Source organism: Halomonas colorata, from assembly GCF_014897985.1.
Taxonomy (GTDB): Bacteria; Pseudomonadota; Gammaproteobacteria; order Pseudomonadales; family Halomonadaceae; genus Vreelandella; species Vreelandella colorata.
Map to the genome: position 1 here is coordinate 1 of NZ_JABUZA010000015.1, position 57671 is coordinate 57671.

A 57671-nucleotide genomic window follows, 5' to 3' on the forward strand; every position below is an offset into this window, starting at 1 on the left:
TGACCGGAGCCGCTTGCCTCAGCGAGGAAGGCGTATTCTACGCATTTCCTGGTGTTTGTCAACCGCTGTTTTTAGCGGGTGAAGTGAGCGACCTAAATCTCGCTAACCTCCTGACAAACAGAAGGTTTTCACCTTCATTCACCGCTGGTAACGCTTGGCGTCCCCGGCAGCGGATGCGTACTTTACGGATTCGCTGCCGGATTGGCAAGGGCTTTTTTAAAGATAGTTTCAAAAACTTCAAATAAGCGTCACACGGGCGTAACGTTTCTTACCTGCCTGTATTACGTAGGCCTTACCCGTCGCCAGCATAGTGTCCTGAGCAACGGCTTCTCCATCGACCTTAACACTGCCGTTTTTGAGCATATCCTTTGCCTGGGCACTGTTCTTGGTCAGGCCAGAGCGATTAAGTACGGCTGCAATGGGTGCCTGCTCGGCCCCTTCAAAATCCACTTCCACTTCCGGCAGGTCTTCCGGCAGTTCGCCATCGGCTAGTTGATTACCCGCTGACTTATGAGCGTTGGCGGCCGCTTCGTCACCGTGGTAGCGAGCAATCAGCTCACGCGCCAGCTCCATTTTCACGTCACGCGGGTTCGCACCCTGTTCAACGCTTTGCTTAAGCGCCTCGATCTCTTCGTTAGACTTCAGCGACAGCAGCTCGAAGTAACGCCACATCAAGCTATCGGGCATTGAAACCAGCTTGTTGAACATAGAACCCGGCGCTTCATCTACCCCAACGTAGTTGCCCAGCGACTTCGACATCTTCTGCACGCCGTCCAAGCCTTCCAACAACGGCATGGTAATAACGACCTGCGGCTCCTGACCGAAGTGCTTTTGAATTTCACGGCCCATCAGCAGGTTGAACTTCTGATCGGTGCCACCCAATTCGATATCAGCCTCAAGCGCCACCGAGTCGTAGCCCTGAACCAGCGGATACAGAAACTCGTGGATCGCGATCGGCTGGTTGGACTTGTAGCGCTTTTCAAAGTCGTCACGTTCAAGCATGCGGGCAACGGTACTTTGAGCGGCCAGCTCAATCATCTTGGCGGCGGTCAGTTCGCCAAACCACTCGGCATTAAAGCGCACCTCGGTCTTTTCAGGATCGAGGATCTTGAACACCTGCTCTTTATAGGTTTCCGCGTTGGCTTTTACATCCGCTTCGGTTAGTGGCTTGCGGGTCACGTTTTTGCCGGTTGGGTCGCCAATGCGGCCGGTGAAATCACCAATCAAAAAGATGACCGTGTGACCCAGGTCCTGGAATTGACGCATTTTGGTCAGCAATACGCTGTGGCCCAGATGCAGATCAGGGGCTGTGGGGTCAAAACCAGCTTTGATACGCAGCTTACGCCCAGAGGCCAGCTTTTTCTTAAGCTCGTCCTCTACCAGGATTTCATGCGTACCCCGCGCCAGCAGCGCTAAAGCCTGATCCACCTCACTCATTGCCTCTCTCCATATAAACTTTGCCCAAATGGGCACACAGATGATAAATAGCCGACGATGTTACCATGCCTGCAGTTCTTGGTTGAGCCTTCGCACCGCTTTGGATGATGCTTTATGAAAACGCCCCCCGCGGCTCCCACGCTTTACTATATTGGCTTGATGTCAGGCACCAGCCTGGATGGCGTTGATGCCGCCCTGATTGCTATCGAGCCAGGCACTCCCCCACGGCTGGTAGCCACACACGCTGAACCGATGCCGGATACGCTGCACAGCGCACTATTAGCGCTGTGCCATGCCGAGCAGGCAAGCTTTGCGCAGCTGGCCTTTGCAGAAAACACGTTTTGCGCACTGCAGGCACAGGCCGTTAAGGCACTACTCGCCAAGCAGCAGCTATCACCCCATCAGATTACCGCGATCGGCAGCCACGGCCAGACTATTGAGCACGCCCCGAGTGGCCATCAAGGCGGCCCCGCCTATACGCTGCAGCTAGACAACCCCAGCCTCTTAGCGGAACTCACCGGCTGTACGGTTGTGGCGGATTTTCGCCGCCGCGATCTAGCCGCGGGCGGCCAGGCGGCACCGCTCGCCCCGGCGTTTCATCAGGCACTGTTTGGCAGAAAAAGTGCCGATCAGTTGATTCTCAACCTGGGCGGTATTGCCAATATCACCTGGCTGCCCCGTGATGAAGACCACCCCGTGCTGGGCTTTGATACCGGCCCGGCCAACGTATTGCTGGATGCGTGGTTTGCTGAACATCAAGGCGGCCGCTTTGATCAGGACGGTGCCTGGGCCAAGAGCGGCCAAGTGGATGAGAAGCTGTTAGCAGACTTTTTAGCTGACCCGTTCTTCCGCCAGCCGCCGCCGCGCAGCACAGGACGGGAACACTTTCACCTGGCGTGGCTCAAGCAGCGGCTTACCGGCAGGGAATTGCCGGCAGATGTACAGGCCACCCTGGCGGAGCTAACCGCTATCAGCGTGGCGGAAGGTATCGGCCAACTGCTGCCTGGCGGCCAACCCACCACATTGATTACCGGCGGTGGCGGTGCGCATAACGCCTACTTAATGACACGCCTGGCCCATCATCTGCCCAACGCCACGTTTACCTCGCCCACCGCTTACGGCTGGCCGGAAGACTGGATTGAAGCAGGTGCGTTTGCCTGGCTTGCCCATCAGCGTTTGCACCATCTGCCCGGCAACTTGCCCTCCGTGACGGGCGCTCAGGGGCCTCGTGTGCTGGGCGGCGTTTATGCGCCTTGACGGTTTATATTAAACGCCGCTGAATACCCTCTTTCGCCGCATCAGGGGAGGAATTCCGCACAAAGGCACCCCCCGAACGCATTCTGCTTTGCCGAGAATGCCAGCAGTTCGGTAATATCCATCTCTCCCTCAGCTGCTAAGGTGCTTGAGTATGACAGACATCGCGCTACCCGAGTCGCTTGCCCAAGCGCGCGAACGCCTGCACCAGGCGCTTCAAAAAGCAGGCCGCCCGTTAAATGATGCGACACTGCTGGCGGTGAGCAAAACCAAACCGGCGGCCCTGATTCGTCAGGCCTGGGCGCTCGGCCAACGCGAATTTGGCGAAAACTACCTGCAGGAAGCGCTGGAAAAGCAGGTAGCCCTGGCTGACCTTGATGATATCGTGTGGCATTTCATTGGCCCGCTGCAGTCGAACAAAACCCGCGCGGTAGCAGAGCACTTTGACTGGATGCACAGCGTGGACCGCTTGAAAATTGCTAAACGGCTAAGTGAACAGCGTCCGCCGCATTTAGCGCCGTTAAATATTTGCCTACAGGTTAATATCAGCCGTGAGGCGTCCAAGTCCGGCGTTATGCCTGAAGACGTCATGGACTTGGCCCGCGAAATCGCCCAGCTACCCCATTTATGCTTGCGCGGGTTAATGGCCATTCCCGCACCAGCCAAGACTCTAGAAGCGCAACGCGAACCGCTAGCGGCACTCAAGCAATTACTTACATCGCTGCAGGCCGCGCTACCTCAGGCCCCATTAGATACACTCTCAATGGGCATGAGCGATGACCTGGAGGCCGCCGTGCTTGAAGGCGCCACACTGGTACGCCTAGGCACAGCCATCTTCGGTGCGCGCGGGGCGGCCTAGCACAACACGTTAAGGCTGCTGACACAGCAAACTCACCCTTCAATAGGATAAGTACATGGCGAGCAAGATCACTTTTATCGGCGCAGGCAATATGGCAAGCGCGATTATCGGCGGCCTTATCGACAGCGGCGTTGCGCCCACTGACCTTACCGCCACGGCTCCCAAAAACAGCGAGCTTGCGCCGGTTAAAGAGCGCCTGGGCATTAACACCCATACCGACAACAATGCTGCCATCAGTAGCGCTGATGTAGTGGTTCTGGCCGTAAAACCACAGATCATGCGCGCGGTCTGTGAAGACCTGCGAGACACTGTTCAGCAACAGCGTCCGCTGGTAATTTCGATCGCCGCAGGCCTAGATGCCGCGACCATCGACCAGTGGCTAGGGGGCAATAATGCCCTGGTACGCTGCATGCCCAATACGCCATCGTTGGTGGGTTATGGCGCCAGCGGCTTGTATGCCAATGCCGCCGTCAGCGATGGCCAGCGCGATATCGCCACCCAGCTAATGGAAGCGGTCGGCATTGTGGAATGGGTAGAAGAAGAATCTCTTTTAGACGCGGTTACCGCCGTTTCGGGTAGCGCACCGGCCTACTTCTTTTTGATGTTTGAAGCGATGGAAGAAGCCGCCGTAAAACTTGGCCTGCCGGCTGACACCGCGCGTCGCCTGGCGATTCAAACCGCACTAGGTGCCGCCACCATGGCGCAGCGAAGTGACAAAGACCCCGCTACGCTCAAGCAGAACGTTATGTCTCCAGGCGGCACTACCGAACGCGCCATTCAGCATATGGAAGAAGCGCAACTGCGCACTATTATTGCCGATGCCATGGAAGCCTGCGCCAAGCGTGCCCAAGAAATGGCCCATGAATTAAGCAGCAACTAAACATCACCTAACGTAACGGAGACATCATCAATGGGCAGCCAATTGGGTAGTGCCGGGTTAACGCTGGTTAACTCACTGATCAACATCTATTTATTTTTACTGATGCTGCGCTTTTTATTGCAGGCTTCGCGTGCGGATTACTACAACCCGCTAAGCCAGACGGTGGTTAAAATCACTCAGCCGGTCGTCGGGCCGTTTCAAAGCTTCCTAGGCCCCGTCGCTGGACGCTTCGACCTCGCGACCCTGGCCGCTGGCTTTGTACTAAAGGTAGTCAGCATCATCGCCATTTTTATGGTCATCGGCATCGGCATGCCGCCCATTGCCGGGCTGCTGATTGCCGGCATTGCGGCGCTTGCCAATGCCATCTTAAAGATCTATTTCTTTGCCATGATCGTGATGATCATTCTGAGCTGGGTTGCGCCGAACGCCAGCCATCCGGCAGCGCTGCTGGTCATGCAGCTGGTAGAACCCATCATGGCGCCAGTGCGTCGGGTGATTCCGCCATTGGGCATGATTGATCTATCGCCGATTGTGGTGTTTATCGCCATTAATCTCATCGATGGGCTGGTCGTTGGCTCGCTGATCCGTGCGGCTGGCATTTCCGGTGCGCTGGTAGGTCTTTAAAGGCCTCTTTCAGCTACCCATTCAGCAGGACTCATTTAGCAGGACTAACGCTCTCGATGCCCGATTCAGACACGCTTGCTTTTACTGACCGACCAACGGACTCCGTTGGTCTTGTCACGCCGCATATTGCCCAGTTCGATACCCCGCTTGCGCTCGCCTGCGGCAAAGTATTGCCCGAATATGAGCTGATTTATGAGACCTATGGCACGCTAAACGCCGAGCGCAGCAACGCCGTACTGATTTGTCACGCCCTTTCCGGCCATCATCACGCAGCGGGCTATCACAGCCAGGATGATCGCAAACCCGGCTGGTGGGATTCTCATATCGGCCCCGGCAAATCCATCGACACCAACCGCTTTTTCGTCGTGTCCTTAAATAATCTGGGTGGCTGCCACGGCAGTACCGGGCCGGTTAGCCACAACCCGGAAAGCGGGCGCCAGTGGGGCCCGGATTTCCCCATGATGACGGTCAGCGACTGGGTTGCCAGCCAAGCGCGCCTGGCGGATCACCTGGGGATTGAACGCTGGGCCGCCGCCGTAGGCGGAAGCCTCGGCGGCATGCAGGTATTGCAGTGGACAATTACCTATCCGGAGCGCGTGGCCAATGCGGTGGTGATTGCGGCAACGCCGCGTCTTTCAGCGCAAAATATCGCGTTTAACGAAGTCGCGCGCCAGGCTATTCGCTCGGACCCAGAGTTCTTTGGCGGCTGGTACGCCGACCATGACACCGTGCCCAAACGCGGGCTGAAACTGGCACGCATGGTGGGCCATATCACCTATCTGTCAGAAGATGCCATGGGCAGCAAGTTCGGTCGAGACCTGCGTAGCGATGACCTCAATTTTGGTTTCGACGTTGAGTTTCAGGTCGAGTCCTACCTGCGCTATCAGGGTGATGCGTTCTCAACCGCGTTTGATGCCAACACTTACCTGCTGATGACCAAGGCGCTGGACTATTTCGACCCGGCCGCTCTGGCTGACGGCGATCTCGCCAAGGCGCTGGCGCCCGCGCAGTGCCCGTTTCTGATTGTCAGCTTTACGACCGACTGGCGGTTCCCGCCGGCACGCTCACGCGAGCTGGTAGATGCACTGATCCGTGCAGGCAAGTCGGTTAGCTACGCCAATATTGAATCGCCTCACGGACACGACGCGTTCTTGCTGCCGGAGCCACGCTATCAGGCGTTGTTCAGCGCCTTTATGAACCGTACCGCCCGTGAGCTAGGCCTGGAGGAGATCCGTTGATGCGCGCCGACCTTGAACTGATTTACGACTGGGTACCCCAAGGCGCCCACGTGCTGGATCTTGCCTGTGGCGACGGAGCGCTTCTGGAAAGCCTGGCACGCGACAAAGGCGTGACCGGCTATGGGCTGGAAATTGATCCTGAGGGCATCACCAGCTGTGTCGCACGGGGCGTCAGCGTTATCGAGCACAATCTGGACGACGGATTGGCCAGCTTCTGCGATCACAGCTATGACCAAGTGATCATGACTCAGGCCCTACAGGCACTCCGCCGCCCCGATAAAATGCTCGACGAGATGTTACGCGTCGCTGAAGAAGGCATTATCACGTTCCCCAACTTCGCCTATTGGCGTCATCGGGTTTATCTGGGGCTGCGCGGCTATATGCCGGTATCCAAATCGCTGCCCCATGCGTGGTACGACACGCCCAACATCCACCTGTCGACCTTTAACGATTTCGAGCACCTGTGCCGCGAGAAAGGCCTGGTAATTGTCGATCGTGCCGTGGGCGTCGGCGAGCGCCGCGGGCACTGGACTTCAAAGTGGTGGCCCAACCTGTTCGGCGAGATAGCGATTTTCCGCGTACGTCGACGCTAGTCGCACCGGCAGCGTACGCTCAAGCGCTACGCTGACCGGAATGCCCGCCTCCCAGGTGACCTGCGTACCATAAGCAAGCACCTCTACCCCATCGGTAACCGCCGCCTCAAGACCCGCCGCATAAGCAGCATCGATATGGGCGGCGGGTGCGACATCATCGATTCCCTCGTGGGCAATGCAGAAAAGCAGCACCGCCCGCTCGCCTTGTCGGGCCAGCGCACTGAGCGCCTGTAGGTGTTTGAGCCCACGCGCACTCACCGAGTCAGGGAAATACCCGTAGCCGTCCAGTTCCTTAAGGGTCACCTGCTTGACCTCAACGTAAGCGCGCCCTTTAAGCGGGTCTTCCAAAAGAAAATCAAGCCGCGACTCACCGACTTTTACCTCACGGTGATGCTGGGCATAGCCGAATAAAGCGTCCAATCGGTTATTACTGAGTGCCGCCTCAACAATCCGATTCGTCCGCCCGGTATGCACTGAGGCTAACGACGCACTGCCATCAGGCTGGGGCAGCTCAATCAGCTCCCAAGTCCACAACAGCTTGCGCTTGGGGTTATCGCTGGGCGACAGCCAGACGCGGCAGCCAGGAAGATTCACGGCTTTCATCGACCCGGTATTAGGACAATGCGCCACCACTTCCCGGCCATCGTCGAGGCGCACATCGGCAAAAAAGCGTTTATAACGGCGTAGCAGCGTGCCGGGCACCAATGCCGGATAGCGAACCGTCATAGCCGCCCCACAAAGCGGGCAATCCGCGCCACGGCTTCTTCAAGTCGAGCAACGTCGTTGGTAAACGCAATCCGCACATGGTGCTCACCGCCACGTACCGCAAAATCGATACCGGGGGTAATCGCCACGTTTTCCTCTTCCAAAAGCCGCTCGCAGAACGCTTGGCCATCCTGGCTATAGCGCGAGATATCCAGCCATACATAAAACGCACCCTGAGGCGGTAAATCAGGCGCCAAGCCCAACTGCGCCAGCCCATCCAGCAGTACTTGACGACGCTCGGCGAGTATTTCGCGGCGCTGCTCCAGAAGAGCCCGGCACTCGGGAGTGAAAGCGGCAAGCGCTGCATGCTGTGAAGGTGTTGAAGCTGCCAGAAAGACATTCTGGGCAAGCCGGGTTAACGGCTCGACAGCCCGCTCCGGCGCGACCAGCCACCCCAGGCGCCAGCCGGTCATACCGAAATACTTCGAGAAGCTGTTAACCACAAACGCCTCGCGGGAAAGCGATGTGGCCGACAGAGGTGCGTCGTCGTAATTGAGCCCCTGATAAATCTCGTCAACGATCACTTCGCCCGAACGCTTGGCCACGGCGTCCAGCACTTGGCTAAGCTGTTCGGCGCTCAACGTGTGCCCGGTAGGGTTGGAAGGCGAGGCCAGCATGGCCAGACGGGTATCGTCGCGCCAGTGGCGGTCTATCAATCCGGCGTCCAGCTGCCAGCCGCTTTCACGCCCCACCGACACCGCATCAACCTCGGCCCCCGCCAGGGCCATAAAATGGCGGTTACACGGATAGTTGGGGTCAGCCATCAGCACCCGGTCGCCACTTTCGACCAGCAGCTGGCTTGCGAGCAATAGCGCCCCTGACGCGCCGGGCGTTACCAGAATCCGCGCAGGGTCCACCTGGGCATTAAAGTGCTCGGCATAGTGGCCGGCAATTGCCTCACGTAGCGCGGGTAGTCCTGCCGCAGGGGTGTAGCGCGTCTGGCCGCTGGCCAGCGCCTTTTGGCCTGCGGCCATAATCGGCTCGGGCGTGGCGAAATCAGGCTCCCCCACTTCCAGGTGGATCACATCGTGACCTGCCGCCTCACGCGCCTGAGCCATTTCAAGTAAGTGCATCACCCGAAAGGGGGCAACGTGATTGACACGCGAATTCCAGGCCATAACAGCTCCTTAACCGAACAGAATTAAAACAAGACATAAACCATGACACAGGTCGTATAAACGGCAAGACCATAGTAGAAAGCACACTATTATGCTTGCAACGCAGCCATTTTTCAGATAAACAAGCATCCCTTTGGCGTGAGATCGTGGCACACGCTCATGGTCGATCAGCAGTCACATACGTAAGGGGCAATCCCATGCCAGTAGCGGAAAAAAAACCGGAAGCGACCAAGACTTTCACCCCGTATGAACCGGCACCGGGTGAAGAGTACATGAACGATAAGCAGTTAGCGCATTTTCGCCAACTGCTGTTGGACTGGAAGCAAGACCTCATGGAAGAGGTGGATCGTACCGTGCGCCACCTTCAGGAAGACGCTAATAACTATGCTGATCCCGCTGACCGTGCAACGCAGGAAGAAGGCTTTAGCCTTGAGCTGCGCACGCGCGACCGTGAGCGCAAACTGCTTAAAAAGATCAACGAAACTATCGAGAACATCGATGACGACGATTATGGTTTCTGCGAAGCCTGTGGCGTTGAAATTGGCATTCGTCGCTTAGAAGCCCGTCCAACCGCTACCCTATGCGTGGATTGCAAAACGCTGGCGGAGCTTAAAGAAAAACAGCTGGGCGGCTAAGCAGGTTGGTTAAACCACCTGTACGCTAACGTTGTCGGCGGGCACCTTGGGGTGCCCGTTTTTGTTTTGGGTAAAGGCTTATGACTGCTTCTTCTTGCTACCGTGGACGCTTTGCTCCCACCCCGTCAGGACCTCTACATTTTGGCTCCCTGGTGGCGGCACTGGGCAGCTATCTGGATGCCCGCGCCGTCGGCGGTGAATGGCTGGTACGGATTGAAGATATTGATCCGCCGCGTTGCCCCCAAGGGGCCGACACTACCATCCTGTGCCAGTTGGAGGCCTTTGGTCTGCATTGGGATAAAGAGATTGTCTGGCAGCATGGCCGCCACGCGGCTTATCAACAGGCACTTGAGCAGCTAGCGGCCCAGGGATTAGCCTATCCGTGCAGCTGCTCACGCAAGCAGTGGCAGGATTATGCTATTTACCCAGGCTGGTGTCGTGATGGGCTAAGCGCCTCGGGCAAGCCGGTCGCCTGGCGGCTACGCAGCGATTTGGCCAAGCGCCCCATCACCTGGCAGGATCGTCTGTTCGGCCATCAACAGTTTGATCCTGCCGAGATGGGCGACGTGGTGCTCAAGCGCAAGGATAACCTTTGGGCTTACCAGCTGGCGGTTGTCGTCGACGATGCCGAACAGGGCATTACCGATGTGGTAAGAGGCTTGGATCTGCTCGACAACACGCCCTGGCAGCGCCAGCTGCAAATTGCCCTGCAACTTCCCGAGCCACGCTACCTGCATTTACCGCTAGTGGTAACATCACAAGGCCAGAAGCTCTCGAAACAGAACCTTGCGCCATCGCTTGCCGGTGATGACCGGGGTATTCGCCGCCAACTATTTCAGGCGCTTCAAGCGCTCGACCAATCGCCGCCGCCTGAATTAGCCACAGAACTTCCGGAAAGCCAATTACACTGGGCCGTGGCCAACTGGTCGGTTGAATACCTTTCGCCAGCCGAACACCGCCTCTTGCCGTAAGGAATTAACTATGTATGTCTACCGCATCATGCTGTTTTTGGTGTTTGGCGGTTACTTACTCTCTCCGTTATTGATGGACGGCTGGAGCGATCCCGACGCGGTCTGGTACCGTCCGTTTGCGATCTGGGGCGTATTGATTGCGCTCACGCTATGGCTTGAGCAAAAAAGGAAGTTAGATGAGCGTTGAGTTAACCGGCGTTTTACTGCTCGGATTAGGCTACCTGGGCCTGCTGTTTAGCTGTGGCGTTGCCGTAGAGCGCGGCTGGATACCCACACGGATTGCTCGCCACCCGCTGGTCTACACCCTCGCGCTAGGGGTTTATGCCAGCGCCTGGGCCATCTATGGCAGCGTCGAGTTTGCCGCCAATGCAGGGTTTGGTTATCTGGCCTATTACCTGGGCGCGGCGGGTACGTTTCTGCTCGCGCCGGTGCTGCTGGTACCCATTCAGCGTATTACCCGCACCTACCAGCTCGCCTCGCTAGCGGATCTGTTTGCATTTCGATTTCGCTCCCGATGGGCAGGCACGCTGGTCACGTTGATCAGCCTGCTGGCGGTGTTGCCACTGCTGGGTATTCAGGTTCAAACCTTAAGCGATGCCATTCACTGGCTTACCGGCAGCTCCTACAGTTCTGGCGTGGCGCTGCTGTTTTGCGGTTTGATTGCGGTGTTTGCCGTGGTCTTTGGCGCACGGCATAGCCATGCCCGCCAGGACCCTTTGATCAGCATTCTGGCATTTGAATCGTTAATCAAACTGTTCGCGATGCTCGGCCTGGGCGCGGCAGCGCTATGGCTTGTGTTTGACGGGCCGCAGGACCTGCAACACTGGCTGGAAGGGCCGGGCTTTCAAGCCCAGCTGGCAACTCCTCAGCTAGAGGAGGCCCAGTGGCGCACGCTGCTGCTACTGTTTTTTGCAGCCGCCTTCATGATGCCCCACCTGTTTCATATCACGTTTGCCGAAAACCTGTCGCGCCATACGCTGCTTCAAGCCAGCTGGACTCTGCCGCTCTACTTGCTATTAATGGCCATACCGATACCCCTGATTTGGTGGGCTGCCCAATCCGTCACCGACGATATTCCGGTCGCGGCCTACGCCGTTTATGTGATGAGCGAACATTGGTGGATCAAGGCGCTGGCGTTTCTGGCCGGACTTGCCGCCGCCAGTGGCACCATGATCATGATCGCGCTGGCCCTTTCCGGCATGGTGCTCAACCATATCGTGCTGGTGGCCAGGCCTCCAGAAGCCCGGAGTGACCTGTATGGCTGGCTGCTCTGGCTACGCCGTGGCCTGGTAGTCGGCGTTATTATTAGCGGCTGGCTGTTTTATGAATGGGTGGGGCGAAATCACGACCTTGCCAGCCTTGGCCTGGCATCGTTTGTCGGCATGGCTCAATGCTTACCCGGTATGCTGGCGCTGCTCTATTGGCCAGGCGCCAACCGCATGGGCATGGTGGTCGGACTGATCGCAGGCGTTGCGCTATGGCTCTGGGGGCTCTGGCTGCCGCTGATTTTCTCGCTCCCCACACCGCCGCTGCCCTTTGCCCACCTTATCCCTGCCAATGCGCCGCCCTGGTACACGGTCACTCTGCTGTCGCTTGCCACTAACATCGTGCTGTTGATTGTCATCTCGCTGTTTACGCGTATATCAGAAGGTGAAAGATCAGCGGCAGAAGCGTGTTCTGTCGATGCGGTCATCCGCTCGAAGCGCTTACCGCTGGAAGCCGCCACCGCCGCTGATTTTTCTCCTCATCTGGCCCAGGCTATAGGCGATGAGGCGGCCCAGCGCGAGGTTTCCCGAGCGCTAAAAGCCCTCAAGCTGACGCCTCAAGAGCGGCGTCCTTACGCGTTACGCAGGCTACGCGACCGTATTCAGGCCAACCTTTCAGGCTTGATGGGGCCTTCGGTCGCCCGCGATATCGTCGACCGCTACCTGCCCTACCGCCATGATGATGCACCGGTAACCGACGATATCCACTTTGTCGAAAGTCGCTTGGAAGCCTACCGCTCGCGCCTGACCGGGCTTGCCCGTGAGCTTGACGGGCTACGCCGTCACCACCGACAAACGCTGGCTTACCTGCCGGTGGGGCTGTGCGTATTTGGCGATGATAAAGAGCTTATTATGTGGAATCAGGCGCTGACGCGGCTTTCAGGCATTAGCGGAGAGAGCGTTATTGGCTCGCGCTGCGACAGCCTGCCCGCCCCGTGGTCTGAGCTGCTGGGCAATGTGCTTTCCGCCTCGCAAACCCCGCGCTATAAACAGGCGGTGTCGCTGCACGGCAAGGATTACTTTCTGACCCTGCATAAAGCGGAGCTAAGCGGCCATGACAGCCGGGGCGGCAGCGTCGTTCTGGTTGAAGACCATACCGAGATGAAGTGGCTTGAGGATGAACTGGTGCATGCCGCCCGCCTGGCGTCTATCGGCCAGCTGGCGGCGGGCGTGGCCCATGAAATCGGCAATCCGATTACCGGGATCTCGTCACTGGCGCAAAATTTACGCTACGATACCAACGACCCTGCCCTGCTGGAAACCGCCGACCAGATTCAGCAATTGACCCAGCGAGTCACTAAAATAGTTAACTCACTGGTAGGCTTTGCTCACGGCGGTCGCCTTTCAGGCCCACCACCGGCGTCGCCCGTAGCGCTTACGGCGATTAGCGAAGACGCATTACACTTGATCCACCTGGCGCGCTCGGGCGAGGATGTAACGCTTACCAACGCCTGCCCTGAAGATCTTGTGGTACGCGGTGACGCGCAGCGGTTGACCCAGGTCATGGTCAATCTGCTCAGCAATGCCCGGGATGCCTGTATGCCCGGCGGTCATGTGACGATTACGGCTGGCCAGCAAAGTGGCAGCGCCTGGTGGCGAGTAACCGATGATGGCCAGGGGATCGATCCGCGCGTGCGCGATCACCTGTTTGAGCCTTTCACCACCACCAAACCGGCAGGCGAAGGCACAGGCCTTGGGCTATCGCTTGCGTATCAGATTATCAACGAGCATCAAGGCAAAATAGACGTGGCCTCGCCACCTCCCGATGAGCCTCGCGGCACGGCCATTACGCTTTGGCTGCCGCTTTACCAACAGGATGACCCGCAATCCCATGCCCAGGATTCTGATTGTTGAAGATGAAGCGATTATTCGCAGCGCCTTAAAGCGCTTACTCGAACGCCATGACTATACCGTCAGCGAAGCGGGCAGCGTCGAAGACGCCAGCCAGCTGGCGCTTAACGAGTTCGATCTCATCATCAGCGACCTGCGCCTGCCGGGCGAACCGGGCACCACGCTGATCAGTGCCGCCGCCCCTGCGCCGGTGCTGATCATGACCAGCTATGCCAGCATGCGCTCGGCGGTGGACGCCTTAAAGCAGGGGGCGGTCGACTATATCGCCAAACCGTTTGACCATACTGAGCTGCTTGAAACCATTGAGCGCATTTTGCATCAGCAGTCGATGCAGCACGGCGAGCCACCCGCGATTACCGATGATGGCGGCAGCCAGCAGATGATGATCGGTAATTGCACGGCCATGCAGCAGGTCTATACGCGTATTCGCAAAACCGCCCCGGCCGACGTTACCGTACTGATTCTGGGTGAATCGGGTACCGGTAAAGAGCTTGTCGCCCGAGCGATTCATCAGCAGAGCAAGCGCGCCAAAGCGCCGCTGATCAGCGTTAACTGCGCGGCTATTCCCGAAACGCTGATCGAATCAGAGCTGTTTGGGCATGAAAAAGGGGCATTTACCGGCGCCAGTGCATCGCGCACCGGCTTAGTAGAAGCCGCCGACCAAGGCACGCTGTTTTTGGATGAAATCGGCGAGCTACCCCTGGATGCCCAGGCGCGTCTGCTGCGCGTACTGCAGGAGGGCGAAATTCGTAAGATCGGCTCGGTCGAAACCCGCCATGTGAATGTACGCCTGATTGCCGCCACTCACCGGGACCTGCGCGCCCTGTCCAAAAGCGGCGAATTCCGTCTGGATCTTTATTACCGCCTGAACGTCATGCAGATCGAGCTGCCCCCGCTTCGCGAACGCGAAGACGATGTACTGGAAATTGCCGATATTCTGCTGGATAAAGCGTGCGCTCGGCACGAACGCCCCGGCCTACGGCTTTCCAGAGCGGCCCGCCAGGATCTGCGCGACTACCCATGGCCAGGCAATGTCCGCGAGTTGGAAAATGCCTTGGAGCGGGGGGTGATTCTGGCGGAGGGCCATTTGATTCACCCTGACGACCTGGGGCTTGCGCCAACGCCGTCGCGTAACCATTCGCAGGCCAACCCAGCGGCAACACCTTCCGCTGACGAGACTGCCCAAGGAGAAGATGAGGATGATCTATCCCTGGAAGACTACTTTCAGCACTTTGTGCTTGAACACCAGGACCAGATGAGTGAAACCGAGCTGGCTCAAAAACTCGGCATCAGCCGCAAGAACTTATGGGAGCGGCGCCAGCGGCTAGGCATCCCACGCAAGAAGACCGCACGGCGTCCTAACTGACGCCGTGGCAGGCCGCGAGACAAACCTAACACTTACGACTTACGACCAACGTCTAATATACTGATTTAAATAAAAAATATTTAAAAATCGCGTTCCAGACACTGTTACCTACCCACACAAACGACTCAAAAAACCGACACGGATCCGGTAACACTTGTTTGTTACCCTGCCGCTCTGGCACGCCATTAAACCCTCAAGACATTGAAATTTAAAAAAATTAAAACAACTGGCACGACGAGTGCAATATTACTGGGTAAGAAAAACAAATTGGGCCGCGCGGTGGGTCGCTAACAAAAACAAAATGACACCACCCCAACCTGAGCCATAACAAAAACAACAGGGCCAGGTGAGATAACAGCACTAATAACAATAACAGGCTTACATCTCTGACTTGCTGGCGCTAAGAAGAATAAGCGCAGCTAATAAAAACAAAAGGTAGCAAGTGCCCAGAAAGGACGCGACGTACACCGAATGATCTGCGTACGAACAATAATAATAGCAGTGAGTGTGTACACCCCCGGAACCAATAATAATACGTCGGGGAAGAAAAGTTCGCGGTTGGATTATTGTTTTGAATACGAGGCGGTCGGATACGGCCTATCGACTGCGGTGCGTATTCAGGGCGATGTGCCATCATGAAGAAAAACAGCAGCATGGACGCTGATTGAACACTTTATAGGGGAGGCTCTTTTAGCCTCCCCTTTCCGCGTTTATAGGGTAAGGCGTTTGCAAACCTGCCAGAGGTGCTTTGCAAGCGTAAAGGGGTCGGCTACACTCATCGGCTTACCGATTACTTCACGGTCACTTTTTCGATAACCTGCGAGTCGATATCGCCGCATGTTCAAAGGATTTACCCGTTTCTTACATAGCCCGGGAGAGCAATTGAAAACCCTGCTCGATCCCCAAGAGAGTGAAACCACTCTCAGCCCACGCATTATTCCTCGGTCCGAGCATCCTGTTTCTCGCCAACATATCAGCGACGCCGCGTTAAAAGTGCTCTATCGCCTTAGCGGTGCAGGCTTTGAGGCCTATCTGGTAGGCGGATGTATTCGCGATGCTTTGCTTGGCAAGATGCCCAAGGATTTTGACGTTGCCACCAACGCGACGCCTGAACAGGTGCGCGATCTGTTTCGCAACTCGCGCTTGATCGGCCGACGCTTTCGTATTGTTCACGTCCGCTTTGGGCGTGAGGTCATCGAAGTCACTACGTTCCGTGGCAAGCCACAAGACGAACATGGCGATCACATTGCCCAACAGTCTGACGCCGGCCTGCTGCTGCGTGACAACGTATGGGGCAATATCGAGGAAGACGCCTTACGGCGCGACTTCACCGTCAATGCCCTGTACTACAACATTGCCGACTTCAGCCTTCACGATTTTGCCAACGGTGCGCGCGATATTGAATCGCGCACGCTGCGCCTGATCGGCGACCCGGCCACGCGCTACCGGGAAGATCCGGTACGTATGCTGCGCGCCGTGCGCTTTGCGGCCAAGCTCGATTTCACCATTGAACCTGCCACCGAAGCACCGATGTACGATCTTGCGCCGCTGCTGCTGCAAATTCCGCCCGCGCGGCTGTTTGATGAAGTGCTCAAGATGTTTATGTCCGGTCATGGACTGGCGACCTTCCGCCTGCTCAGCCATTATGGCCTGTTTGGCATGCTCTTCCCCGAATCGGAAGAGGCCATGGCCGATGCGGCGTGGGCGGAAAAATTAATCGAATACGCCCTGGCCAATACCGACAAGCGGATTGCCGAAGACCGCCCAGTGACACCTGCGTTCCTGCTCGCCGCTTTCTTGTGGGCGCCGGTCGCCAACCGCCAGGCCGAGCTTGAAGCTGAAGGCATGCCCGCCATACCGGCACTACAAACCGCGGCTCAAGAGGTTGTATCACGTCAGTTGGAACATACCTCTATCCCTAAACGCTTTGGTATGCCCATGCGCGATATTTGGGAGCTGCAGGCACGCCTTCCGTTACGGCGCGGCAAGCGCGCTTTCCAGACCCGCGAGCACCCGCGTTTCCGCGCAGCTTACGATTTACTCCTGCTGCGCGAGCAAGCCGGTGAGATTCCGCGCGGCCTGGGCGACTGGTGGACGGCTTTCCAGCAGGGCGATGAGCATGAACAGCGCCGCCTGCTTCAGAAAGTGGGCGGCGACCCGGCAAGCCAGGGCGACCGCCGCCGCAAACGGCGCCGTAAACCCACGCGTAACCCCGAACAGTGAGTAAAGCATGACAACGTTAGCGCTGGCGTATATTGGTCTGGGTAGCAATCTTGACGACCCTATTACACAAGTACGCCAGGCTATTTCGGCGCTTGCCACCCTGCCGCTTAGCAAGCTTCACGGCACCTCCTCGTTGTACGCAAGCCGCCCGGTTGGTCCTCAAGACCAGCCCGATTTTGTGAACGCGGTCGTCGCCCTGAAAACCTCACTTTCCCCGCTCGCCCTACTTGATCAGCTACAGTCGTTAGAGCAGCGCCATCGGCGCAAGCGCGAGCGTCACTGGGGGCCGCGCACGCTGGATCTGGATTTACTGCTTTATGACCAGCAGACAATTGCCTATCCGCGCTTGAACGTTCCTCACCCGCATATGCATGAGCGAGCCTTTGTTCTGGCGCCTCTGACTGAGCTTGATACCACGCTAACTCTTCACCAGCAGCCGCTAAGCCACTGGCTGGATAACATTGCCAACCCCGGCATTCAGCGTTTAGTCGAAGATGGCCCCGGCTAAGCGGCTATCTTGTTACGCAGGCCTCGACACACAGCGCTCGACCGGGTAACAATCGCCTATCTGGCAACAAGCCGAGCTAACAACATATCGAACTAGCAGCATACCGAATTCGTGATACTAATAATGGCTGGGTGCCTATGCCGCACCGGCCCACGACGATAGAGAACATGCCATGAAACCCGTTACCCTGAGCACGCTACAGGCCTATAAGCGCGCTGGTGAAACGTTTAGTTGCTTAACCGCTTACGATGCCTCTTTTGCCCAAGCGGCTAGCCACGCTGGTATCGACGTGCTTCTGGTCGGTGATTCGCTCGGCATGGTGCTCCAGGGGCATACCAGCACGCTTCCCGTGACGGTCGACGATATTTGCTACCACACCCGCTGCGCCGCACGCGGCAAAGGCCATAGCCTGTTGATGGTCGATCTGCCCTTCATGAGCAATGCGTCTACGCAGCGCATGCTCGACGATGCCGCCGCGCTGATGCGTGCCGGCGCCGAACTTGTAAAGGTAGAAGGCGAAGCCTGGATGGCCGACGGCATCCATGAGCTGACGCGGCGCGGCGTGCCCGTTTGCGCTCATCTTGGCTTAACGCCACAAGCTGTCTACCAGCTGGGTGGCTATAAGGTACAGGGCCGCGAAACAGCCCAGGCAGAGCGGATTTTAAACGATGCCAAAGTGCTGGTTGAAGCCGGCGCCTCGGTTATATTACTCGAGTGCGTACCGGCAAGCTTAGGCAAGGCAATAACCGAAGCGCTGGAAGTACCGGTTATCGGCATTGGAGCAGGCTCCGAGACCGATGGACAGATACTGGTCATGCACGATGTGCTCGGCGTGACCCACGGCCGCACTCCGCGGTTTGTGAAAAACTTCATGGCTGACGCGGACAGCATTCAGGGCGCGTTTCAGGATTATCATGAAGCGGTCAAAACCCGCACCTTCCCTGCTCCCGAGCACTGCTTTTAATCGACCGATTCCCTCACGACGCCAGAGCATACGACACGACTATGCACACTTTGCGAGAGATTAACGACCTACGCAGCACGCTGCGTGACTACCGAAAGCGCGGTCAGCGGATCGCGCTGGTACCTACCATGGGCAATCTTCACGCCGGGCATTTAGCGCTGGTGGCGGCCGCACGCCAGCATGCGGATATCGTGGTCGCCAGCCTGTTTGTGAACCCCATGCAGTTCGGGCCTAACGAAGACCTGGATGGCTACCCGCGCACGTTTGCCGACGACCAGGCAAAGCTTACCGATGCCGGGTGCGACGTGCTCTTTTCACCCACGGTAAGCGCTCTTTACCCCCATGGGCTGGCTTCGCAAACCCGCGTTCACGTACCTGACGTGGGTGAAGGACTGTGCGGTGGTTCACGCCCCGGGCATTTTGACGGTGTGTCTACCGTGGTCACCATGCTGTTTAATCTGGTTCAGCCAGATATTGCCTGCTTTGGTGAAAAGGACTATCAGCAGCTAGCCGTTATTCGTAAGTTTGTTCGCGACCTACACATGCCCATCGAAATTATCGGCGTGCCGATCGTACGGGCTGAGGATGGGCTTGCGCTTTCATCGCGTAACGGCTATTTAAGCGCCAATGAGCGTGCGATGGCACCTACGCTTTACCGCATCTTGTGCGAACTGCGTGACGCGCTGGAACAAGGCGAACCGGCCGAAACCGCTCTTGGCCGAGGGCTTGCGCGGCTTGTGGATGCGGGCTTTACCCCCGACTATCTGGAGCTTCGCGATACACAGTTAAAGCCTGTCAGCGCCACAACGCGCGAGGCGGTGCTGCTAGCCGCCGCCAAACTGGGCCCCGCCCGCTTGCTCGATAATCTCAGCGTGCAGCTACCTTCTCAATCAACCACGTCTCACCACTAGGCAGCCTTCGCCGCCCAGGAGTTGTTATGCAAACCATTATGCTTAAAGCCAAGCTACATATGGCGCGTGTTACCCATGCCGTGCTGAATTACGAAGGGTCCTGCGCGATTGATGGCGACCTGCTGGATATGGCGGGTATTCGTGAAAACGAACAAATCCAGATCTACAACGTGGAAAACGGTGAGCGCTTTACCACCTACGCCATTCGTGGTGAAGAAGGCTCACGATTAATCTCGATTAATGGCGCGGCGGCACATTTAGCGGCTCCCGGCCATCGGGTCATTATCTGCAGCTACGCCCACTATTCAGAGGCCGAGCTTGAACAGCACCGTCCGGCACTGGTGTATTTGCAGGAAGGCAATCACGTAAGCCATACCAGCCACGCGATTCCAGTGCAGTTGGCTTAAATCGATTCAAGGGCAGTTGGTTTAAACCGATGCCAGTGCAGCTGCCTTAAACCATAGGCATTTAAACGGGCCATCACGGCCCGTTTTTTATTTGTGTCCAAAAGCGTATTGCCGCAATGCACAACCATCCCCTATGCTGAGTAGTACAGCTGACACAAAAGGTAGGTAGCGTACGTTGCTACACGCTAAAAACAAAATAGCCATCACAGGCGGTCTGCCTTACTCACGTTAGGAGTCATATCATGCAAGAAGTAGTCATTGTTGCGGCTCGCCGCACCGCGGTCGGTTCCTTTGGAGGATCACTTGCGGGTATCCCTGCAAGTGATCTTGGCGCGTTAGTAATTAAGGATATCCTTGAATCAACCGGCGTTTCTCCCGACCAAGTTGATGAAGTGCTATTAGGTCAGGTACTGACTGCAGGCGTGGGCCAAAACCCAGCCCGCCAGGCGGCTATTAAGGCAGGCCTGCCGGCTTCTGTTCCTGCTATGACCATTAACAAAGTATGCGGCTCAGGCCTAAAGGCTTTACACCTTGCCACACAAGCGATTCGCTGCGGTGATGCGGAGCTGATTCTGGCCGGTGGCCAGGAAAACATGTCGGCGTCTCCCCATATACTCCCCAATTCGCGTAATGGCCAGCGTATGGGCGATTGGAAAGCTATTGATAGCATGGTGCATGACGGCCTTTGGGATGCCTTCAACGATTATCATATGGGCATTACCGCCGAGAACCTGGCTGAAAAATATGGCATTACCCGCGAGCAAATGGACGAGTTTGCCGCCCAGTCGCAACAAAATGCCGCTAACGCTATTAAAGAAGGCAAATTTAAAAGCCAGATCGTGCCGGTTGAAATCCCTCAGCGCAAAGGCGATCCCGTTGTGTTTGACACTGACGAGAACCCGCGCGAAATTACCGCTGAAAAACTTGCCGGTATGCGTCCGGCGTTCAAAAAAGACGGCACCGTTACCGCGGGTAACGCCTCCTCATTGAACGATGGTGCGGCTGTCGTGATGATTTGTTCGGCAGAAAAAGCCAAAGAATTGGGCCTTGAGCCGCTAGCACGCATTGCGGCTTACGCTAATGCAGGCGTAGATCCGGCCATTATGGGTATCGGCCCCGTACCGGCTACCCGCCGCTGCCTGGAAAAAGCTGGCTGGAGCCTTGATGACCTGGACTTGGCAGAAGCTAACGAGGCATTTGCAGCCCAAGCACTGGCGGTGCAGAAAGAGCTGGGCTGGGACATGTCCAAAGTCAACGTCAACGGCGGTGCGATTGCCTTAGGCCACCCAATTGGGGCTTCCGGTTGCCGCGTGCTGGTATCGCTACTTCATGAAATGATTGCCCGTGATGCCAAGAAAGGCTTGGCAACGCTGTGTATCGGCGGCGGTCAGGGGGTAGCGCTGGCGATTGAGCGCCCCTAAACCCCGGAAGTCGCAGGCGATAAAACGCCAATGCCCCTGTCACTGACAGGGGCATTTTTATTTGGCGAATGCTGAACATTTAATACTTAGCGATGCTTTTCACCCACAATCCGCGAAGGCGTTCGCCAGACCAGCAGCGCGCCTAGCAAGAACAGGCCCGATGCGGCCCACATGGTAATGGGCAGACTGGTGGCATCGACAACGCGGCCACCAACCATCGCGCCCAACCCAATGGAGAGATTGAACACAAAAGCCATCAAGGCAGTCGCCGCTTCGGTATTAGGCGCCGTACGTAAAATCCAGGTCTGAATACTCACTGATACGCTACCGAATACCGCCCCCCAGGCCATTAACAGTAAAACGCCACTAGTGGGCTGCACGCCGAGGAGCGGGAAGACCGCCACGACCAGCAGCAATAGGCTCGGGATCGCTAGTACGGCGCGATACGGGTGCCGCCCGGCAAACATCCCCGCTGCAATATTCCCCAGGATACCCGCCGCCCCATACAGTAAAAGCAGACTACCCACATGGCGCTGGGCAACACCGCTTATTTCCTGAAGGATAGGGCTGATAAAGGTGTACGCTGCAAAGTGGCCTACGACCACAAAGCCCGTGGTTAATACGGCTACCCTGACGCCACGATTACTAAACTGCTGAGCCAGCACCTTCAGGCGGACAGGCTCTCGGGGCGGCAGGGGCGGCAGCCAGTACCACAGCGCTAGCGCGGTTAACAGGCTGAAACCACCCAGGGCTGCAAACGCGACCCGCCAGTTGCTTAGATCGCCCAACAAGGTACCCAAGGGCACGCCAAGTACCGATGCGGCTGCCACACCGCCAAAAATAATGGTCATGGCCTTGGGCACTTTGTCGCTGGGCACCAAGCGCGGAGCGATACTACCGGCCACGGCCCAGTAACCGCCGATGCTGATGCCCACTAGCACTCGGGCGGCCAACAGCAGCATAAAGCTACTGGCCATCGCCGAAAGCACGCTACCGATCACCATCACGCCCATAAGCAGCGTCAGCATAATGCGCCTGTCCAACCGGCCGACCGCCACGGGCAGTAGCGGTGCTGAAAAAGCAGCGACCACGCCCGGTACGGTAACCATCAAACCAGCAACACCCGGCGTCACGTCCATGGATGAGGCCACCTGAGATAGCAATCCAATAGGCAGTTGCTCAGCGGTTACCAATAAAAAAATGCCAATCATCACGGCGACCACTGCCCACCAGCGCGGTGCCTGTTCCTTTTCCATGCTTACTTCCTTCTGACAAAAACTGCCTATCCACCAAACGTTGTTTCAACCAACGTTCTTTTAATCAGCTTTCATTTAATCAAACAACGCCGCCCCCGCAGCCAGGGGCTACGGGGGCGGCATGGGCAACCTCGCGGTGGTTTATTCCGCGGCGTTCTCACCTTCAGCGGCAAACGCTGCTTTCTCTTCTTCGGTGATCTCTTTGATCGAGAGCTTCACGCGGTTGCGGTTATCGATGTCGAGCACCTTCACAATCACGTCGTCGCCTTCGTTGAGGAAATCGCGTACGTTGTTAACGCGCTCGGTAACGATCTGTGAAATATGCACAAGACCATCGGTACCCGGCATGATGTTCACAAAGGCGCCGAAGTCAGCAATACGCACGACTTTACCGTTATACAGCTTGCCAATTTCCGCTTCCGCAGTAATCGCCAATACGGTATCGATGGCTTTTTTCGCCGCCGCTTTGTCTTCGGCGTAGATGCGCACGGTGCCGTCGTCATCAAGGTCGATAGACGCGCCGGTGTCTTCGCAGATCTTACGAATGGTGGCGCCGCCTTTACCAATAACGTCACGGATCTTGTCCGGGTCGATCTTGATAGTGGCCATGGAAGGTGCATTCTCGGAGACGTCGGTACGGCTCTGGCTGATGACGATGTTCATCTGCTCAAGAATACCCAGACGCGCTTTGTGGGCTTGCTGAAGCGCGGTCTCCATGATCTCTTCGTTGATGCCTTCGATCTTGATGTCCATCTGCAGGGCAGTAACACCCTCTTCTGAACCGGCCACTTTAAAGTCCATATCGCCAAGGTGATCTTCATCACCCAGGATATCGGTCAATACTGCGTAGCCGTCTTCGTCTTTCACCAGCCCCATGGCGATACCCGCCACCGGTGCTTTCAGCGGTACACCCGCATCCATCAGCGCAAGCGAGGAGCCACATACCGACGCCATGGAGCTTGAGCCGTTGGACTCAGTGATTTCCGATACCACACGAATGGTGTAGGGGAAGGCTTCTTCAGACGGCAGCATGGCTTGAACACCACGACGCGCCAGGCGGCCGTGGCCGATTTCACGACGTTTCGGGCCGCCCATGAAGCCCGCTTCACCTACCGAGTAGGGAGGGAAGTTGTAGTGCAGCATAAAGCGGTCTTTACGCTCGCCTTCCAGCGACTCGATCAGCTGAGAGTCACGCAGGGTACCCAGTGTTGCCACTGCAATCGCCTGGGTCTCACCACGGGTGAACACCGCCGAACCGTGAGTCTTGGGCAGCACGCCCACTTCGATAGCCAGCGGGCGCACGGTGAAGTTGTCGCGGCCGTCGATGCGCGGCTCACCTTTTACAACGCGTGAACGTACAACGCGCTTTTCAAGACCGGCAAAGGCACCTTTTACTTCGTCTTTGCTGAACTTGTCGTTAACCGGCTCGCCTTCAATGGCTGCAAGCTGCTCGATCGCCTGCTCTTTCAGAGCTGCAAGAGCGTCCTGGCGCTGCATCTTGTCGGTGATGCGGTAAGCGTCGCCCACCTGAGCTTCAAACGCGTCCGCGATGGCGGTTTTCAGCGCCACGTTCTCAGGGGCTGGCTGCCAGTCCCAACGAGGCTTGCCAGCCTCTTGAACCAGTTCTTTAATCGCGCTGACCGCGACCTGCATTTCCTGGTGGCCAAACAGTACGGCACCCAGCATTTCGTCTTCCAGAAGCTCTTTGGCTTCGGACTCGACCATCAGCACGGCGTTTTCAGTACCGGCAACCACCATGTCGAGCTCAGAAGTCGCCAGTTCTTCAACGGTCGGGTTAAGGAAATAACCCTGCTCTTCGTTGAAGCCAACGCGCGCAGCACCAATCGGGCCGTTGAACGGCACGCCGGAAATGCTCAGTGCAGCGGAGGTGCCCAGCATCGCGGCAATATCCGGATCGTGGTTACGATCAGTGGACAGAACGGTACAGATAACCTGCACTTCGTTCATAAAGCCTTTAGGGAAAAGCGGGCGGATCGGACGATCGATCAGACGCGAGGTCAGGGTTTCTTTCTCGGTCGGGCGTCCTTCGCGCTTAAAGAAGCCGCCGGGAATTTTACCTACTGCGTAGGTTTTTTCCTGGTAATGAACCGAGAGCGGGAAAAAGGGCTGGCTGGGGTTGGCTTCTTTGCGCGCCACCACGGTACACAGCACAACAGTATCTTCCATGGTGACCATAACGGCACCAGTGGCTTGGCGAGCGATACGCCCGGTTTCTAGCGTGACGGTGCTACGACCGTACTGAAACGTTTTTTTTACCGGATTCACGGCGACTTCCTTTAACATTAATATCTACTTGTCTATTCGTTTGGGTCGTTTTGACTCGTCACCATTCTAGGCGCTGTAGCGCCTTAGGGCTACCAGAAACCCAAAATCACCGGGCGCAAAGACCTTGCTCAGTGACTGACAGGCATAAAAAAACGGGCAGCTCACAAGGAGCTGCCCGTTTCTCAATCTTCGCCAACAATAACTTAGCGGCGCAGACCTAAACGCTGGATCAGAGACTGATAGCGTTCGAAGTCTTTACGCTTCAGGTAGTCCAGCAGTTTACGACGCTGGTTTACCATACGGATCAGGCCACGACGCGAGTGGTGATCCTGCTTGTTGGTTTTGAAGTGGTCCTGCAGGCCATTGATGTTGGCGCTCAGCAGTGCAACCTGTACTTCAGGGGAACCGGTATCGTTATCGCCGCGGCCGTATTCGTTGACGATTTCGGCTTTAGTTTCAGCGGTTAATGCCATCTGTCTCTCCAGTAAGCAATATGCCTAAAATTTAATGGGTGAGACCACGCATATTTGCAGTCTCAGGCGACTCTTTACAACGTGCTGTTTCAAGTACTGCTTCAAGTACCGTTTCCAGCACTATTCCCAGTACCGTTTACAACACTAATTTTGCGTAAATCGCTACATCCTTGCAACGTTTTACCCAAGCTCTTACGAGATAGCGACGGTACTTAACAGCCGCTTGGGCGCTACTTCCTGAGCACCTTTTACAACACCGAGGCCGATAAACGTCTCGGCATAATAAAGTCTTGCCAATGCATCGGGGGCCAGCGTACCAATACTCAAGTTGGCCGATTGACCGTGGGCTAGGCGCCCGTAAGCCGTTTCGTCCACCTCAAGCGTCGGCAGATGATCTACCAGCACATCAGCGGGCATTAATTCAGCCTCACGCGAGGCCTGATCAGCCAATGCTTCAAGCGCTTCCAGCGTCCACATTGCATCGCCCGTAAAAGGCCCTGTCTTGAGCCTGCGGAGCTGGCTGATGTGAGCACCACACCCAAGCGCCAAACCGATATCTTCGGCCAGCGTGCGGATGTAAGTCCCCTTACTGCAGGTGACTTCAAGCTCGAAGGCTTCGCCGTCAAACGCAAGCAGGCGCGCATCATACACGCTTACCCGCCGCGCTGCACGCTCTACCTGCTTACCCTCGCGGGCCAGCTCATAGAGCTTTTTGCCCTGATGCTTGAGCGCCGAATACATCGGCGGCACCTGATCGATCTCACCGCGAAAGCAAGCAATAGCAGCTTCAATATCATCCGCTGTTAACGTCGGCACATCGCGGCGCTCAATCACTGTGCCTTCTGCATCGCCGGTGTCGGTGATCACACCCAGTTCAACGCGGGTGCGATACATCTTGTCGGCTTCCAGCAGGTGCGCGGAGAACTTGGTGGCCTCGCCCAGGCAAATCGGCAGTAAGCCGGTTGCCATGGGGTCCAGCGTGCCGGTATGTCCAGCTTTTTGGGCCTCGAACAAACGACGCACACGCTGCAGGGCATGGTTGCTGGAAATGCCCTTGGGCTTATCCAGAAGCAATACACCATTGACCGGTAAACCGCGACGGCGACGGGCCATTAGCGCGTCTCCTCACCTTGATCAGAATCACCCTCTTCATCTGCTTGACGAGCCCGATCAGTCGACACAGCCTCTTCAATCAGCGAAGAGAGGTGCTGCCCACGCACCACGCTCTCATCGTAATGAAAGCGTAGTTCAGGGACATGGCGTAGCTGAATACGTTTGGCAATCTGGCTTCTCAGAAAACCAGCGGCGCGCTTAAGCACCTGAAGGTTCTCCTTGATACGCTCGGGCTCCTGTTCACCCAGCAGGGTGACATAGATATCGGCGTAACCCAGGTCACGGCTAACGGTCGCGCCGCTCACTGTGATCATGCCCAAACGCGGGTCTTTGACTTCGCGCTGAATAAGTACCGCCAGCTCCTTTTGGAGCTGGTCGGCTACTCGGTCGGTACGCTTAAATTCGCGCATGGTTGTCTCCTCGCGGCCTTACAGGCTGCGCTCGACTTTGACTTGATCGAAGACTTCGATCTTATCGCCGACCTGGACATCGTTGTAGTTCTTCACCCCGATGCCACACTCAACGCCATTACGTACTTCCTGGACGTCGTCTTTATAGCGGCGCAGCGACTCGAGTTCACCTTCGTAGATGACCACGTTGTCACGCAGTACACGGATGCGCTTGTTACGGAACACTGAACCTTCGACGACCATACAGCCGGCCACCGCACCGATCTTCGGCGCACGGAACACGTCGCGTACTTCGGCAACACCCACGATTTCTTCTTTCCACTCCGGCGCGAGCATACCGCTCATCGCCAGCTTGACTTCATCAATCAAGTGGTAGATGACGCTGTAGTAGCGCAGATCCAGGCCTTCACGCTCGATGATCTCGCGGGCAGCAGCGTCGGCACGCACGTTGAAGCCGACCACGATGGCCTCACTGGCCAGCGCCAGGTTGGCATCGGTACCCGTGATACCACCGACACCGGAAGAAACCACCGCCACTTCCACTTCACTTGTGGAGAGCTCTTCCAAGGCACCTTTGATAGCTTCGAGCGAACCTTGTACGTCGGCTTTAAGAACGATGTTGACCTTGGCCACTTCGTCCTGGCCCATCTGGCTGAACATGTTTTCAAGCTTGGCTTTCTGCTGACGCGCCAGGCGTACTTCGCGGTATTTGCCTTGACGGAAGTTAGCCACTTCACGGGCTTTCTTCTCATCGGCAACGACCATGAAGTCGTCACCGGCATCCGGCGTGCCGTCCAGACCCTGGATCTCTACGGGCATGGCGGGACCGACGTTCTCAACCTGTTGGCCAAGTTCGTTGGTCAGCGCACGTACACGGCCGTAATGCAGGCCTGCCAGGACGATATCGCCTTTTTTCAGGGTACCGTTTTGGACCAGTACGGTAGCAACCGGACCGCGGCCGCGATCAAGGCGTGACTCAACGACCACGCCTTTACCAGGTGCCGACGGTACCGCTTTAAGCTCAAGCACTTCAGAGACCAGCTGGATGGCTTCCAGCAGCTCTTCGATGCCGTCACCGGTCTTGGCGGAAACGTGAACAAACTGAGTATCGCCGCCCCACTCTTCGGAAATCACGCCATGCTGCGAGAGTTCGTTACGAATGCGGTCAAAATCGGCGCCCTGCTTATCAATCTTGTTCACCGCCACGACCATGGGTACTTCGGCCGCTTTGGAGTGCTCGATCGCCTCAACAGTCTGGGGCATGACGCCGTCATCGGCAGCTACCACCAGAATAACCACGTCGGTTGCCTTGGCACCACGAGCACGCATGGCGGTAAACGCAGCGTGACCAGGGGTATCCAGGAAGGTCACACCACCGTGATTGTCCTCAACGTGATAAGCACCGATGTGCTGGGTAATACCACCCGCTTCGCCGGTAGCTACTTTGGCGCGACGAATGTAATCAAGCAGCGAGGTCTTACCATGGTCAACGTGACCCATGACGGTAACCACCGGTGAACGCGTGATCTCTTCGCCTTCGTAGGAGATGCCTTCGAGCATTTCCGTTTCCAGCGCGTCATCTTTCACCAGTTTGACCTTGTGACCCATCTCTTCCGCCACGATCGCTGCAGTATCCTGATCGATGGTCTGGTTGATAGTCACGGCCGCGCCCATGTTAAACATGGCCTTGATCACTTCGTTGGCTTTGATCGACATTTTGTCGGCCAGATCAGCAACGCTGATCGACTCAGGGATCGATACTTCACGCACGATCGGCTGGGTCGGTTTCTGGAAGCCATGCTTGCCGTTGCCGCTCTGGCTTGCGCCACCCCGACGACCGCCACGACGTTCGGCGCGTTTTACTTTCTTCGCGCCACCGCCACGCTTACGCTCTTCGCGATCGCCACGGTCATCGTCGTCGTCACGACCTTTCTTCTTCGCAGCAGCCTTCTTGGGCGGCGCGGTACGACGGTCGGTACGACCTTCTTTCGGCGGCGCTGGTGGCATATCTTCTGCCGGAGGCGTGTCGTCGATCTGAAGCTCGGGCACTTCCACCTTGGGCGCAGGCTTCGGCTCAGCCGCGGCTTTCGCTTCGTCTGCTTTACGCGCTGCGTCTTCAGCGGCCTTGGCTTTGGCAGCGGCGGCTTTTTCTTCGGCTTCACGCGCGTCGCGAACTTTACGTTCAGCTTCGGCTTCAGCCATATCGCCTACCAGCTGGCGCGGGCCAGAATGCTTGGGCTCAGCGGCTTTCGGTTTATCTTCTTCGGCGCTTTTAACGTACGTTTTCTTCTTACGTACCTGCACTTCGATCGTTTTGCCACGCTCGCCGGTTTTAATACGGCTGCGCGTTTTACGGGTCAGCGTGATACGGTTTTTACTTGTATCAGTCTCGCCGTCGCCGCCATGGCTTTTCTTCAGAAAGCTCAGCAGTTTCTGCTTGTCTTCTTCAGACACGGCATCGCCTTCAGAGGCGTGCTTAAGGCCAGCTTCTTTCATTTGTTCCAATAGGCGGGGCACATCACGGCCCACCTTTACTGCAAAATCTTTAACTGTCATATCTGACATAGTGACCCTCCTCAGCCCGTGACCTGTTTACTGTGTGTTCGAATCCGATGCGTTATCGTCTTCAAACCAGGGCGCACGGGCAGTCATGATCAGTGCCGCTGCGCGCGCTTCGTCCAACTCCTCGATATCGACCAGATCGTCGACAGACTGCTCGGCGAGATCTTCCATGGTGATAATGCCGCGGCTGGCCAGCGTGAACGCCAGATGACGCTCCATACCGTCCATTTCCAGCAAGTCGGCTGCTGGCTGAGCACCATCTAGCGCTTCTTCCGAGGCAATCGCCATCGTCAGCAGCTCGTCTTTAGCGCGTGCACGCAGCTCTTCAACCAAATCTTCATCGAATTCTTCGATTTCAAGCATCTCTTCAAGCGGCACGTAGGCAACTTCTTCCAAGGTGGTAAAGCCTTCTTCCACCAGCAGGCGGGCGACATCATCGTCGATACCCAGATGCTGAATGAAAGAATCCACCAGACTATCAATTTCCTGCTCACGCTTGGATTCGGCCTCTTCCTCGGTCATCACATTGATACGCCAGCCGGTAAGCTCGGATGCCAGGCGTACGTTCTGACCGCTACGACCAATTGCCTGTGCCAGGTTATCCTGTGCAACGGCAACGTCCATTGCGTGGGCATCTTCGTCGACAAGGATAGACCCAACATCGGCAGGCGCCATGGCGTTAATCACCAACTGGGCGGGATTGTCGTCCCACAGCACGATATCAACACGCTCATTTTGCAGCTCGGATGAGACCGCCTGAACGCGCGAACCGCGCATACCTACGCATGCACCCACCGGGTCGATGCGTCGATCGTTGGTTTTAACCGCAATTTTGGCACGTGAGCCGGGGTCGCGGGCAGCCCCTTTAATTTCAATCAGCTGTTCAGCAATTTCAGGTACTTCAATTTTGAACAGCTCGATAATCAACGCGGGATTGGTACGCGACAGCTGAAGCTGAGCGCCCCGTGCATCCGGGTCAACTTTGACCAGCAGTGCGCGAACCCGCTCATTCATGCGGTAACGCTCACCGTGGATCATTTCATTACGCGGCAGGAATGCCTCGGCATTCTCGCCCAAATCGATAATCAGGCCGTCGCGGGTGGTCTTTTTAACAATACCGGCCACCAGTTCGCCTTCGCGGTCAGCGTATTGACGCACCACTTCAGCGCGCTCGGCTTCACGTACTTTTTGTACGATGACCTGCTTCGCCGTTTGGGCAGCAATACGGCCAAACACCGCATTTTCAATCTTTTTCTCGACAACGTCGGCCAGTTTTAACGGCGGATCGCGCTGTTCGGCGATGGTTTCTTTGATTTCGTAATCTGGCGTTTCGAATTCGTCATCTTCTACTACAGTCCAGTAGCGGAAGGTGTCGTATTCCCCCGTGCGACGGTCAATATGAACCCGCACGTTGGCTTCTTCATTCTCAAAACGCTTGCGTGACGCGCTCGCAAGAGCGGCTTCTACCGCCTCAAAGATGACATCCCGGGGGACGCCTTTTTCATTAGAGATCGCGTCAACGACCATTAAAATTTCTTTACTCATGCGTTTGCCTCGCCAGAAAACCTGTCCTTTTTGTGCATCACCCCGGCAGCCTGCCGGCAGCGCCGCCACCCGGTTAATCGAACTGCGGTACGATGTGCGCCGAATCGATACTTTCGATGGGAAAGCAGTATTCTTCGCCATCCAGCTGTATCAGTACCTCATCACCCTCGACACCCGCCAAGAGCCCCTGGTATTTACGCCGACCATCAAACGCAACGCGCAGCTTAAGCGCGACATGATGGCCTTGATAGCGAATAAACTGATCCAGGGTATATAAGGGGCGTGCCATACCGGGCGAAGAAACTTCCAACCGGTACTCACCGGGGATGGGGTCTTCCACGTCCATCACAGCACTGACTTGGCGACTAATATCGGCGCAGTCTTCCACATTGACACCACTTTCGCGTTCGATGTAGATCACCAGCCGCGATTGCTTGCCCTGGGAAAGATGGTCGATACCCCACAGTTCAAAGCCCATGGCGGAAACGACAGGTTCTATTAGTGCATGTAGCGCAGCGTGTTTTGTGGCCACAGACAAAGCTCCTATAGCCGTTGCATCAGGCACCTGGCCAGGAGTTATAAGAAAAGCTAGGTGGCTGATTGGCGTTACCCGGAATGTGTCTCCGGCAACTCGGACGATATCCGCTCTTGAGACACTCTTGTTAACAAAAAGCTTGCTAACAAAAAGCCCCTTCACAGGAAGGGGCTTTTCATAAGAAACCTGTAATACCATTTTAGCAACATGTGACAGACTTATTGCCTGTAACGGGTGACCTTGTTGGCAGATCATTTAAAACACATTCTGCCAGGCAAACCGTTTAGCTAACATGCTACTAGAATAATGGTAGCGGGGACCGGATTTGAACCGATGACCTTCGGGTTATGAGCCCGACGAGCTACCAGACTGCTCCACCCCGCATCAATCTAGGTCGACGATAATAGACACTTGAACCACTTACGTCAAGCTATCTTTTCGTCTCAGGTGCCAAACCTGCTCTCTTTAGCAAAATGTTTTTTGACGAAACAATGCGTTTTGACAAAATACAGCTTTGAAAAAGAATCTGGGAAGCTGGCGAGCCAGCGAATCAGATGGTGCCGAAGGCGGGACTTGAACCCGCACGACCATACGGTCACTACCCCCTCAAGATAGCGTGTCTACCAATTCCACCACTTCGGCATCAGGGGAGGCTATAGAAAGCGACATCACGATTACTCGCTGCTTTCCTCTAGCACTGGCGCGGTATTATCCACACTTGCAGGGCTATCGTCAAGCGTTGGAACGCTTCGCTGTTGCTCGATCAAGCGCGAGTCTGGAATACCGGCTTCCGGCGCCTGTCCTGCTTGCGTTGCAAAGTAGGCAAGCGCCATGGAGGTCACGAAAAAACCTGCTGCCAGAATACCCGTAGTAGTCGACAAGAAGCTGCCGCTACCCCGAGAGCCAAAGACCGTTTGTGAGGCACCGCCCCCAAACGCAGCGCCGGCTTCGGCACCTTTACCCTGCTGAAGCAGGATCAATACAACCAGGGCGACCGCAATCACCACGTGGACCATAAGAATTGCAACTTGCATGGCGTTATCCTGCTGACTGACAAATGGCGTAGAAATCGTCGGTTTTGAGCGAAGCACCGCCCACCAAACCGCCGTCGATATCCGGCTGGGCAAGTAGCTCAGCCGCATTTTTTGCATTCATGCTGCCGCCGTAGAGCAAGCGTAACTGCTCGGCGAGCGTTGTACTAAACCCTGCCTGGTAGGCTCGAATACCGGCCATCACTTCCTGAGCCTGCTCCGGGGTCGCTGTGCGCCCAGTACCAATCGCCCATACGGGCTCATAGGCAATCACAACCTGCTGGCGCTGCTCAGGCTCCAGGCGTGCCATAGCGTAACCGACCTGGCGCAATACCACGTCCATAGTCTGCCCTGCATCACGCTCGGCAAGCGACTCTCCTACGCACAGGATCGGCTTAAGCCCTACATGAAGCGCGGCTAACAAGCGATCAAACACCTGTTCGTCGCTTTCGCGGTAAAGCTCGCGCCGCTCGGAATGGCCGACCAGTACGTACGTCACGTCAAACTCCTGGAGCATCCGGCCGCTCACTTCACCCGTATGCGCACCCGAGCCATTAGGGTTAAGCGTTTGTGCGCCAAGCTGAAGCGGTGTATTGCGAAACGACTGACGCGCCGCCTCCAGATAGGGAAATGGCGGAATAACCACAATCTCCAGAGCCTCCGGCAACGACACGTCAGCAAACGCGCTGCCGAAATCATTGATCAGTGCCGTGGACCCGTTCATTTTCCAGTTACCGGCAATTAATGGCGTACGCATCGACTCTCCTCACTCCAGGTGGAGCGAAATGGTATAGGAGCCGCCTTGTCAAGACAACCGCTGGCAAACACAACTGGACTAATTGAGCAAGGCTTGAACCTGATCAGCCAGCCCCTGAGCCAGTTGATTCACATTCAAGTGCTCGCGTCCTTCCACCATCACGCGAATCAGCGGCTCAGTACCCGAGGGACGCAATAGCACCCGCCCCTGATCACCCAGTTCTTTTTCCAGCGCAGTGACGGCCTCCTGCAAAGCGCTTGAGGCCATGACGTCGCGCGCCTGGGTTCCGGCAGGTAAGCGCACATTAACTAACGCCTGCGGCGTTTTTTCCAAGCCCTGAAGCAGTACTGGCAATGATTTCTGCTCACGCATCATCAGCGCCAGCACCTGCAGAGCGGCCACAATCCCGTCACCGGTGGTTTGCACATGGCTACACACGATATGCCCAGAAGCCTCGCCACCCAACTCCCAATGATTAGCCGCCATCATCTCCATGACAAAGCGGTCACCCACCTTGGCGCGCTTAAACGGAATACCCAGCTTCTCAAGCGCCACGGCAAGGCCGAAGTTACTCATCAACGTGCCGACGACGCCACCATTAAGCAGGCCGCGCTCATGGCGGTCGCAGGCGATGAGATAGAGGATGTCATCGCCATCCACTTCACGTCCGTCAGCATCGACCAGCAGCACACGATCGCCGTCACCATCAAAGGCAATCCCCAGGTCAGCGCCCTGATGAATAACCGAGGCACGTAGGGCCGACGGATGCGTCGAGCCCACCTGGTGGTTGATATTCACCCCGTCAGGCGAGGCGCCAATCACACTGACCTCGGCCCCCAGCTCGCGAAAAACACTGGGCGCAATGTGGTAAGTCGCGCCATGAGCGCAGTCCAGCACCACTTTTAAACCATGCAGGCTCAAACGGTCCGGCAGCGTCGATTTACAAAACTCAATGTAGCGCCCGGCCGCATCATCAATGCGCGCTGCCTTCCCTAGCTGCGCTGCTTCAGCGGTGGTCAACGGCGCCTCCAGCATCGCCTCAATGCGGTCTTCCGTCTCATCAGGCAATTTCTTGCCTTCTGCCGAGAAGAACTTGATGCCGTTATCGTCAAACGGGTTATGGGAAGCTGAGATCACGATACCTGCATCAGCGCGGAAGGTGCGTGTCAGGTAGGCAATGCCCGGTGTCGGCATTGGCCCCAGAAGCGAGACATCAACCCCCGCCGCCGAAAGCCCAGCCTCAAGCGCTGACTCAAACATATAGCCAGAAATGCGCGTATCTTTACCAATTAGCACGCGCGTACGACCTTTTTCGCGACGCAGCACCTGGCCCGCTGCCCAGCCAAGCTTAAGCATAAAATCAGCGGTGATGGGTGACTGCCCGACCGTACCGCGAATTCCATCGGTACCAAAATAGCGTCGTGTCATGGGTGTCTTTCCTCATTAAACGGCATTTCGCAACCCTCTTGGAGTACTGCCCAGGCCATATTAACGGCATCTACCGTCGGGCCTACATCGTGTACGCGTAAAATCTTGGCGCCACGTTCAACGGCCATGGCAGAAAGCGCCAAGCCGCCGGCCAGACGCTCCTCTACGGGCCGTCCCAGCACTTTGCCAATCATGCTTTTGCGCGACATTCCCACCAGCAGTGGCAGGTTAAGAGACTGTAGCGCGTCCATATTTTTTAACAGGCGCAAATTATGCTCAACCGTCTTGCCAAACCCAAAGCCTGGATCCAACAGTAACCGGCTGCGCCGCAGGCCAGCAGCCTCACACTCAGCTACTCGCTGGGCCAGATAGCTGGCAACGGCCTCTTCTACCGGCTGATCATAAGAAGGCGCCTGCTGCATATCCTGAGGCTCACCCTGACGGTGCATTAAACACACGGGGAGCCCGCTGCTAATCGCAGCCATCAAAGCGCCTTCACGCTCAAGCGCACGCACATCATTAATCATCCCCGCACCTAATGCGCTTGATTCGCGCATCACCAGCGGGCAGCTGGTATCCACCGATATCAGCGCATCCAACTCACGTACTAGCGCCTCTACCACTGGGGCAACACGATCAAGCTCCTCCTGAGCCCCCAGTGCGCTGGCTCCAGGGCGCGTGGACTCTCCGCCCACGTCAATAATCGCCGCGCCTTCGGCCAGCATCCGCTCGGCGTGGCGCAGTGCATCGTCCAGCGCCACGTGTCGGCCACCATCAGAAAAAGAGTCGGGCGTGACATTCAAGATCCCCATCACCCGGGGAAAAGACATATCCAGTGAATGACGCCCGCAGCGCATATGAACATTATCATTCATTTCTGGAGAGTTAGGAGGGTAGATTATTGATTTCATGCTGCTACCTATAAAAAAGAAGCATTGCTACTTGCCTGCCTACAGAATAACAAAAAGGCGCCCCTAAGTGGGGCGCCTTTGGCAGTAGCCAGCGACCGGTCAGGGGCCGGTAGGGCCACCTAGCGGGTCAGAGGGGCGGCGTCGAGGCTGATCGTCATCTTCTTCACCATCGTCACCTGAAGTGCCATCGCCTGAAGCGCTATCACTTGAAGAGCTAGAGGATGAATCGCCTTGTGCTTTGGGCTTGTCATCGCTAACGCGAGTACCGCCGCCAGAGGAGTCACCATCATTCCAACCTTCCGGCGGACGCGGCTCACGGCCTTCCATGATGTCTTTCAGCTGCGCGGCATCAATGGTTTCGTATTTCATCAATGCTTCGGTCATGGCGTCCAGCTTGTCACGATTATCGTGCAGAATCTGGCGTGCCTGCTCGTAGCACTCATCAATGATCTTGCGCACTTCTTTATCAAGACGCGTGGTCGTGTCGCCAGATTTGAGCTTGCTGCCGCCCTGGCCCGGGCCACCCAGGAACTGATGCGATTCGTCCTCGTCATACATGATCGGGCCCATTTCATCCGACAGGCCCCACTTCGCTACCATGTTGTGAGCAAGCTCAGTCGCACGCTTGATGTCGTTAGAGGCACCAGTGGTGACACCGTTGGCACCCAGCGTCATCTCTTCAGCGATACGACCACCGAACAGCGAACAAATCTGGCTCAGGATCTGCTGACGCGACAGGCTGTAACGATCTTCTTCGGGCAGGAACATGGTCACACCCAAGGCCCGCCCGCGCGGAATAATCGTCACTTTATAGACCGGGTCGTGCTCAGGCATTATCAAGCCGATAACCGCATGGCCTGACTCGTGATACGCCGTATTAAGCTTCTCTTTGTCGGACATGACCATGGATTTGCGCTCAGCGCCCATCATGATCTTGTCCTTGGCGAGCTCAAGCTCTTCCATGCCCACTAAGCGCTTGTTGCGGCGCGCAGCAAACAGGGCCGACTCGTTGACCAGGTTGGCCAGATCAGCACCGGAGAAGCCTGGCGTACCGCGGGCAATGATCGAAGGTTTGACGTCTTCTGCCAGCGGCACCTTGCGCAGGTGAACACCCAAAATATGTTCACGACCACGAATGTCCGGCAAGCCAACGGTTACCTGACGGTCAAAACGGCCTGGACGCAGCAGTGCCGGGTCGAGTACGTCCGGACGGTTAGTCGCGGCAATCACGATCACGCCTTCATTGGCTTCAAAGCCGTCCATCTCAACCAATAGCTGGTTAAGTGTCTGCTCGCGCTCATCGTTACCGCCGCCCATACCAGCACCGCGTGAACGACCTACCGCGTCAATCTCATCGATAAAGATAATGCAGGGTGACTGCTTTTTGGCCTGCTCAAACATATCGCGGACGCGTGACGCGCCGACACCCACAAACATTTCGACAAAGTCCGAACCGGAAATCGAGAAGAAGGGTACTTTGGCTTCACCGGCAATAGATTTTGCCAGCAGCGTTTTACCGGTTCCCGGCGGGCCTACCATCAACACGCCGCGCGGAATGGTACCGCCCAAGCGCTGGAATTTGGTGGGATCGCGCAGGAAGTCGACCAGCTCTTCGACTTCTTCCTTGGCTTCATCACAGCCTGCCACGTCAGCAAACGTGGTTTTAATCTGATCCTGGGAAAGCAGTTTGGCCTTGGATTTACCAAAGCTCATTGGGCCACCTTTACCGCCGCCCGCACCGCCCTGCATCTGGCGCATAAAGAACATGAAGATGGCCAGGATCAGCAGAATCGGGAAACTTGCGATCAGCAGACGCGTCCAGATGCTTTGCTGCTCTGGCGCCTTACCCACCACGTTTACGTTATTGCTTAGCAGATCATCCATCAGCTTGGGATCTTCCGCTGCCGGACGAATAGTCTGGAACTGCGAACCATCCGTACGCTCACCCTGAATGGTATAGCCATCAATGGTAACGCTGCGGACCTGCTGATTTTGCACCTGCTGCACAAACTGGGAATAGTTCGTGTTCTGCGGAGCGCTTTCCGTACTAAAATTGTTGAACACTGTCAGTAGCACAGCCGCAATGACCAGCCACAGAATCAGGTTCTTCGCCATATCGTTCAAGGGGCTACCCTCATTACAAGAATCCGTCAGTTAACCGCCGACATTAAGACCATAAAGCCATACCGGACGTTCAACCCTTGCCAAAGCACCATTGTCTTTGGGCCATCTGTATCACGCTTATTTCATGCCTATAATGTGACACACCTTGCGCCTGCCTGTCTGGCAATCGCGATGATAAATCTTTGCTATGCACGTTTTCATGCCCGCGCTCCATACCTGTGGGTATAGTTTAGCCGCGAAACCCCTCCGCTAGAAAGTAGACTTCCCGGGAACGTGCCCGCGAAGCATCTGGCTTACGGGTCACGACACGATCAAAACTGCCGCGCAACTCTTTCAGGTAGCTATCAAATCCTTCCCCCTGAAACACTTTGGCGAGAAACCGGCCGCCAGGAGATAGCGTTTCACGGGCAAGTTCCAAGGCAAGCTCTACCAAATACATGGCCTGAGGCTGGTCAATCGCCGCCATACCACTCATATTGGGGGCCATGTCCGACATCACAAGGTCCACCGGGCGATTTCCCAGGCGCTCAAGAATCGCGTTCAGCACCGATTCCTCAGTAAAATCGCCCTGGATAAAGTTCACCCCTGCCAGCGCATCCATTTCTAGTATATCGGAAGCAATCACCACGCCTTCCGAACCTACCTTGTCTGCCGCCACTTGGCTCCATCCGCCAGGCGCCGCCCCCAGGTCGATCACCGTCATGCCCGGACGAAACAGCTTATCCTTTTCATCGAGTTCAAGCAGTTTATAGCTTGCCCGCGAGCGATAGCCATCCTGCCAGCTCTGTTTCACATACTGGTCGTCAAAATGTTCTTTCTTCCAGTTATTACTGGTCTTGCTCACTGAATGTTTACGACTTGGGGGTTTTTGCTGCATGTAGGAATCTAACGCTGGAATAAGAGATGGGTGCTTGCACGCGATTGCTTTCACTCGGTGGCATTTCACCGTAAGATGGAGCGTTAAGCGCTAACCGGGATACCGCAAGATACCATGAGCTTGTCACAGGCACAAAAGAAAGCATTTCGCAGCATTGGCCACCACCTTAACCCGGTGGTCACCGTTTCTGAAAACGGCGTCTCCGAAAATCTGCTCGCAGAACTCAACCGCGCGCTCAACGATCATGAGCTTATCAAGGTGAAACTTGCTTTGCCTGAGCGTGACGACCGTGCGGCCATGCTAAACGAACTGGTTACCGATAGCCGCGCCGAAGTCGTGCAAACGATTGGTAAAATGGCGCTGCTTTATCGCAAGAACCCTAAAGTGAATCCGAAGCTCTCTAACGTTACACGCTTCGAAGATCACCACGGCCGCCACTAAAACGCCGCTGACTGATCGTTAAAAAAGCGATAAAAAGCCCGCGATTCGGTTGATATCAACCTGAGGCGCGGGCTTTTTTAATGGACGCCCGATGAACCGGGCGTCCGCTCGTTTTACGCGCTTTTACACATACCAGCGCTTACACATACTCGACGCTTTCGATTTCATACTCAACGTCGCCGCCCGGTGTCTTGACCACGGCAACGTCGCCTTCTTCCTTGCCGATCAGCGCGCGCGCAATAGGGGACGTAACAGAAATGCGGCCAGATTTAATATCCGCCTCATCCTCGCCCACAATGCGGTAGGTGACGCTTGCATCGGTATCCAGATTAAGTAGCGACACCGTGACACCAAAGATCACTTTACCGGTATTAGGGAGCTTGGTGATATCAATCACCTGCGCCACCGAAAGCTTGCTTTCGATTTCCTGAATACGACCTTCGATAAACCCCTGCTGTTCGCGGGCAGCGTGGTATTCGGCGTTCTCCTTAAGGTCGCCGTGCTCACGCGCTTCAGCGATCGCCGCAATCACTCGAGGGCGCGCTTCGCCCTTCAGATGATTGAGCTCTTCGCGAAGACTTTTTTCACCCGCAACCGTCATCGGGACCTTGTTCATTGACTTGCTCCTGCATGCAGATCCTGAAGGCGCCGCACCGTAATTTCCCTACCGTACTCAAGCGCCATGCAAACGGCATTAGCGCCCGCCAAGGTGGTTGCATAGGGCACCTTGCGCGCGAGAGCAGTACGGCGAATGACCGAAGAGTCATTAATGGCCTGACGACCTTCGGTAGTGTTCACGATGTAGGCGATATCGTCGTTCTTCAACAGATCGACAATATGGGGACGACCTTCGTAGACTTTATTGACGTGCTCCACTTCCAGTCCAGCCGCTTCTAACGCTGCCGCTGTACCGCGTGTTGCACAAAGTGTGAAGCCTAATGTTAGCAGAGAACGGCCTACTTCGATAATCCCCTCTTTGTCCGGCTCACGCACGGACAGGAAGGCTTTACGCGCGCCCTCAAGCGCCGGGATTGCTTCGCCCGCGCCCAGCTGCGCCTTGAAGAAGGCCTCGGCAAAGGTTTCGCCTGAACCCATTACTTCACCGGTAGATTTCATTTCCGGTGAGAGAATCGGGTCGACCCCCTGGAACTTGTTGAAAGGGAAGACCGCTTCTTTCACGCTATAGAAGTGCGGAATGATTTCGCGCTCAAAGCCCTGCTCGGCAAGCGTCGTGCCCGCCATGCAGCGTGCCGCAATCTGGGCAAGCGAGGTGCCGATGCACTTGGACACAAACGGCACGGTACGCGAGGCGCGCGGGTTGACTTCGATGACATAGATCTCGCCATCCTGCCAGGCAAGCTGCACGTTCATCAGGCCTTTAACACCCAGTTCAACGGCCATCTGTTTGACCTGCTCGCGCATCTTGTCCTGCACCTCAAGAGGCAGCGAGTAAGGCGGCAGCGCACAGGCGGAGTCACCGGAGTGTACCCCCGCTTGCTCGACGTGCTGCATGATGCCGCCAATCACTACCTGCTGGCCGTCCGATACCGCATCGATATCGATCTCGATGGCAGCACTCAGGAAGTGATCGAGCAGCACCGGCGAGTCGTTGGAGACCTTGACCGCATTGGTCATGTAGTTCTCAAGCTCGGAGGCGTCATAGACGATCTCCATGGCCCGACCGCCCAGCACGTAGCTTGGGCGCACCACCAGCGGATAACCGATGGTCTCCGCCTTGGCAAAGGCTTCTTCAAAGCTGCGCGCAGTGGCGTTAGGCGGCTGCTTCAGGCCGAGCTTGTCGATCATTACCTGGAAGCGCTCGCGGTCTTCGGCGCGGTCGATGGCGTCCGGCGTGGTACCGATGATCGGCACGCCAGCAGCTTCCAGCTCACGCGCCAGCTTCAGCGGCGTCTGGCCACCAAACTGAACAATCACGCCTACCGGCTTCTCTTTATCAGCGATTTCAAGCACGTCTTCCAGGGTCACCGGCTCGAAGTAGAGGCGATCAGAGGTGTCGTAATCGGTCGATACGGTTTCCGGGTTGCAGTTGACCATAATGGTTTCATAGCCGTCATCGCGCATGGCGAACGCGGCGTGAACACAGCAGTAGTCAAACTCGATGCCCTGGCCGATACGGTTCGGCCCGCCGCCGAGCACCATGATCTTCTGACGATCCGATACGTCCGCTTCGCACTCCTCTTCATACGTGGAGTACATGTAAGCCGTATCCGAGGCAAATTCCGCGGCACAGGTATCCACGCGCTTATAAACCGGGCGAATGCCTGCCGTCTGGCGCGTTTGACGGAACTCTTTTTCGCTCACGTTCAGCAGCTTAGCCAGACGCGCATCGCCAAAGCCTTTGCGCTTAAGCTGATAAAGCTCACGGGCAGAAAAATCGCTAAGCGAACGCTTGGCAACGGCGGTTTCCGTCAGCACCAGGTCTTCCATCTGGACCAGGAACCAAGGGTCGATATTGGTGAGGGAAAACACCTCATCGACGCTCATGCCTGAGCGCATGGCATCGGCCACGTAGAAAATACGCTCGGCACCGGCAGCCTGAAGTTCGCCCTGGATGATCGCCATGTTGTCCGGGGTAAAGTCAGTAATAATCGGGTCGAGACCGTCATTACCGGTTTCCAGGCCGCGCAGGGCTTTCTGCAGCGATTCCTGGAAGGTACGGCCAATCGCCATCACCTCACCCACAGACTTCATCTGCGTGGTCAGGCGGTCGTTGGCCTGGGGGAATTTCTCAAAGGTAAAGCGCGGTATCTTGGTAACCACGTAGTCGATGGATGGCTCGAACGAGGCCGGCGTGCGTCCACCGGTAATATCGTTTTGCAGCTCGTCCAGCGTGTAGCCGATCGCCAGCTTGGCGGCGATTTTGGCAATCGGGAAGCCGGTCGCCTTGGAGGCCAGTGCGGATGAGCGTGATACCCGCGGGTTCATCTCGATCACGACCAGGCGGCCGGTTTTCGGGTCCATACCGAACTGCACGTTGGAGCCACCGGTTTCCACGCCAATCTCGCGCAGTACCGCGAGGCTCGCGTCGCGCATGATCTGATACTCTTTGTCCGTCAGCGTTTGTGCCGGTGCGACGGTGATCGAGTCACCGGTGTGCACGCCCATCGGGTCAAAATTTTCGATCGCACAGACGATAATGCAGTTATCGTTCTTGTCGCGCACGACCTCCATTTCGTACTCTTTCCAGCCCAGCAGTGACTCGTCGATCAAGAGCTCGTGGTTGTTGGAAAGCTCGAAACCGCGCGTACAAATTTCTTCAAACTCTTCCTTGTTGTACGCCACGCCGCCGCCGGAGCCGCCCATGGTGTAAGAAGGCCGGATGATGGTCGGGAAGCCAAGCTCTGCCTGAATTTCCCAGGCTTCATCCATGGTATGCGCGACTTTTGCCTTGGGGCATTCCAGGCCAATACGCTTCATGGCCTGGTCGAACAGATCGCGATCTTCCGCCATGTTGATCGCGTCGGCGTTAGCGCCAATCATCTCAACGCCGTACTTTTCCAGCACGCCATGCTTTTCCAGATCCAGCGCACAATTCAGCGCGGTCTGGCCGCCCATCGTCGGCAGGATGGCATCCGGGCGCTCGACTTCGATGATTTTCTCGACAGCCTGCCAGGTAATCGGCTCGATGTAGGTAGCATCGGCCATAGCCGGGTCGGTCATGATGGTGGCCGGGTTGGAGTTAACCAAAATAACCCGGTAACCCTCCTCGCGCAGCGCTTTACACGCCTGGGCGCCGGAGTAGTCGAATTCGCAGGCCTGGCCGATAACGATCGGGCCAGCGCCAATAATCAAAATACTGTTTAAGTCGGTACGCTTAGGCATAACGGTTCCCGCAAAAAATGGTGACGATGAGCGACAAAAGCGGCATACAGTGATGATGCAGGAGCGCGGGTTAGCGGCGCGCCTGCATCATCGCGACGAAGCGATCAAACAGCGGTGCCACATCGCGCGGGCCGGGGCTTGCCTCAGGGTGGCCCTGGAAGCTGAACGCAGGCCGGTCGGTCCGCTCAATGCCCTGCAGCGTGCCGTCAAACAGCGAGCGATGCGTAGCACGCAGGTTAGCGGGCAAACTCGCTTCGTCAGCGGCAAAGCCGTGGTTCTGGCTGGTGATCATCACCGTGCCAGCATCCAGATCCTGCACCGGGTGGTTGGCGCCGTGGTGGCCATGGCTCATCTTGACGGTTTTGGCGCCCGAGGCAAGCGCCAGCAGCTGGTGACCCAGGCAGATACCAAACACCGGGGTATCGGTTTCAAGCACGTCCTGAATGGCCTTAATGGCGTAGTCGCAGGGCTCGGGGTCGCCTGGGCCGTTGGCCAGGAATACGCCGTCCGGGTTCATTGCCAGCACGTCAGCCGCGGGCGTTTGTGCAGGCACCACCGTCAGGCGGCAGCCGCGGGCGGCCAGCATGCGCAGAATATTAAACTTAACGCCGTAGTCGTAAGCCACCACGTGGTAAGGGCGCTCGCCTTTCGTGGTGTCAGCGTAGCCTTCGCCCAGCGTCCACTCCCCTTCTGTCCACTCGTAAGCTTCTTTACAGGAAACCTCTTTGGCCAAATCCATACCCTTAAGGCCCGGGAAGTCCTTGGCCGCCGCCAGCGCGCGCTCAACGGCGTCATCGCCTTCGGCATCGGCACCGGCTAGGATCGCGCCATTCTGCGCGCCTTTATCGCGCAAAATACGCGTCAGGCGGCGGGTATCGATATCCGCGATGCCAAGCACGTTCTGGCTTTCCAGGTAATCCGACAGGGTTTGTTCAGAGCGGAAACTGCTAGCCATCAGAGGAAGATCACGGATGATCAGTCCAGCGGCCGCAATCGATGCCGATTCGACATCTTCGGCATTAACGCCGGTATTGCCGATATGCGGGTACGTTAGCGTGACGATCTGGCGGGTATAAGAAAGATCAGTGAGGATCTCTTGATAGCCGGTCATGGCCGTATTGAACACCACCTCACCGCTTGTTAATCCATCCGCGCCGATGGCGATTCCATGAAACACGCTACCGTCTTCCAGGGCCAATATCGCGGGCTTGCTTAATGCGGGGTTATTCAAGTCAAGATCCTCCCATGCTGGTGGGAGCCTGTGGGCGCAGGCTCAGCAATTACTTCGTTATCCACGACCCGTACGCTTGAGCGTGATTAAAACTCGGGTCGTAAAAAAGCGGGACGAAGCCGATAAAAAAATCGGTTTCATCCCGCTTGTTGTTCTATACCCTTCAGAGCCGCTCATTTAACGCAAATAGCCGAGCGGTCGGGGCAGGCTGTGGGCTGGCCAACGCAACAAGCGCGCCGTCTGAGTTTTCTAAGCCACCCGGCCAAAATTTTTGAAATGTTACAGGATTTGGGGCCCGCCGACTACCCCTGGATTAGCTATTAATCACCATTAAAGCGTAAAAATGCTTGGAGCAGCCCGGGCATTCCGCCTTACTCCAGGCCTAATACATCCTGCATATCGTAGCGGCCGGCTGACTGGCCTGCGACCCAGCGCGCCGCACGAACGGCGCCTTTGGCAAACGTCATTCGGCTGGAGGCCTTGTGGGTAATTTCGATGCGCTCGCCTTCGGTTGCAAACATCACCGTATGCTCGCCGACGATATCGCCCGCGCGAACAGTGGCAAAGCCGATCTCTTTGTCGGTACGTGGCCCGCACTGACCTACCCGTTCAAACACGCCGTGCTCTTTCAAAGTGCGGCCAATGCTTTCAGCTACCACTTCGCCCATCTTAATCGCCGTACCGGAGGGCGCATCGACCTTGTGGCGGTGATGCGACTCGATGATTTCGATATCGTAGCCTTCATCGCCTAGCGCTTTCGCCGCGGTTTCCAGAAGCTTCAGCGTCAGGTTGACGCCCACGCTCATGTTGGGGGCAAACACCACCGCTACCTTGTCACGATAGCTATCCAGCTGTGCGAGCTCGTCATCACTCATCCCCGTGGTACCAATCACCATGCGCTTTCCATGCTCGGCACAAAATGCCAGATTCGCCAGCGTGACCTGCGGGGCAGTGAAATCGATCAGCACATCGAAGTCATCGACAATGGCGCTTAACGAATCCACGGCGTTAACGCCGCGTTTGCCAACGCCCGCCAGCTCGCCAATGTCCGCCCCTGCCAGGGAGCTGCCTGGTTCGACAATACCGCCTGCCAGAGTGGCGTCAGCCTCCTGTTCTACAGCGTTTACCAACGTACGGCCCATACGGCCAGCCACGCCTACAATGGCAACTCGGGTCATGCGAACTCCTGCGTTTTGCGATGTGTTACGTCGAATCGGGCAATGCCTTATCAAACATGCATTAACTGGGCGGTGATTATACCAGACGCCTCGCGCGAATCCGCGCTAACGCAAGCCGCAGGCTAGTTTTGCCACACGACAACCAGCTCTTCATCCTTCGCCATCCGTACAAGATGGCTTTCCACCACGCCTTCTAACTGATCGAGATGCTCTTCTTCCAGCGTTTCGATCGACACCGTCAGCTTGTCAGCTTCGGCGTGCAGCAGGCAGGTGCCCTTGTCAGGGAATACAATCTTGCCATCCTGCTGGCTGTGTTCAACCTCCAGCTTATGTGCCCAGTGCTTGCACAGCCGGTTGATAATACGCTCACCGGACGTAGTCTCAATTTCAGCACGCGATAACGGCATAACGAATTCTCCATTGGATAAGAAATAACAGGGCTAGCATAGGAGGAACGTTATTAGCTGCCCAATACTTAATGAAACGATAGCGCAACAAGGCGTTCATCACCTTCAAACACGATGATCAAGCAGTCGGCATCTCGACAGTTAAACTGGATTCCATGATAATGCCCAAACATGCGAATGCGAATTATATTCAAAAATTTTTATACCGCGTCGATGTGGTTAGCGCTGCCATCAGTTTGCGCGTGAGATACCCCAGCGGCCCCGTCTATCCATAAGTGATGAATACGCCCATGACCTTCCCTTTTTTAAAAACGCTGATTGGCACGGCAGCCGTTATAAGCTGCACGAATGCCGCGGCTGACAGCATCACAGTGACCGACATTACCGGTCGCCAGGTCACGCTTGATGGCCCCGCCGAGCGGGTTATTTTGGGTGAAGGGCGGCAAATTTATTTGCTTGGCCTGCTGGAGCCGGAAGCGCCTTTTTCGCACATCGTCGGTTGGCGTGAAGATTTTTCCCAGGCAGACCCCGATAACTACGCGCGCTATGCCGAACGTTTTCCCGAGATCGAAGAACTGCCCACGTTTGGCGGCTTTAAAGACGGTACCTTCGATGTCGAACAGGCCGCGTCGCTTACCCCTGACATCGTCTTTATGAACCTTGAAGCCAAGGTGGCCACCGAAGATGCCGCTTACGATGACAAGCTTGGCCAATTGGGCATTCCGATTGTGTATGTCGATTTTCGCGAAGACCCGATCGAACACACCATTCCTTCCATGCGCCTGATGGGCCAGATCATGGGTGATGAAGCAGCGGCGGAAGAGTTTATCGACTTCGCCGAGGCTCAGTTGGCCCGCGTTACCGATGTGATTGAAGAGGCCAACCCTGAGCGGCCCAGCGTGTTTATCGACCGCGCCGGCGGCTATTCCGATGAGTGCTGTATGAGCTTTGGGCCCGGCAACTTTGGCGAGTATGTAACGCTGGCGGGTGGTACCAACATTGCCGATGGGATTATTCCCGGCAGCTTTGGCACGCTAAACCCCGAGCAGATTATTGCCGCCAACCCTGAACACGTGGTGGTAACCGGCGGCAACTGGGACGCCTACGTACCCGGCGGTGACTGGGTGGGCATGGGGCCTGGCGCCGATATGCAGGCCGCCCATGACAAGCTTGAAGCGTTAACCGGGCGCACCGCGATGACGGGCATTCAGGCGGTAGAGTCGGGTAATTTCCATGCGATTTGGCACCAGTTCTACAACAGCCCCTACTATTTTGTGGCCATCCAGCAGTTAGCCAAGTGGTTACACCCTGAGCTATTTGAGGACCTGGACCCCGAAGCCACCATGGAAGAACTCCACGAGCGCTTCCTGCCTATCGACTACGAGCCTGGCTACTGGGTATCACTCAATGATGACTGAAACAACGACGGCAGCGCCTGTCTCTCAAGCGCGCGCCTTTTATCGTAGCCAGGTATTTCGTCGCCAGATGATTTTGGCAGCCCTGGTCGTCGCGCTGTTTTTCAGCCTATGCGTCGACCTGGCGCTGGGCCCTGCGCGTTACAGCTTAGGCGAAGTCATCGCCGCCCTGCTCACCCCTCAAAACGTCAGCCAACAGGCGCGAGTGATTCTCTGGGAAATCCGCATGCCGGTGGCGTTGATGGCATTGGTGGTCGGGGCGAGCCTTTCCGTTGCTGGGGCACAGATGCAGACGATTCTAAGCAATCCACTGGCGAGCCCGTTTACCCTGGGTATTTCCGCTGGCGCAAGCTTCGGCGCGGCGTTAGGGCTTGCCTTTGGCGTGGCTATCGTGCCCGCCGCCATCGAGTTCGTGGTGCCCCTCAACGCGTTCATCATGGCCATGTTCACGGCGTTTCTTATCCACGCTCTGAGCCTAAAGCGCGGCGTTACGGTAGAAACCATCGTACTGCTCGGCATCGCTATGGTGTTTATCTTCAACTCGCTGATGGCGCTGATTCAGTTTTTCGCAAGCCAGGAGGCCGTTTCGGCGGTGGTGTTCTGGACCATGGGCAGTCTGACCAAGGCCACCTGGCCCAAGTTCTGGATCGCACTCGGCATTCTCGCTGCGGTAATGCCGCTACTTGCCCGCCACGGCTGGGCACTGACCGCCATGCGCCTGGGCGATGCCAAAGCCGAAAGCATGGGCGTTAAGCCACGCGCGCTGCGCCTAGAAGTACTGGTGCTTGTATCACTGCTTGCCGCGGTTGCAGTGGCCTTTGTGGGCACTATCGGTTTTATCGGCCTGGTGGGGCCGCATATTGCACGTATTTTGCTGGGTGAAGATCAGCGTTTCTTCCTACCCGGCTCGGCGCTTTGCGGCGCGCTGATTCTCTCGGTTGGCTCGGTGATTTCCAAAATCATCATTCCGGGCACAATTATTCCCATCGGCATCATTACCTCGCTGGTGGGCATTCCCTTCTTCCTGTTTCTGGTGCTCAACCACAAGAAGGCTTCATGGTAACCCTACAGTTAACCCGTGTGTCGGCCCGCTACGGACGCCGCGCTATTCTGGAAGACATCACCACGCCCAGCTTTCAGGGCGGGCAGGTGGTAGCGCTTCTCGGCCCCAATGCGGCAGGCAAGTCAACGCTTTTCCGGCGTATCCTGGGCCTGATCAAAGGTGACGGTAATGTGGCCATCAACGGCACCAGCGCCGAGCGTCCGGTGGCCTATATGCCTCAGGACACCGGCGCCAAAGCGGTACTCACGGTGTATGAATCGGTGCTGCTTGCGCGCATGCAGGGGCGCAGCCTGAAAGTACAGCCAGAGGATCTGGCACAGGTTGACCGTGCGCTTGAAGAGCTTAATATCACCTCGCTTGGTGAGCGTGACATTGGCGACTTGAGCGGCGGGCAGCGCCAGCTGGTGAGCGCCGCCCAGGCGTTGGTACAAGAGCCCGAAATTCTGATGCTCGATGAACCCACGTCCGCGCTCGACTTGAACCGCCAGATCAATCTGCTGACGGTTTTACGCCGCCTGGCGGATGAACGCCAGATGCTGATTCTGGTAGCACTGCACGACTTAGGCCATGCGCTACGCTTTACCGATGCTTCCATGGTACTGGAAAACGGCCGCCTGATTGCCTGCGGCCCCACCGCAGAAGTGATTACTCCTGAGCTTCTGCGCCAGGTGTATAAAGTGGCGGCACGCATCGAGCCATGCTCGAAGGGCCGCCCTCAGCTTATCGTCGAAGAAGCGGTTTAACGCTTCATCCCTGCAAGGCGCTTGCGGCTAGCGTCATTCGCCCGCCAGCGCTTCTCGCATATCCGCCACATCTCCTGGGGAAACGGCCGCCGCGGCGTTTCCCCAGCTGTTGCGCACAAACGTCAGCACGCTGGCGATTTCCTCATCATTCAGATTCCAGGCAAACGACGGCATGGCAGGCGCCGTGGGCTTGGCATCGGTAGCAACCGGGCGGCTGCCGGCCAATACAACCCGTATCAATGAACTCGTGTTATCACCATTGACCACCGGATTGCTCGCCAACTGCGGGAAGATGCCGTACTCGCCGCCACCATCAGACGTATGACAGCCCGAGCAGCGATCAAAGTAGATATGGCTACCTGCCCGGACCTGGGCGTTATCTTCGGATAGCGGCTCGGGTGGCTCGCGATCCCAGTCGTCTGACTCAAGGCCTGCTCCACTCAACAGATAGCGCGCCACTGCATACAGGTCGTCGTCGGTCCAGTGTTGGGATGAATGGTGCACCTCGTCGGCCATCGGCCCCGAGGCGAAGTCAAAACGATTACCACCGGTTTGCAGATATTCAACCAGCTCATCTTCGCTCCAACCACCAATCCCGACATGCGCATTCGGGGTGATGTTGGGAGCGTACCAGCCTTCAATGGTGGCGCCGGCAAACTTGTCACCGCCTTCGCCGCCCATGAAATTACGCGGAGTGTGGCAGGTTCCGCAATGCCCCAGGCTCTCAACTAGATAGGCGCCGCGATTGATCTCGTCCGACTGCTCAGGGTCGGGCTCAAAGGTCTTCTCATCGAAGTTAAGCCAGTTCCAGCCCATCATCACCTGCCGAATACTGAACGGGAAAGGCAGTTGGTTGGCCTCCACATCATTCTCGACAGGCGTGACCGTCTGCAGATAAGACCATAAGTCATGAATATCCTTCTCGGGCATTAGCGTATAAGACGGATACGGCATGGCCGGGTAAAGATGGTAGCCGCCCTTGCCGATACCCTCGGTCATGGCCGCCTTGAAGTCTTCATAGCGCCAGTGACCAAGCCCCGTATCAGGGTCGGGCGTGATATTAGGCGCCAAAAGCGTGCCGAAAGGGGTTTCAAGCGCAACGCCACCGGAAAATGGCTGGCTGTCATCGGCGGTATGGCAGGCCGCACAGTCACCTAGCACGCTGATATAGCGCCCGCGCTCAATATCCTGATACTCCGTGCTGGCGGCCCATACCGAAAGTGGCAAAAGCGCCACGCCTGCAAGCGATAATCCCATAAGCGTTTTCATGTGCTGATCATCTCCCCGGGATTACGCAGGTAGTGGTTGATGATGCCATCGGCAGCTTTAAAGGCCAGCGCGCCTACCGTGCCGGTCGGGTTGTAGCCCGGGTTCTGCGGAAAGGCGGAGGCGCCCACCACAAACAGATTGGGCACGTCCCACACCTGCAGGTACTTGTTGACCGAACTGGTACCCGGATCGGCGCCCATAACGAAGCCGCCAACCACATGCGAGGACTGATAGGGACGGCCATCCCAGGGTCCGACACGCGGGCTGGCTACGATCTCACGCGGATTCATGCGCCGGGCGATTTCGGCGGTCTTCTCGGTGACGTACTGCGCCATTCTGAGATCGTTGTCGGTGAAATCGAAGGTGATTCGCAGAAGCGGCCTGCCCAGCCGATCCCGGTACGTTGGGTCCAGCGATAGGTAGTTGTTAGGCGACGAATAGTTGCTCGCCTCGCAGCCGATCGACATCGTACTGGCGTAGTTATCGACCGTGGCACGCTTCCAGTTGGAGCCCCAGCGTGGCGTGCCCGGCGGCGTAGGGCGTGCCTGGATCGGTGTCGCGCCGATCGGTGTTACCCGGGTGCTGCCGCCGCCGAAAAAGCCAAGGCCCGAATGGTCGAAGTTATCGTTGTTAAACTCATCAATGCCCATGCCCACAGCGCCAGCGCCTATAAACGGGTTGAAATTCTTGTCATCGAAGAAGAGCTGCACGCTGTTGGCGGTCTGGTAGGCGTAGTTGCGCCCTGTGGTGCCTCGGCGGGTTGTCGGATCGTAGGCTTCACCAATGTTGGAGGTGAGCATCAGACGCACGTTTTCGAAGGTAAACGCAGCGATGACCACGATTTCGGCAGGCTGCTCCCACTGGCGACCGGCGGAGTCGACATAGACGATACCCGTGGCGCGGCGGCCGTCGGAGTCGGTAGTGACCCGCAGCACTTCGCAGTGGGTACGCGCTTCGAAGTTGTTCTTGCGAATCAGCGTCGGCAATACCGTGGTGATGGCGCTGGCCTTGGAGTAGTTGGCACAACCATAGTTGGTACAGAAGCCACAGAAGGTACACGGCCCCATGGTGATGCCGAGCGGATTGGTGTAGGTCTCCGAAACCAGCGACGACGGCACCGGAAACGGCTGATAGCCCATTTCGCGTGCCGTTTCAGCGAATAGCGTCGGTGAGTAGGGCTGCCTGAGCGGCGGGGTTGGGTAGTCGCTTGAGCGCACGCCTTCAAACGGATTGCCGCCGGCCTGCTTGCCACTGACCAGATTACCCGCTCGTCCGGACGTACCTGCTATCTTCTCGAAGGCATCGTAAAACGGTTCCATCTCGCTCCAGTCGGTTCCCCAGTCTTGCAGGGAAAGTTCGTCGGGAATGGAGTTCGCCCCATAGCGCTCTTCCAGATGGCTGCGTAGTCGAAACTCTTCGGGCTGAAAACGAAACGTGATCCCCGCCCAGTGATTGCCCGCGCCGCCAGTGCCGTTGCCGGGATGAAACGAGCCCCACTTGCGCATCGGCAGCGCCGTCTGCGTCGGGTTGTTACGCAGGGTGATAGTGTTCTGTGCAGTGCGCAGCATCAATTCCTGGCGCTGCGAGTAACGTAGCTCATCGGTGACCGAGGCAATATTGAAATCCTTGGCCGTATCACGCCACGGGCCGCGCTCGACGCCCACAACGCTAAGCCCTGCATCGACAAGTTCGTTGGCGATAATCGCGCCGGCCCAGCCGAGCCCGACCACCACTGCATCAGTGGGAGGTAGTTTGGTTGCCATATCAATGTATCCCTACGCTTGCCAGTCAGGACGGCCGCCGATGCTTACCGGCTCAAATCCCAGATCTTCATTGTGTCGTTCAACGTAATCGCGGTAGTCGTAGCGGGCACCGGGAAAGCCCAACATCTTCCAGGACACCATGTCACGATTACCACCGTAAAGCGGGTCGGCAAAGAATCCTTCCATGGTGTTCTGCAGCACGATCTCGAAAAATACCAGCGAGTCGATATCGTCGAGCTGAATTTCCTCTTCCTCCAGCTGAGCCAATATCTGATCGCGCGCCTCACCGCTTAGCTCAGCGAAGGTGGCGCCATGTTCGTTACGGCAGTGGTCGTTGAGTGCACCCAGCCCCAGGCGATAGCGCTGCTTGGGGGTCAAGGCAGACTGGTCGCCCTGTTCCGGCGTGCCGTCCTGAAAAGGGCCGTGCATGTAGAGCCGCTCATAGCCGCCGTAGGCGCCGGCCAGTTGGCGGTCGATAAACACCGCACAACCGGCATCCTTACCGCTCATGCTTAAATCATCGGCTGGAATCAAACGCTCGACGATGGCCTCGACCGTTACGGCTTCCTCATCGGTGAAAAATTGCCAACCGGCGTCAGTATCGACCGGCGGCACGGCGTTATTGGCCAGGGGTTTCCACTCGGGCGTTCCTTTAACAGTCAGCGCCTGAACCGGGCTGGAAGCGCCGATTAAAAGCGCTGCCGAAGATCCCAGGAGTTCTCTTCGAGTCAGACCGCTAGGCTTAGCGGTATCGTTTTTATTGCTCATCACGGTTCCCTTGAATTGTCTTGACCCGCCTGCGGGAGCAGTTGAATGAGCGCGGGCCATTCCAGTCAGCGTACACATTCCGCTAAACCATATAACGTGCTAACTATTATTTAAAACATAGGAGACGTGACAATTCATCGCAACATTAAAGCGGCATTTGGCGGGAGAAAGAGATACGCAAGACACCTTCAAGCGGCGTGGAAACAACGCCGCTTTAGCTTATTTTCGAAAAAGCCGCTTAAAACGTCGGCCTTCCAGGGCAGCAAGCGCCACCCCGCTCAACATTAGCGGCAGCGCCAACAGAAAACTGCTCGATACCGGAATACCGAACAGCACCCAGTCAGCCGCTACCGGCCAAATTAGCGCGACGTACTCAAACGGTGCGAGCCGCGACGCTTCGGCGTAGCGTAACGCCAGGGTCATCGCAATATGCGCCGCCCCGCCAAACAGCCCCGAGAGCACCAAAAGCCCAAACGCCTTCGGGTCAAGTGCCGCCCACCCCAAGGGCAGCGTGGCCAGCCCCGCAAGTGCAGACACCAGAATAAAGTAAAAGGCGATAGACGCAGCGGTCTCGGTGCGCGAAATTCGCCTGACGGTGAGCAGCGCCCCCGCCGTTAGCAGCGCACTTAGCGCACCCAACGCATAGCCGGTCATCTGGCCACTTTCAGCGCTGGCATTAAGGCCAGGCAATACCAGCACCGCCATACCGGCAAGCGCCAGTACAATGGCGCCTGCTCGGAAGAACGAGAACTTCTCGCCCAATAGCAGCACTCCACCTACCGCCATAAACACCGGCGTTAGCTGAGCCAGCAGCGTTGCCTCTGCAACGGGCAGCAGGGCTACCGCTGCAAATGAAGCGAACATCGCTGCCGCTCCCAGCCCCGAGCGCAGCGCATGGCCCAGCGGGCGCCGTGTGCCCAGCCCGCCTGGAAACTCCCGACGAATCACCAGGAAAATCACAATGGGTAACAACGCAAACAGTGAGCGGAAGAACACCGACTGCCCCACCGGCACTTCATCACTCACCGCTTTAATGCACACCAGCATGCCGGTAAACAGCAGCCCGGAAAGGATTCTGAGCCAGATACCCAAGGCAGGTCTTTCTTGCAAGCTATCCATTACGCTTTATGTTCCTTAAACGTCAAAAACCCCCGGCCTGAGCCGAGGGTCTACGGAACCTAACGCTTACCACTACGTCAGGATCAAGGCTTCATCTCTTCAAAAAATTTCTTCACGCTATCGAAGAAGCCGGTTTTCTTGGGTGAGTGGCTGTGGCTATTGCTGCCTTCCAGGCTTTCCTGGAATTTGCGCAGCAGGTCGCGCTGCTCATCGCCGAGGTTGACCGGGGTTTCGATGACGACTTTACAGAGCAAGTCACCCGGGGCGCCGCCGCGAACCGGTTTCACACCTTTACCGCGCAGGCGGAAGAGCTTGCCGGTTTGGGTTTCGGGCGGAATTTTGAGCTTCACACGGCCATCGAGCGTAGGTACTTCAAGCTCGCCACCGAGGGCTGCATCCACAAAATTGATCGGCACGTCGCAGTGCAGGTTCTTACCATCGCGCTGGAAGATATGGTGCGCTTTGATAGAGACCTGAACGTACAGATCGCCCGCTGGGCCACCGTTAACGCCGCTTTCACCTTCGCCGTTCAGACGAATACGATCACCGGTATCGACACCCGGCGGAATCTTCACGGATAGCGTACGCGTTTCACGCACCCGACCTTCGCCGTTACATTTGTGGCACGGCACTTTGATGTGCTGGCCGCTGCCGTGACAGGTCGGGCAGGTTTGCTGTACCGCGAAGAAGCCCTGCTGCATGCGCACCTGGCCGTGGCCGTGGCACGTGGGGCAGGTTTCCTTGGTTGAACCAGGCTCGGCGCCTTCGCCATCACACCGGTCGCACTCAATATGGCGCGGCACACGGATATCGACCGTGGTACCGGCCACCGCGCTTTCCAGATCAAGCTCCAGGTTATAGCGCAGATCCGAGCCACGAGCGGGTGCATTAGGGCCACGACGACGGCCGCCGCCACCCCCGAAGATATCGCCAAATACATCGCCGAAGATGTCGCTAAAGTCGCCAGCGCCACCCCCACCAAAACCACCGCCGCCGAAGCCGCCGCCCTGGCCATCCACACCCGCATGACCAAATTGATCATAGGCCGCGCGCTTCTCGCCGTCGCTTAAGACTTCGTAAGCTTCCGACACTTCACGGAATTTTTCCGCGGAAGTGTTATCGTCTGGGTTTCGATCAGGGTGAAATTTCTGCGCCAGGCGGCGGTAGGCCTTTTTGATCTCTTTCTGATCAGCCCCTTTATCGACACCCAGGACTTCGTAATAATCGCGTTTGGACATGGGTCCTACGCCTCCTGGTTAGCTATGCACTTAACGGCACATTTACATTGACTACGTGCGCGTCTAACTATGTGCGTCTTAGCCGCGGAAACAGCAACGCGGGAGGTATCCCCCCGCGTTATCTTCTTCCTTGGCAGAAAGAGAATCTTACTGTTTTTTGTCGTCGTTGACTTCTTCGTACTCGGCGTCAACCACGTCGTCTTCCGGCTTGGCGCTGGCGTTATCAGCACCTTCACCGCCTTCCTGCTGAGCGGCTTCAGCCTGCTCTGCGTACATCTTCTGAGCCAGCTGACCAGACGCTTCGGTCAGTGCATCCAGTTTCTGCTGAATGTTGTCCGTGTCATCAGTTTTGACGGCTTCTTCCAGCTCGCTGATCGCAGTCTCAATGGCCTGTTTCTCATCATCCGTCGCTTTGTCGCCCGCTTCCTGCACGGTTTTGCGCGTCGCGTGGATCATGCCGTCAGCCTGGTTACGCAACTGTACCAGCGCTTCGAATTTTTTATCTTCGTCAGCGTGGGCTTCAGCGTCGCGTACCATTTGATCGATCTCTTCATCCGACAGACCGCTGGACGCTTTAATGACAATCGACTGCTCTTTACCGGTCGCCTTGTCTTTAGCTGAAACGTTCAGAATACCGTTGGCATCCAGGTCAAACGCCACTTCGATCTGCGGAACACCGCGCGGTGCCGGGGGCAGATCGCTCAGGTCAAAACGACCCAGCGATTTGTTCTGCGCCACTTGCTTACGCTCACCCTGGGCGACGTGAATGGTCACGGCCGTCTGGTTGTCATCCGCGGTAGAGAAGGTTTGGGTCTTCTTCGTCGGGATGGTGGTGTTCTTCTCGATCAGCGGCGTCATCACGCCACCCAGGGTTTCGATACCCAGAGTCAGCGGGGTAACGTCAAGCAGCAGTACGTCTTTTACGTCGCCGCCCAGTACGCCACCTTGAATCGCTGCGCCTACGGCAACCGCTTCGTCAGGGTTAACGTCTTTACGCGCTTCTTTACCGAAGAAGTCAGCGGCTTTCTTCTGCACCATCGGCATACGTGTCTGGCCACCGACCAGAATCACTTCGTCGATTTCAGAGGCAGATAAGCCAGCATCTTTCAGAGCCATTTTGCAAGGCTCGAGCGAGCGCTGAACCAGCTCTTCTACCAGCGACTCAAGCTTGGCACGGGTCACCTTGACGTTAAGGTGTTTCGGGCCAGTGTTGTCGGCAGTAATGTAGGGCAGGTTAACGTCGGTCTGCTGGGCGCTGGAAAGCTCGATCTTGGCTTTCTCGGCCGCTTCTTTCAGACGCTGCATGGCCAGGTTGTCGCCAGACAGGTCGATACCGCTGTCAGACTTGAACTGGTCAACCAGGTAGTTGATCAGCGCCAAATCGAAATCTTCACCGCCCAGGAAGGTGTCGCCGTTGGTGGCGAGTACTTCAAACTGAGTTTCGCCTTCAACGTCGGCGATTTCGATGATGGAGATATCGAACGTACCGCCGCCTAGGTCATAAACCGCGATGGTTTTGTCGCCGCGTGACTTGTCCATACCGTAGGCAAGCGCTGCTGCGGTCGGCTCGTTGATAATACGCTTGACGTCCAGACCCGCAATGCGACCAGCATCTTTGGTCGCCTGGCGCTGGCTGTCATTGAAGTAAGCCGGTACGGTGATAACCGCTTCCGTTACCGCTTCACCGAGATAGTCTTCGGCGGTTTTCTTCATTTTCTTCAGCACTTCCGCGCTTACCTGCGGCGGTGCCATTTTTTTGCCTTTGACTTCTACCCACGCATCACCGTTGTCGGCTTCAGCGATCTTGTAAGGCACCATCTTGATATCTTTTTGAACGACGTCGTCTTTGAAGCGACGGCCGATCAGACGTTTGATGGCGTAAAGCGTATTCTCTGGGTTGGTAACCGCCTGACGCTTAGCGGCCTGGCCTACCAGGGTTTCGCCATCATCGGTGTAAGCGATAATGGAAGGCGTGGTGCGGCCGCCTTCAGCATTTTCGATAACTTTAGCACTGTCACCATCAAGTACTGCCACACAAGAGTTGGTAGTACCTAGGTCAATACCAATAATGCGTCCCATAGCAAAAACCTCGAATTCAGTTGTCTCAATACTTAAAACGTTTGCGGGAATTCCCGCAGGGTTGGCCTTTATCTGGGGGCCGCCAGTAACTTTTCAAGGGCTTTTTTTGCGCTTTTAGCCACTCAAGGCTTAATTTGCCTTCTGGCTGACCACCACCATCGCCGGGCGAACCAAACGGCCGTTGAGCAGATAACCTTTCTGCATCACATCCATTACGGTGTTCGGCTCAAGCTCGGGATTGGGTACCATGGCCATAGCCTCGTGCACCTGGGGGTCGAAGGGCTCGCCCTGAGGCTCAATGCTTTCAACGCCAAAGCGGTTAAGCACGTCGAGCTGCATTTTCAGCGTCATGGAAACACCTTCGCGGTGTACATCAGAGGCGCCGTCCTGCATGGACTCAAGAGCCTTTTCCAGACTATCCACCACGGGCAGCAGGTCCTTGACGAACTTTTCCAGGGCGAATTTGCGCGCTTTATCCGCTTCCTGCTCGGCACGACGGCGAACATTCTGCGCTTC

Annotated in this window: 51 protein-coding genes and 2 tRNA genes (1 of these 53 running past the window's edge); 22 read left to right on the plus strand and 31 right to left on the minus strand. The window is 56.7% G+C overall.

Annotated elements, in window-relative coordinates:
- A partial coding sequence (locus INT33_RS21155) for a hypothetical protein (RefSeq protein WP_226940137.1) occupies positions 1 to 245 on the plus strand: 245 nt, incomplete at its 5' end.
- Here the strand turns inward: INT33_RS21155 and tyrS are convergent.
- Entirely contained in the window at positions 238 to 1437 is a 1200-nt protein-coding gene (gene tyrS / locus INT33_RS09470) for a tyrosine--tRNA ligase (protein WP_193091743.1), read from the minus strand. The genes INT33_RS21155 and tyrS overlap by 8 nt on opposite strands.
- A gap of 114 nt (positions 1438 to 1551) precedes the next feature.
- On the opposite strand from tyrS, the gene INT33_RS09475 reads away from it, so the two are divergent.
- From INT33_RS09475 to metW, 6 genes are all read left to right on the plus strand, one after another.
- Positions 1552 to 2694, plus strand: a complete 1143-nt coding sequence (locus INT33_RS09475; protein WP_193091744.1) for an anhydro-N-acetylmuramic acid kinase — start codon at positions 1552 to 1554, stop codon at positions 2692 to 2694.
- A 151-nt stretch (positions 2695 to 2845) separates the two neighbouring features.
- Positions 2846 to 3550: a YggS family pyridoxal phosphate-dependent enzyme gene (locus INT33_RS09480; RefSeq protein ID WP_193091745.1), complete on the plus strand. Its 705-nt coding sequence runs from the start codon at positions 2846 to 2848 to the stop codon at positions 3548 to 3550.
- Between the two features lie 55 nt (positions 3551 to 3605).
- On the plus strand, positions 3606 to 4430 hold the full coding sequence (proC, locus tag INT33_RS09485) for a pyrroline-5-carboxylate reductase (protein WP_193091746.1): 825 nt from the start codon (positions 3606 to 3608) through the stop codon (positions 4428 to 4430).
- 30 nt (positions 4431 to 4460) lie between these two features.
- Positions 4461 to 5054, plus strand: coding sequence for a YggT family protein (locus tag INT33_RS09490; protein ID WP_018917535.1), 594 nt, complete (start codon positions 4461 to 4463; stop codon positions 5052 to 5054).
- A 56-nt stretch (positions 5055 to 5110) separates the two neighbouring features.
- A complete protein-coding gene (metX, locus tag INT33_RS09495; protein WP_193091747.1) occupies positions 5111 to 6292 on the plus strand; it encodes a homoserine O-succinyltransferase MetX in 1182 nt (393 codons plus the stop codon).
- Positions 6292 to 6885: a methionine biosynthesis protein MetW gene (gene metW / locus INT33_RS09500; RefSeq protein WP_018917537.1), complete on the plus strand. Its 594-nt coding sequence runs from the start codon at positions 6292 to 6294 to the stop codon at positions 6883 to 6885. The genes metX and metW overlap by 1 nt, the downstream gene beginning before the upstream one ends.
- Here the strand turns inward: metW and sfsA are convergent.
- On the minus strand, positions 6826 to 7611 hold the full coding sequence (gene sfsA, locus INT33_RS09505) for a DNA/RNA nuclease SfsA (protein ID WP_193091748.1): 786 nt from the start codon (positions 7609 to 7611) through the stop codon (positions 6826 to 6828). The genes metW and sfsA overlap by 60 nt on opposite strands.
- Entirely contained in the window at positions 7608 to 8768 is a 1161-nt protein-coding gene (locus tag INT33_RS09510) for an aminotransferase class I/II-fold pyridoxal phosphate-dependent enzyme (protein WP_193091749.1), read from the minus strand. Before INT33_RS09510 ends, sfsA begins: the two co-directional genes overlap by 4 nt.
- A 197-nt stretch (positions 8769 to 8965) precedes the next feature.
- On the opposite strand from INT33_RS09510, the gene dksA reads away from it, so the two are divergent.
- The 11 genes from dksA (at position 8966) to INT33_RS09565 (ending at position 21290) form a co-directional block, all read left to right on the plus strand.
- Positions 8966 to 9403, plus strand: a complete 438-nt coding sequence (gene dksA / locus INT33_RS09515) for an RNA polymerase-binding protein DksA (RefSeq protein ID WP_018917540.1) — start codon at positions 8966 to 8968, stop codon at positions 9401 to 9403.
- An 80-nt stretch (positions 9404 to 9483) separates the two neighbouring features.
- Positions 9484 to 10374 (plus strand): tRNA glutamyl-Q(34) synthetase GluQRS, encoded by an 891-nt coding sequence (gene gluQRS / locus INT33_RS09520; protein WP_193091750.1) that lies wholly within the window; start codon positions 9484 to 9486, stop codon positions 10372 to 10374.
- Between the two features lie 10 nt (positions 10375 to 10384).
- Positions 10385 to 10561: a hypothetical protein gene (locus tag INT33_RS09525; protein WP_018917542.1), complete on the plus strand. Its 177-nt coding sequence runs from the start codon at positions 10385 to 10387 to the stop codon at positions 10559 to 10561.
- On the plus strand, positions 10551 to 13493 hold the full coding sequence (locus INT33_RS09530) for an ATP-binding protein (protein WP_193091751.1): 2943 nt from the start codon (positions 10551 to 10553) through the stop codon (positions 13491 to 13493). The genes INT33_RS09525 and INT33_RS09530 overlap by 11 nt, the downstream gene beginning before the upstream one ends.
- Positions 13471 to 14856, plus strand: a complete 1386-nt coding sequence (locus INT33_RS09535) for a sigma-54-dependent transcriptional regulator (protein ID WP_018917544.1) — start codon at positions 13471 to 13473, stop codon at positions 14854 to 14856. Before INT33_RS09530 ends, INT33_RS09535 begins: the two co-directional genes overlap by 23 nt.
- A gap of 837 nt (positions 14857 to 15693) precedes the next feature.
- Positions 15694 to 17079, plus strand: coding sequence for a polynucleotide adenylyltransferase PcnB (gene pcnB / locus INT33_RS09540; RefSeq protein WP_192537951.1), 1386 nt, complete (start codon positions 15694 to 15696; stop codon positions 17077 to 17079).
- Positions 17080 to 17086: 7 nt separating this feature from the next.
- The gene (folK, locus tag INT33_RS09545) at positions 17087 to 17587 is read left to right on the plus strand and encodes a 2-amino-4-hydroxy-6-hydroxymethyldihydropteridine diphosphokinase (protein ID WP_193091752.1); all 501 of its coding nucleotides are present in this window, start codon (positions 17087 to 17089) and stop codon (positions 17585 to 17587) included.
- Positions 17588 to 17759: 172 nt separating this feature from the next.
- The gene (gene panB, locus INT33_RS09550; RefSeq protein WP_193091753.1) at positions 17760 to 18551 is read left to right on the plus strand and encodes a 3-methyl-2-oxobutanoate hydroxymethyltransferase; all 792 of its coding nucleotides are present in this window, start codon (positions 17760 to 17762) and stop codon (positions 18549 to 18551) included.
- A gap of 41 nt (positions 18552 to 18592) precedes the next feature.
- Positions 18593 to 19462, plus strand: a complete 870-nt coding sequence (panC, locus tag INT33_RS09555) for a pantoate--beta-alanine ligase (RefSeq protein WP_192537954.1) — start codon at positions 18593 to 18595, stop codon at positions 19460 to 19462.
- 26 nt (positions 19463 to 19488) lie between these two features.
- Positions 19489 to 19869 carry an aspartate 1-decarboxylase gene (gene panD, locus INT33_RS09560; RefSeq protein ID WP_018917549.1) on the plus strand — a complete coding sequence of 127 codons (381 nt, stop codon included), beginning with the start codon at positions 19489 to 19491 and terminating at the stop codon, positions 19867 to 19869.
- A gap of 242 nt (positions 19870 to 20111) precedes the next feature.
- On the plus strand, positions 20112 to 21290 hold the full coding sequence (locus INT33_RS09565) for an acetyl-CoA C-acetyltransferase (protein ID WP_192537955.1): 1179 nt from the start codon (positions 20112 to 20114) through the stop codon (positions 21288 to 21290).
- 86 nt (positions 21291 to 21376) lie between these two features.
- Here the strand turns inward: INT33_RS09565 and INT33_RS09570 are convergent, their stop codons facing one another.
- The 16 genes from INT33_RS09570 to rlmE form a co-directional block, all read right to left on the minus strand.
- Positions 21377 to 22546 carry an MFS transporter gene (locus INT33_RS09570; RefSeq protein ID WP_192537956.1) on the minus strand — a complete coding sequence of 390 codons (1170 nt, stop codon included), beginning with the start codon at positions 22544 to 22546 and terminating at the stop codon, positions 21377 to 21379.
- Between the two features lie 141 nt (positions 22547 to 22687).
- Positions 22688 to 24850: a polyribonucleotide nucleotidyltransferase gene (gene pnp, locus INT33_RS09575; RefSeq protein ID WP_193091754.1), complete on the minus strand. Its 2163-nt coding sequence runs from the start codon at positions 24848 to 24850 to the stop codon at positions 22688 to 22690.
- Between the two features lie 185 nt (positions 24851 to 25035).
- On the minus strand, positions 25036 to 25305 hold the full coding sequence (gene rpsO / locus INT33_RS09580) for a 30S ribosomal protein S15 (RefSeq protein ID WP_018917553.1): 270 nt from the start codon (positions 25303 to 25305) through the stop codon (positions 25036 to 25038).
- Between the two features lie 192 nt (positions 25306 to 25497).
- On the minus strand, positions 25498 to 26418 hold the full coding sequence (truB, locus tag INT33_RS09585; RefSeq protein WP_192537958.1) for a tRNA pseudouridine(55) synthase TruB: 921 nt from the start codon (positions 26416 to 26418) through the stop codon (positions 25498 to 25500).
- Positions 26418 to 26828 (minus strand): 30S ribosome-binding factor RbfA, encoded by a 411-nt coding sequence (gene rbfA, locus INT33_RS09590; protein ID WP_018917555.1) that lies wholly within the window; start codon positions 26826 to 26828, stop codon positions 26418 to 26420. Before rbfA ends, truB begins: the two co-directional genes overlap by 1 nt.
- Positions 26829 to 26846: 18 nt before the next feature.
- A complete protein-coding gene (infB, locus tag INT33_RS09595) occupies positions 26847 to 29393 on the minus strand; it encodes a translation initiation factor IF-2 (protein ID WP_193091755.1) in 2547 nt (848 codons plus the stop codon).
- Positions 29394 to 29420: 27 nt separating this feature from the next.
- Positions 29421 to 30935, minus strand: coding sequence for a transcription termination factor NusA (nusA, locus tag INT33_RS09600; protein WP_192537960.1), 1515 nt, complete (start codon positions 30933 to 30935; stop codon positions 29421 to 29423).
- A 73-nt stretch (positions 30936 to 31008) separates the two neighbouring features.
- Positions 31009 to 31467: a ribosome maturation factor RimP gene (rimP, locus tag INT33_RS09605; protein ID WP_193091756.1), complete on the minus strand. Its 459-nt coding sequence runs from the start codon at positions 31465 to 31467 to the stop codon at positions 31009 to 31011.
- Between the two features lie 310 nt (positions 31468 to 31777).
- Positions 31778 to 31854, minus strand: a tRNA-Met gene (locus INT33_RS09610).
- A gap of 171 nt (positions 31855 to 32025) precedes the next feature.
- A tRNA-Leu gene (locus INT33_RS09615) sits at positions 32026 to 32112 on the minus strand.
- Between the two features lie 32 nt (positions 32113 to 32144).
- Entirely contained in the window at positions 32145 to 32504 is a 360-nt protein-coding gene (secG, locus tag INT33_RS09620) for a preprotein translocase subunit SecG (RefSeq protein WP_192537961.1), read from the minus strand.
- Between the two features lie 4 nt (positions 32505 to 32508).
- Entirely contained in the window at positions 32509 to 33258 is a 750-nt protein-coding gene (gene tpiA, locus INT33_RS09625; RefSeq protein ID WP_192537962.1) for a triose-phosphate isomerase, read from the minus strand.
- 78 nt (positions 33259 to 33336) lie between these two features.
- Positions 33337 to 34686: a phosphoglucosamine mutase gene (glmM, locus tag INT33_RS09630; RefSeq protein WP_192537963.1), complete on the minus strand. Its 1350-nt coding sequence runs from the start codon at positions 34684 to 34686 to the stop codon at positions 33337 to 33339.
- Entirely contained in the window at positions 34683 to 35597 is a 915-nt protein-coding gene (gene folP, locus INT33_RS09635; protein WP_441676344.1) for a dihydropteroate synthase, read from the minus strand. The genes glmM and folP overlap by 4 nt, the downstream gene beginning before the upstream one ends.
- A 99-nt stretch (positions 35598 to 35696) precedes the next feature.
- Positions 35697 to 37721, minus strand: a complete 2025-nt coding sequence (gene ftsH / locus INT33_RS09640; protein ID WP_192537964.1) for an ATP-dependent zinc metalloprotease FtsH — start codon at positions 37719 to 37721, stop codon at positions 35697 to 35699.
- 229 nt (positions 37722 to 37950) lie between these two features.
- Positions 37951 to 38598 (minus strand): 23S rRNA (uridine(2552)-2'-O)-methyltransferase RlmE, encoded by a 648-nt coding sequence (gene rlmE, locus INT33_RS09645; protein WP_192537965.1) that lies wholly within the window; start codon positions 38596 to 38598, stop codon positions 37951 to 37953.
- Between the two features lie 114 nt (positions 38599 to 38712).
- Here rlmE and yhbY point away from each other — a divergent pair, with 114 nt between their 5' ends.
- Complete coding sequence (gene yhbY, locus INT33_RS09650) at positions 38713 to 39039, plus strand: ribosome assembly RNA-binding protein YhbY (RefSeq protein ID WP_192537966.1); 327 nt, start codon at positions 38713 to 38715, stop codon at positions 39037 to 39039.
- A 139-nt stretch (positions 39040 to 39178) separates the two neighbouring features.
- On the opposite strand, the gene greA is transcribed toward yhbY, so the two are convergent.
- The 5 genes from greA to INT33_RS09675 form a co-directional block, all read right to left on the minus strand.
- Positions 39179 to 39655 carry a transcription elongation factor GreA gene (gene greA, locus INT33_RS09655; protein WP_192537967.1) on the minus strand — a complete coding sequence of 159 codons (477 nt, stop codon included), beginning with the start codon at positions 39653 to 39655 and terminating at the stop codon, positions 39179 to 39181.
- Positions 39652 to 42882 (minus strand): carbamoyl-phosphate synthase large subunit, encoded by a 3231-nt coding sequence (gene carB, locus INT33_RS09660; protein ID WP_192537968.1) that lies wholly within the window; start codon positions 42880 to 42882, stop codon positions 39652 to 39654. The genes greA and carB overlap by 4 nt, the downstream gene beginning before the upstream one ends.
- Positions 42883 to 42952: 70 nt before the next feature.
- Positions 42953 to 44113, minus strand: coding sequence for a glutamine-hydrolyzing carbamoyl-phosphate synthase small subunit (gene carA, locus INT33_RS09665; RefSeq protein WP_192537969.1), 1161 nt, complete (start codon positions 44111 to 44113; stop codon positions 42953 to 42955).
- A 371-nt stretch (positions 44114 to 44484) separates the two neighbouring features.
- Positions 44485 to 45291, minus strand: a complete 807-nt coding sequence (gene dapB, locus INT33_RS09670) for a 4-hydroxy-tetrahydrodipicolinate reductase (protein WP_192537970.1) — start codon at positions 45289 to 45291, stop codon at positions 44485 to 44487.
- A gap of 122 nt (positions 45292 to 45413) precedes the next feature.
- Positions 45414 to 45698, minus strand: a complete 285-nt coding sequence (locus tag INT33_RS09675) for a DUF2218 domain-containing protein (RefSeq protein ID WP_192537971.1) — start codon at positions 45696 to 45698, stop codon at positions 45414 to 45416.
- Positions 45699 to 45988: 290 nt separating this feature from the next.
- On the opposite strand from INT33_RS09675, the gene INT33_RS09680 reads away from it, so the two are divergent.
- The 3 genes from INT33_RS09680 to INT33_RS09690 are packed head-to-tail and all read left to right on the plus strand — an operon-like array spanning position 45989 to position 48919.
- Positions 45989 to 47116: an ABC transporter substrate-binding protein gene (locus INT33_RS09680; protein ID WP_192537972.1), complete on the plus strand. Its 1128-nt coding sequence runs from the start codon at positions 45989 to 45991 to the stop codon at positions 47114 to 47116.
- Positions 47109 to 48176 (plus strand): FecCD family ABC transporter permease, encoded by a 1068-nt coding sequence (locus INT33_RS09685; protein WP_018917572.1) that lies wholly within the window; start codon positions 47109 to 47111, stop codon positions 48174 to 48176. Before INT33_RS09680 ends, INT33_RS09685 begins: the two co-directional genes overlap by 8 nt.
- Positions 48170 to 48919 carry an ABC transporter ATP-binding protein gene (locus INT33_RS09690; protein WP_192537973.1) on the plus strand — a complete coding sequence of 250 codons (750 nt, stop codon included), beginning with the start codon at positions 48170 to 48172 and terminating at the stop codon, positions 48917 to 48919. Before INT33_RS09685 ends, INT33_RS09690 begins: the two co-directional genes overlap by 7 nt.
- Positions 48920 to 48952: 33 nt before the next feature.
- On the opposite strand, the gene INT33_RS09695 is transcribed toward INT33_RS09690, so the two are convergent.
- The 7 genes from INT33_RS09695 to grpE form a co-directional block, all read right to left on the minus strand.
- A complete protein-coding gene (locus INT33_RS09695; protein WP_192537974.1) occupies positions 48953 to 50188 on the minus strand; it encodes a c-type cytochrome in 1236 nt (411 codons plus the stop codon).
- Positions 50185 to 51951, minus strand: a complete 1767-nt coding sequence (locus INT33_RS09700) for a GMC family oxidoreductase (RefSeq protein WP_192537975.1) — start codon at positions 51949 to 51951, stop codon at positions 50185 to 50187. Before INT33_RS09700 ends, INT33_RS09695 begins: the two co-directional genes overlap by 4 nt.
- Before the next feature lie 12 nt (positions 51952 to 51963).
- Positions 51964 to 52719 carry a gluconate 2-dehydrogenase subunit 3 family protein gene (locus INT33_RS09705; RefSeq protein ID WP_192537976.1) on the minus strand — a complete coding sequence of 252 codons (756 nt, stop codon included), beginning with the start codon at positions 52717 to 52719 and terminating at the stop codon, positions 51964 to 51966.
- Between the two features lie 219 nt (positions 52720 to 52938).
- The gene (locus tag INT33_RS09710; RefSeq protein WP_192537977.1) at positions 52939 to 53838 is read right to left on the minus strand and encodes a DMT family transporter; all 900 of its coding nucleotides are present in this window, start codon (positions 53836 to 53838) and stop codon (positions 52939 to 52941) included.
- A gap of 83 nt (positions 53839 to 53921) precedes the next feature.
- Positions 53922 to 55076 (minus strand): molecular chaperone DnaJ, encoded by a 1155-nt coding sequence (gene dnaJ / locus INT33_RS09715; protein ID WP_018917578.1) that lies wholly within the window; start codon positions 55074 to 55076, stop codon positions 53922 to 53924.
- 147 nt (positions 55077 to 55223) lie between these two features.
- Positions 55224 to 57155, minus strand: coding sequence for a molecular chaperone DnaK (gene dnaK / locus INT33_RS09720; protein ID WP_193091757.1), 1932 nt, complete (start codon positions 57153 to 57155; stop codon positions 55224 to 55226).
- 129 nt (positions 57156 to 57284) lie between these two features.
- Positions 57285 to 57671: the 3' portion of a nucleotide exchange factor GrpE gene (gene grpE / locus INT33_RS09725; RefSeq protein WP_192537979.1), read on the minus strand. Its footprint extends 243 nt past the window's final position; 387 of the gene's 630 nt are visible here — the last part of the coding sequence; its start codon lies beyond the right edge, outside the window — the gene reads right to left on this strand; its stop codon occupies positions 57285 to 57287.

Bases quoted from the DNA above. Each gene is read 5' to 3' on its own strand.
- proC (WP_193091746.1), top strand. From the start codon at position 3,606: ATGGCGAGCAAGATCACTTTTATCGGCGCAGGCAATATGGCAAGCGCG.
- pnp (WP_193091754.1), bottom strand. From the start codon at position 24,850: ATGTTAAAGGAAGTCGCCGTGAATCCGGTAAAAAAAACGTTTCAGTAC.
- panC (WP_192537954.1), top strand. From the start codon at position 18,593: ATGCACACTTTGCGAGAGATTAACGACCTACGCAGCACGCTGCGTGAC.
- INT33_RS09675 (WP_192537971.1), bottom strand. From the start codon at position 45,698: ATGCCGTTATCGCGTGCTGAAATTGAGACTACGTCCGGTGAGCGTATT.
- dnaK (WP_193091757.1), bottom strand. From the start codon at position 57,155: ATGGGACGCATTATTGGTATTGACCTAGGTACTACCAACTCTTGTGTG.
- secG (WP_192537961.1), bottom strand. From the start codon at position 32,504: ATGCAAGTTGCAATTCTTATGGTCCACGTGGTGATTGCGGTCGCCCTG.
- INT33_RS09570 (WP_192537956.1), bottom strand. From the start codon at position 22,546: ATGGAAAAGGAACAGGCACCGCGCTGGTGGGCAGTGGTCGCCGTGATG.
- greA (WP_192537967.1), bottom strand. From the start codon at position 39,655: ATGAACAAGGTCCCGATGACGGTTGCGGGTGAAAAAAGTCTTCGCGAA.
- INT33_RS09535 (WP_018917544.1), top strand. From the start codon at position 13,471: ATGCCCAGGATTCTGATTGTTGAAGATGAAGCGATTATTCGCAGCGCC.
- infB (WP_193091755.1), bottom strand. From the start codon at position 29,393: ATGTCAGATATGACAGTTAAAGATTTTGCAGTAAAGGTGGGCCGTGAT.
- gluQRS (WP_193091750.1), top strand. From the start codon at position 9,484: ATGACTGCTTCTTCTTGCTACCGTGGACGCTTTGCTCCCACCCCGTCA.
- INT33_RS09480 (WP_193091745.1), top strand. From the start codon at position 2,846: ATGACAGACATCGCGCTACCCGAGTCGCTTGCCCAAGCGCGCGAACGC.
- INT33_RS09565 (WP_192537955.1), top strand. From the start codon at position 20,112: ATGCAAGAAGTAGTCATTGTTGCGGCTCGCCGCACCGCGGTCGGTTCC.
- INT33_RS09680 (WP_192537972.1), top strand. From the start codon at position 45,989: ATGACCTTCCCTTTTTTAAAAACGCTGATTGGCACGGCAGCCGTTATA.
- pcnB (WP_192537951.1), top strand. From the start codon at position 15,694: ATGTTCAAAGGATTTACCCGTTTCTTACATAGCCCGGGAGAGCAATTG.
- rbfA (WP_018917555.1), bottom strand. From the start codon at position 26,828: ATGCGCGAATTTAAGCGTACCGACCGAGTAGCCGACCAGCTCCAAAAG.
- panB (WP_193091753.1), top strand. From the start codon at position 17,760: ATGAAACCCGTTACCCTGAGCACGCTACAGGCCTATAAGCGCGCTGGT.
- carB (WP_192537968.1), bottom strand. From the start codon at position 42,882: ATGCCTAAGCGTACCGACTTAAACAGTATTTTGATTATTGGCGCTGGC.
- metX (WP_193091747.1), top strand. From the start codon at position 5,111: ATGCCCGATTCAGACACGCTTGCTTTTACTGACCGACCAACGGACTCC.
- yhbY (WP_192537966.1), top strand. From the start codon at position 38,713: ATGAGCTTGTCACAGGCACAAAAGAAAGCATTTCGCAGCATTGGCCAC.
- rpsO (WP_018917553.1), bottom strand. From the start codon at position 25,305: ATGGCATTAACCGCTGAAACTAAAGCCGAAATCGTCAACGAATACGGC.
- metW (WP_018917537.1), top strand. From the start codon at position 6,292: ATGCGCGCCGACCTTGAACTGATTTACGACTGGGTACCCCAAGGCGCC.
- folP (WP_441676344.1), bottom strand. From the start codon at position 35,597: ATGAAATCAATAATCTACCCTCCTAACTCTCCAGAAATGAATGATAAT.
- panD (WP_018917549.1), top strand. From the start codon at position 19,489: ATGCAAACCATTATGCTTAAAGCCAAGCTACATATGGCGCGTGTTACC.
- INT33_RS09695 (WP_192537974.1), bottom strand. From the start codon at position 50,188: ATGAAAACGCTTATGGGATTATCGCTTGCAGGCGTGGCGCTTTTGCCA.
- INT33_RS09690 (WP_192537973.1), top strand. From the start codon at position 48,170: ATGGTAACCCTACAGTTAACCCGTGTGTCGGCCCGCTACGGACGCCGC.
- tyrS (WP_193091743.1), bottom strand. From the start codon at position 1,437: ATGAGTGAGGTGGATCAGGCTTTAGCGCTGCTGGCGCGGGGTACGCAT.
- glmM (WP_192537963.1), bottom strand. From the start codon at position 34,686: ATGACACGACGCTATTTTGGTACCGATGGAATTCGCGGTACGGTCGGG.
- INT33_RS09530 (WP_193091751.1), top strand. From the start codon at position 10,551: ATGAGCGTTGAGTTAACCGGCGTTTTACTGCTCGGATTAGGCTACCTG.
- folK (WP_193091752.1), top strand. From the start codon at position 17,087: ATGACAACGTTAGCGCTGGCGTATATTGGTCTGGGTAGCAATCTTGAC.
- truB (WP_192537958.1), bottom strand. From the start codon at position 26,418: ATGGCCCGTCGCCGTCGCGGTTTACCGGTCAATGGTGTATTGCTTCTG.
- INT33_RS09525 (WP_018917542.1), top strand. From the start codon at position 10,385: ATGTATGTCTACCGCATCATGCTGTTTTTGGTGTTTGGCGGTTACTTA.
- dapB (WP_192537970.1), bottom strand. From the start codon at position 45,291: ATGACCCGAGTTGCCATTGTAGGCGTGGCTGGCCGTATGGGCCGTACG.
- nusA (WP_192537960.1), bottom strand. From the start codon at position 30,935: ATGAGTAAAGAAATTTTAATGGTCGTTGACGCGATCTCTAATGAAAAA.
- INT33_RS09490 (WP_018917535.1), top strand. From the start codon at position 4,461: ATGGGCAGCCAATTGGGTAGTGCCGGGTTAACGCTGGTTAACTCACTG.
- INT33_RS09700 (WP_192537975.1), bottom strand. From the start codon at position 51,951: ATGGCAACCAAACTACCTCCCACTGATGCAGTGGTGGTCGGGCTCGGC.
- tpiA (WP_192537962.1), bottom strand. From the start codon at position 33,258: ATGCGTACGCCATTAATTGCCGGTAACTGGAAAATGAACGGGTCCACG.
- INT33_RS09475 (WP_193091744.1), top strand. From the start codon at position 1,552: ATGAAAACGCCCCCCGCGGCTCCCACGCTTTACTATATTGGCTTGATG.
- INT33_RS09510 (WP_193091749.1), bottom strand. From the start codon at position 8,768: ATGGCCTGGAATTCGCGTGTCAATCACGTTGCCCCCTTTCGGGTGATG.
- rlmE (WP_192537965.1), bottom strand. From the start codon at position 38,598: ATGCAGCAAAAACCCCCAAGTCGTAAACATTCAGTGAGCAAGACCAGT.
- dksA (WP_018917540.1), top strand. From the start codon at position 8,966: ATGCCAGTAGCGGAAAAAAAACCGGAAGCGACCAAGACTTTCACCCCG.
- dnaJ (WP_018917578.1), bottom strand. From the start codon at position 55,076: ATGTCCAAACGCGATTATTACGAAGTCCTGGGTGTCGATAAAGGGGCT.
- INT33_RS09705 (WP_192537976.1), bottom strand. From the start codon at position 52,719: ATGAGCAATAAAAACGATACCGCTAAGCCTAGCGGTCTGACTCGAAGA.
- sfsA (WP_193091748.1), bottom strand. From the start codon at position 7,611: ATGACGGTTCGCTATCCGGCATTGGTGCCCGGCACGCTGCTACGCCGT.
- INT33_RS09685 (WP_018917572.1), top strand. From the start codon at position 47,109: ATGACTGAAACAACGACGGCAGCGCCTGTCTCTCAAGCGCGCGCCTTT.
- INT33_RS09710 (WP_192537977.1), bottom strand. From the start codon at position 53,838: ATGGATAGCTTGCAAGAAAGACCTGCCTTGGGTATCTGGCTCAGAATC.